Source organism: Streptomyces sp. NPDC051822 (assembly GCF_044452745.1).
Taxonomy (GTDB): Bacteria; Actinomycetota; Actinomycetes; order Streptomycetales; family Streptomycetaceae; genus Streptomyces.
Genome location: NZ_JBITBZ010000014.1, coordinates 1 through 46,627, shown reverse-complemented (window position 1 = coordinate 46,627; position 46,627 = coordinate 1). Strand labels below are relative to the sequence as shown.

Sequence of the window (46,627 nt, the reverse complement as noted above, 5' to 3'; positions counted from 1 at the left end):
CGTACGGGCAGCGGCGCGCCCGACCCGGTCGTGGCCGCCCTGGGCGCCCTGGGCACGGCGGTCGACTGCGCAGGCCTGAGCAGCGTCCCGCTCGAAGGCCCGCACGTCCTCTGGCTCGTCGTCGACGGCGCGCTCGATCTCTTCGCCGTCGACGCGGCGCGGCTCGGCCCGTGGCACTTCCTGGGCCGCCTCGGGGCGGGCACGCTGCTCCTGGGCCCGGTCGAAGGCCCCGCGCACACCCTGATCGGCCGCCCCGCGCAGGGCTGCCTGCTGCGCCGCGTCGAGCTGCGCGAACTGGCGTACGCGGCGGGGCAGTACGCCGGTCAGAGGTACGGAGGGCGGGAGCAGGGTCACGGCGGCCAGTGGTACGAGGGCCAGTGGTACGCCGACCCGGGCCCGCACGGTACGTGGGCCGAGCCCCCGCTCAGTCCCCTGGAGCACGCCTTCGCGCTCGGCATCGGGCGCGGGCTGCGGGTCCTGTACCAGGCCGCCCTCGACGGCGGCTCCACCGCCGGCACGGCCGACGACGACGTCCTGTGGATGCGGCTGACCCCGGGCAGCATCGCGTACGGGGCCGCGTACGAGGGACATGAGGGGTACCCGGCCCACGAGGGCCACCAGGGCCCCGGCACGGGCACCCTCCTCGTCGACCCCGCGACCTGGCAGGGCATGGTCGACCAGCAGTACCGGCTGCTGCACGCCCTGGACGGCTGGATCGAGCAGCTCGAACGCGACCACGAGGACCGTGCGGCGGCCGGGGTCGAGGCGGGCGAGGCGGCCCGCACCACGGCCGACCGCACCCTGCTCGCCTCCATCGGCCGCCACGGCGGCCCAGGCGCCCGGGGCCGCGCGGGCGCCGACGCGACCTTCGCGGTGTGCCGGGCCGTGGCCGACGAGGCGCGCATCACGCTCGTGGAACCGGCGGACGCGGGCGACGCCTTCGGCGCGGACCCCGGGTGCCCCGACCCGGTCGAGCGGATCGCGCTCGCCTCGCGGATCCGCACCCGGGGCGTCCGCCTCGGCGACCGCTGGTGGCGCGAGGACAGCGGGCCCCTGGTGGGTCACCGCGCGGCCGACGGGACACCGGTCGCGCTGCTGTGGCGGCGCGGCCGGTACGTGGCCTTCGACCCGGCCACGGGCGAGCGGGAGCGCGTCGGCCGCGCCGGTGCCGCCGCTTTCGCGCCGAGCGCCGTCATGTTCTACCGCCCGCTGCCCGACCGGCCGCTGAGCCTGCCTCAGCTGCTCCGGTTCAGTCTGCGGGGCACCCGGTCGGAGCTGCGCGCCCTACTGCTCGGCGGGCTCGTGGCGGTCGCCCTGGGCGCCCTGGTGCCCGTGGCGACGGGCAAGGTGCTCGGCACGTACGTCCCCGCGGCCGAGACCGGGCTCATCGTCCAGACCGGCGTGGCGATCATCGCGACCAGCATCGTGTCGGCCGCCTTCATGCTGCTGCAGAACACCGCGATCCTCCGGATGGAGGGCCGCATCGAGGCCACCCTCCAGCCGGCCGTCTGGGACCGGCTGCTCCGGCTCCCGACGACGTTCTTCGCCGGCCGCTCGACCGGCGAACTGGCCGGTGCCGCCATGGGCGTGAGCGCCATCCGGCGGGTCCTGTCCGGCATCGGTCCCGTGGTCGTCCAGGCGGGCACCGTCGGCACGGTGAACCTGGTGCTGCTGCTCGTCTACAGCGTGCCCCTCGCCCTGGTCGCAATCGCCCTGCTGCTCGCCACGGCCGCGGTCTTCCTGGGCCTCGGGCTGTGGCAGCTGCGGTACCAGCGACAGCTGATCCGGCTCGGCAACAAGCTCGACAACCAGGCCTTCCAGACCCTGCGCGGTCTGCCGAAGCTACGCGTCGCGGCGGCCGAGAGCTTCGCGTACGCGGCCTGGGCGGGGCGGTTCGCCCGTACCCGCGAACTGCACCGGCGCGTCGGGCGGATCAAGAACGCCCTCGCGGTCCTCGGCGCGGTCTGTCTGCCGCTGTGCACCCTCGTGATGTTCGCGCTCCTGGCCGGGCCCGCCCGCGGCACGCTGTCCGCGAGCGAGTTCCTCACCTTCAGCACCGCCGTCACGATGATGCTGTCCTCGGTGACGCAGCTGACCGGCGCGCTCCTCTCCGCCGCCGCCGTGCAGCCCATGTTCGAGCAGATCAGGCCGGTGTTCCGGGCGACGCCCGAGGTGCGCGGCTCCAGCGTCAGGCCCGGCGAACTGACCGGGGCCATCGAGGCCGAGAACCTGTCCTACCGCTACGGCGAGGACGGCCCGCTGGTGCTCGACGGGGTCGATCTGCGGGTGCGACCGGGCGAGTTCGTCGCGATCGTCGGGGCCAGCGGCTGCGGCAAGTCCACGCTCCTGCGGCTGCTCATCGGCTTCGACCGGCCGGTCTCCGGGACCGTGCGGTACGACGGTCAGGATCTCGCGGCCCTCGACCAGGCGGCCGTGCGCCGGCAGTGCGGGGTCGTGCTCCAGAACGCCCAGCCGTTCTCCGGCTCCGTCCTCGACTGCATCCGCGGCGCCGGGACGTACCCCCTGGAGGACGCATGGGCCGCCGCGGCGATGGCGGGCCTGGCCGAGGACATCAAGGCCATGCCCATGGGCATGCACACGATGCTGTCCGACGGCGGAGGCAGCGTGTCCGGCGGGCAGCGGCAGCGGCTGATGATCGCCCAGGCTCTGATCCGCAGGCCGCGCGTCCTCTTCTTCGACGAGGCCACCAGCGCGCTGGACAACGAGGCCCAGCGGACCGTCATCGAGTCGACCCGTGCCCTGAACGCGACCCGCGTGGTGATCGCCCACCGGCTGTCCACCATCATGGACGCGGACCGGGTGATCGCGATGGCGGACGGACGTGTCGTCCAGGAAGGCACCCCCGCCGAACTCCTCGCCGACACGACCGGTCTCTTTCACGAGCTGGTCCGGCGTCAACTCGGCTGATAGCCGTGTGATTACTATCGGTAATAGGTCGATAATCCTGAGTTTCCCACGCTCAAGATCAACGGAAAAGATCCCCCGTTGTTTACGCAGACTTTAACGCCGTTTTGGCAGGTCAGCCCGACAAAAACAGCGTAAATCGGATGACCCTAAGATGGGGACTCCCCAACCGGCACATCGTGGGCTTAACTTATGGCCATGACCTCCCCCCGCTCCACCTATGGAGGCGGTTACCACACCGCGCCGTCCTTCCCGGACACCCCGATCTACGACTCCCTGGTCGCGGAGCGGGGCACGCCTCAGATCGCCCCGATCCGAGTGCCCGCCGCCTACGACACCGGCAGCAGCTTCCCCACGAGCGGCTCCTACCTGCCGGCGCTCCCCGCGGCACTGCCCGCCCTCCCGGCGGCGCCCACCCCGCAGCCCTCCTACGGCAACGGCTACGGATACCCGCAGCCCGCGCCCCAGATGGCCCCCGTGCCCCTGCAGCACGCCCCCGCCCCGTACATCCCGCAGCAGCCGGTGGCCCCGCGCGGCTACCAGGCCGGCCAGTACGCGCAGCCGCCCCGCCCCGCTCCCGCGGGCTACGAGGCGATGCGTCCGGCGGCGCCCCGGCCCGCCCCCGCGCCGTACGACGACCCGTACAACCGTCCCTACCAGGGCGGGGGTTACTGACCGGCTCAGCGCACCGGGCGACGTAGTGTCCGGAGCGGCTGGCAGGATGACCGTATGCCGACTCCTGTTCTCCGCTCCGTCCACGTCCACCCGGTGAAGGCCATGCGCTCACTGGCCCCCACGGAGGCCGAGGTCCAGCTCTGGGGGCTGGCCGGGGACCGCCGGTGGGCCGTCGTCGACGCGGCGGACAAGGTCGTGACCCAACGCCGTCACCCCCGGATGGCGTTGGCCACGGCTGAGCCGCTGCCGGGCGGCGGGATCATCCTGTCGGCTCCCGGCCACCCGCCGGTGACGGTCGAGGTGCCGCACCCCTCGTCCACCGTCACCGTGGAGATCTTCGACAAGCCCGTGGAGGCCGTGCCCGCCGCCCCGACGGCGGCCGCGTGGCTCTCCGCGTACCTGGAGGGCGATTTCCGGCTCGTCCACATGGACGCGCCCGAGCACCGGCGGCCGGTCGACCCGGAGTACGCGCTGCCCGGCGAGACGGTGAGCTTCGCGGACGGCTACCCGCTGCTCGTCGCCACCACGTCCTCGCTCGACGCCCTCAACTCGCTCATCGCGCAGGGGGACCACGCCCACGAGGGCCCCCTCCCGATGAGCCGGTTCCGGCCGAACCTCGTGATCGGGGGGACCTCCCCCTGGGCGGAGGACGGCTGGACGCGGCTCGCCGTCGGCGAGGTCACCTTCCGCGTCGCCAGGCCCTGCGGTCGCTGTGTCGTCACCACCACGAACCAGCTCACCGCCGAGCGGGGCAAGGAGCCGCTGCGCACCCTCGCCCGGCACCGCAAGAACGACGGCCTGGTCATCTTCGGCCAGAACCTCGTCCCCGAGCACACCGGAACGGTCCGGGTCGGCGACGAGGTGAAGATCCTGGACTGAGCCCGGCACCGCGGCGGCCCCCGCACCCGGGCACCCGGCCGGACGCCCGGGACACCCGACACACTGCACCGGCCCGGCAGGCGGGGAACGCCGCCCCGGGGCACACTCGTCGGAAGGAGCGGTGACGACGAGGGGGTCCCGACGTGCGCGCAGCCACCGGACTCTGGCGCTGGCGGCACAATCCCCTGCGCCGGACCACTGATCTCGTCGAGGCCTGGGCCGCCTTCACCGCGGTCGTCATGCTCTGCCTCGTAGTGCCGCTGACCGGCTGGGCGGCCGGTTCCTCCGCCGACGTCACGCTCCAGCGCGCGGTCCGCGCCCAGCAGGAGCAGCGCGTCCCGACGACGGCCCGGGTGGTACGGGCCGCCGAGCGGCCGGTGAGCGCGGCGGGGACCGTCGAGGCGGGCGACCAGGCGGGCGGGCGCCGCCCGGTGGTCGCCCGGTGGACCGCGCCGGACGGTGCCGCCCGCACGGGCACGGTGACGACGGCCCTGCGGACCTCCGCGCCGGGTACCGCCTTCCCGCTCTGGACGGACCGGGACGGGCGCCCGGTGGCGCCGCCGATGCGGGCGGGCACGGCGCGGGCGCACGCGTTCATCGCCGGTCTGACCACCGCGCTCCTCGCGGGCCTGCTGGTGGAGACCGTCCGCCGCCTCGTCGTACGCCGGCTCGTGCTGCTGCGGTACGCGCGCCTCGACCGGGCGTGGGCGGCGACCGGCCCGGACTGGGGCCGCACCGGAACCGGCAGTTGAGCCCGTAGGGAGTGCTCGAACGTGACCCGTCAACCCCGCGGCCCGGCGCGCGCTACGGTGGGGCATCGGATCAGCGGCGAGGCATCAGGCGGGGGCAGGACACACCCATGGCACAGGGCACGGTCCAGGTGACGCACACCGGCACATCGCGGTGGCGGCGCCGCACGGGTGAGTACCCCTCGCTCGCCGCCGCCCTGGAGGCCGCCGGCGACGGGGACGTGATCACCGTCGCGCCCGGCACCTACCGGGAGAACCTCGTGGTGCGGCGGGCCGTCACCCTGCGCGGTCCCGAGGGCGCGGTCGGCTCGGTGCGGATCGCGCCGCCGGACGGGGTGCCACTGACGATCCGCGCCTCCGTCACCGTGCAGGACCTCCACATCGAGGGGCAGGACGTCGCCGCGCCCGCGCTGCTCATCGAGGACGGCACGCCGGAACTGCTCGACCTGCGGATCATGACCCGCTCGGCCGCCGGGATCGAGGTGCGGGGCGCGGCCCGGCCGACGGTGCGCCGCTGCACGGTCGACAATCCCGCCGGGGTCGGCATCGCCGTACTCGACGGGGCGGGCGGTGTGTTCGAGGAGTGCGAGGTGGTGTCCGCCGGGCAGGCGGGCGTCTCGGTGCGCGGCGGGGCGCATCCGCGTCTCGAACGCTGCCGGGTGCACCACTCCTCCGGGGCGGGGATCGCGGTGACCGGCGAGGGCAGTGGCCTGGAGGGCGTGGGCTGCGAGGTGTACGAGATCAAGGGCGCGGGGCTCCAGATCGCGGCCCGCGCCACCGCCCACTTCACGGACTCCTCGGTGCACCGCACGTCCGGGGACGGCATCACCCTCGACACGGACGCGGTGCTCACGCTGTCGGACTGCGACATCCACGACGTCCCCGAGAACGCCGTCGACCTGCGCTCGCGCTCGGTCCTGACGCTGACCCGGTCGACCGTCCGCCGCTTCGGCCGCAACGGCCTGTCGGTGTGGGACCCGGGGACCCGGGTGGACGCCAACCAGTGCGAGATCCACGACAGCACGGGCGACTACCCGGCGGTGTGGGTGAGCGACGGGGCGACCGCCGTCCTCGACGCCTGCCGGGTGCACGACGTGCCTGACGCGCTGTTCGTCCTCGACCGGGGTTCGCGCGTGGACGTCGTCGACAGCGATCTGTCGCAGGTGCGGAACACGGCGGTCTCGGTGAGCGACGGGGCGACGGCGCAGCTCGACGACTGCCGGATCCGGGAGGCCTCGACGGGCGCCTGGTTCCGGGACCACGGCAGCGGCGGCACCCTCGGCGGCTGCACCTTCGACTCCGTGCAGACGGGCGTCATCGTCACCAAGGGCGCCGACCCGACGATCGAGCGGTGCACGGTCACGTCGCCCGCCGAAGCGGGTTTCTACGTGTCGGCGGAGGGCCGCGGCTCCTTCCACGGCTGCCGGGTCACGGGCAGCGGCGGGTACGGCTTCCACGTCACGGACGGCTGCCGTACGACGCTGCGCAAGTGCCGTACGGAGCGGTGCGCGCGCGGGGGTTACGAGTTCCCCGAGGAGGGTGCGAGCGCGGAGGACTGCACCAGCGACGAGAGCGCGGTCCGCTCCTCCGTACCCGACGGGGGCACGGTCCTGACGGCGACGCAGACGGCGGGGCTCCTGGGGACGGTGCCCGCGCCGCGCGTCCAGGCGGCCGTACCGCAGGCCGTGCCGGAGCCGGTGCCCTCCTCCCGTTCCTCGCAGGACGTGCTCGGGGAGCTGGACGCCCTCGTGGGTCTGGAGAGCGTCAAGCTGGAGGTGCGCACCCTCACCAACATGATCGAGGTGGGGCGCCGGCGTCAGGAGGCCGGGTTCAAGGCGGCCTCGGTCCGCCGGCATCTGGTCTTCACGGGCAATCCGGGTACGGGCAAGACGACGGTGGCCCGCCTGTACGGCGAGATCCTGGCCTCCCTCGGGGTCCTGGAGCGCGGGCACCTGGTGGAGGTGTCCCGGGTCGACCTGGTCGGCGAGCACATCGGCTCGACGGCGATCCGGACCCAGGAGGCCTTCGACCGGGCGCGGGGCGGGGTGCTGTTCGTCGACGAGGCGTACGCCCTGTCTCCGGAGGACTCGGGGCGGGACTTCGGCCGTGAGGCGATCGACACGCTGGTGAAGCTGATGGAGGACCACCGGGACGCGGTGGTGGTCATCGTCGCGGGCTACACGGCGGAGATGGAGCGCTTCCTCACCGTCAACCCGGGCGTGGCGTCGCGCTTCTCGCGGACCATCACGTTCGGCGACTACGAGCCGGAGGAGCTGCTGCGAATCGTGGGGCAGCAGGCGGACGAGCACGAGTACCGGCTCGCTCCCGGCACGGACGAGGCGCTGCTGGTGTACTTCACGAAGCTGCCCAAGGGGCCGGCGTTCGGCAACGGGCGTACGGCGCGGCAGACGTTCGAGTCGATGGTGGAGCGGCACGCGGGCCGGGTCGCCGCGCTCGCCGAGGCGAGCACGGACGACCTGACGCTGCTCTATCCGGAGGACCTGCCCGAGCTTCCCTGATCCGCGGTCTCGTGGGGATCACGCTGCCGGGGCATGGCGGGCAGCAGTTGGTCGAGGAGGGCGGAGCGCCGGTGGGAGAACGCCGGGTCGGCCTGGTAGTCGGAGTGGCCCAGGATCGGTTCGGGCAGCGGGTGTTCGCGGGTGCGGCCGTAGGCGACGGGGTCGGGAAGGACCGGGGCGTCGACGGCGGGCCTGCCGTCGTCGGCGGGGACCCGGACGGGTCCGCCGATGGGATCGGTGGCGCGGTACAGATTGCTCCAGCAGGAGACCGTACGGTTCAGGGCGCGCAGCGCGTCGGGGCCGAAGTACGCGGGGAACCAGCGCCCGTAGAGCCGCTCCAGGGGTGAGCCGTACGTGAGGAGCGCGACGCGGCCCCGGGTGGCGGGCGGCAGCTGCCAGACGGCGGCCGCCGCGAGGACGCTGCCCTGGGAGTGCCCGGAGATGACGAGCCGGCCGCCGGTGCTCCGGGTCCAGGAGCTCATCCGCCAGGTCAGGTCGGGCACCGCCCGTTCGGCATAGCAGGGCGGCGCGAAGGGGTGGGCGGCGCGCGGCCAGAAGGTGCCGACGTCCCAGAGGATGCCGACGGTGCGGCGGGCGGAGGCGTCCTTGTAGGCGCGCCGGCCCCAGGTGACGAAGAGCAGGAAGCCGAAGCCGATCATCCAGGAGCCGAGGGCCTGGGTGGCGGAGGCGAGCGACGCGACGGCCGGGTGGGCGCCGTCGAAGGCCCGTCCTGGAACGTTTCCGCTGGCCCAGGCTCCGGCGACGGAGGCGGCGCCGAGGAACAGGGTGGCGCCGGAGACGACGCCGACGAGGACGGGCGCGGAGTCGGTGAGCGCCGCCCGCGCCCGGCCGGAGGCGATCTGTCCCGTACGGACCGGGTCGCCTTCGCCGGAGGCGTCGTAGTCGGCCTCGACCGTCGCGTGCAGCCGCCGGCCGGCGAGCACGGTCCGTACGGCGAGGAGCGCGGCGGGCGCGAGCAGCAACAGGAGCAGGACGGGGATGACGGACGCCTGCCAGCTGAGGAGCACGGGCGGACCGATCCTGGGGCCGCCGTGGGCCGCGCCGGGACCGTCGAGCCAGTCGGCGACGCGCTGGGCGACGCCCCCGGACATGACGCCGGCGAGGGCGCAGGCGAGCATGGCGACGGCGGGGCCGCCGAGTCCGCGCAGGGCGGTGCGCGGGTGCCTGCCGGGTCGCTGGAGCAGCAGGGCGACCACGCCGAGGGCGACGACCAGGCCGCCCTGGACGACGGTGAGCGTGCCGAAGGCGGCGTTGCCGGGGAGGGCGCCGCCGGAGGTCCAGCCGGGGCGTGACCAGCCCGCGTAGAGGGCGGCGAGCAGGAGGAGGGCGAGCGAGGCGCCGGGCAGCCAGGAGACGAGGGTGCGTTCGACGCGCAGGTCGAGGCGGCGTTCGCTGCGGCCGCGGCGGCAGACGACGAGGACGACGAGGACGAGGAAGGCGGCGACGGCGGTCTGGAGGGCCGCTCCGATGACGGCGCCTGCGTCCGCGCCGGGGGCGGTGGCGTCGTGCCGTGCGGTGGCCGTGGCGAGGGCGGCGGCGACGGTGAGGAAGCCGGCGGCGGTGTGGGCGGCTCTGAGGCGGGCGACGAGCCGGCGCCCGAACCAGAAGCCGGGGCGGCCGAGGGCGGGCCTGATCCCGCCGGGGCCGGGAGCGCCCTCGCCCCGGTCGGCGGTCTCCGTGTCGGCGTCCGGTTCGGCCACGGGGGCGTCGTAGCCGGTGGGCGGGCGCTGGGCCTCGTACGCGCTCCAGGTCCGGTTCGACAGGTACCAGAGGAGACCGACGAGCGCGGTCGGGACCAGGGCGGCGAGGGCGAGCCGGCGGCCGGGCGCGGACCACCAGCCGTCGCGCACCGGGGAGAGGAAGCCGAGCCAGGAGTACCTGTCGGCGCAGGCGGCGGTTCCCGCGCACTGCCACGCCGTCAGGTCGAGCGCGACCTCGCAGGCCGCGGCGGTGAGGAGCACGGTGAGGGTGAGGGCCACGAGGCGGACGAGGACCCCGTACAGCCGGACGAGCCGCGGACGGCCCTGGGCGGGCGGGCGCATCCAGTGCGCCAGGTTGACGACCATGAACGGCAGGAGCAGCAGCCACAGGGCGCGGGTGCCGTCGCCCGAGGTGAGGTTGGACCAGCAGTACGCCTCGGGGATCGGGCGGGCCGCGTACCGCTCGGGGTGGTGCTCGGCGTCGGTGTCCTCCACCCGCCGGTGCACGGCTGCGGTGCGGTCGCCGGTGACCCGTACGGTCCTGGGGTCGTCGAGCATGTCCTGGGGGGTGGCTCCGCCGACTCCGTGGACGAGGAGTTCGAGCGCCGCGCCCCCGCTCTCCGGGGCGGGTGTGGCAGGGGACACTGAGGGGACTTCCTCTCAGGGTGGGAAGATGCGACGTCGGCATCAGGATCGCGGACGGTCGTGCACCTGCGCACCGTTCCTCACCGAATCCGACGACCATCCCCTTGTCTCCTGCGGAAGGACCGGCCCCGGCGGTGACTGACAACCAGAACCTCCTCGCGGAGCAGCGGCGTGCCCTGATCCTCGACGAGGTCCGGCGGCGCGGCGGTGTCCGGGTCAACGAGCTGACCCGGCGTCTCAGCGTCTCGGACATGACGATCCGTCGCGACCTGGACGCGCTGGCCCGCCAGGGCATGCTGGCGAAGGTGCACGGCGGAGCCGTTCCGGTGGTCGAGGCGAGCACCCACGAGCCGGGTTTCGCCGCCAAGTCGGTGCTGGAACCGGGCGCCAAGGACGACATCGCCCGGTCGGCGGCGGCCCTGGTGCCGCCGGGCGCGGCGATCGCGCTGTCCGGGGGTACGACCACCTTCGCGCTGGCCCGGCATCTGCTCGACGTGCCGGACCTGACGGTGGTGACGAACTCGGTGCGGGTCGCCGACGTGTTCCACGAGGACCGGCTCGCGGGTGGCGGGGGCGAGCCGCGGCGCGGGGCGGCGACGGTCGTCCTGACGGGCGGGATGCGCACCCCGTCCGACGCGCTGGTGGGGCCGGTGGCGGACCGGGCGGTCCGCTCGCTCCACTTCGACCTGCTGTTCCTCGGGGTGCACGGCATCTCGGTGGAGGCGGGCCTCTCGACGCCGAACCTCGCTGAGGCGGAGACGAACGGCTGCCTGATGCGTTCGGCGCGCCGGGTCGTGGTCGTCGCCGACCACACCAAGTGGGGCACGGTGGGCCTGAGTTCGTTCGCCGATCTGGACGAGGTGGACACCTGGGTGACGGACCGGGGCCTGCCCGAGGGCGTACGCACCGAGGTCCTCGAACATCTGCCGGGGCTCGTCGTGGCGGGCGAGGAACAGGCGTGAGCCTCATCCGCGTCGAGCGGCGGGTGCCGCTGGCGCCCGAGGAGGTGTGGCGGCGGCTGACGGACTGGCCGGCGCACGGCCGCCAGGTGCCGCTGACCCGGACGCGGGTGCTGACGCCCGGGCCGAACGGGACCGGGACCCGGTTCACGGCCCGTACGGGCGTCGGCCGGCTGTCCTTCGACGACCCGATGGAGGTCGTGCGCTGGGAACCTCCGGCGGGCGGCCGGACGGGAACGTGCCGCCTGGAGAAGTCGGGCCGGGTGGTGCGGGGCTGGGCCCTGGTCGAGGTGACGGAGACGCCGGGCGGCGGCTCGCGGGTGGTGTGGACGGAGGAGCTGACGGTACGGGGGGTGCCGGGGGCCTTCGATCCCGTACTGGCGCGGGCGGGGCGGCTGTTGTTCGGGCGTGCGGTGGACGGGCTGCTGCGGGATCCCCGGGGCGGGCGCGGCCGTTCCGTCGGATAGGGCCCGGCCGACCCGACTCCGACCCCGACCCCTGTGCCGTTGACATTCCGTCAGCTAGGGTGCTCTTTCGCTTCCGTCCAGGGGAGGTACGGTCCATGGCACGCCGACTGAGGCCGGTGGAGCTCGACTTCACCGCATCCGCGCCCGTCCGACTGGTCTTCACCGCCACCCTCGCGGCGCCGCCCGCGGCCGTCTACCGGTCACTCGCCGTGGAGGTGGGAAGCCTGCCCGCCTGGTTCACCTCGGTGGCCTCCGCCGTCCCGAACGGTGACGGGGCGGGCCGGACCGTCCGCCTGCGGGGCGGGATCCTCTTCGAGGAGACGGTCCTCGCCTCCGAGCCCGACGTCCGGTACGCCTACCGGGTGGACGCCACGAACGCCCCCGGCGTCACGGCCCTCGCGGAGGAGTGGTCCCTCTCCCCCACCGGGAAGGGCACCCGGCTGCGGTGGACCATGGCGGCCGACGGCGCGGCCCCGTTCCGGGTCGGGCTTCGCCTCGTGGGCCCGGGCGTGGGGATGTCGTTCCGGGACGCCGCGCGCCGGCTCGACCGGCGGCTCACTCCGGCCAGGCCCCGGACGCCAGGAACCGTTCGATAGCGGCGCTGTAGGGGGCGATGTCGAGCCCCTGGGCGGCCAGCCAGTCGTCGGAGTAGTACTTGTCGAGGTACCGCTCGCCCGGGTCGCAGATCAGGGTGACGATGCTGCCGGTCCGCTCGTGGGCGACCATCTCCGCCACGATCTTGAAGGCGCTCCACAGGCCGGTGCCGGTGGAGCCGCCCGCCTTGCGGCCGATCGCGGTCTCCAGGGCGCGGACGGCGGCGATGCTCGCCGCGTCGGGAACCTTCATCATGCGGTCGACGGCGCCGGGCACGAAGCTCGGCTCCATCCGGGGGCGGCCGATGCCCTCGATGCGCGAACCGCAGTCCGCGGTGGCGTTCGGGTCGTCGTGCGTCCAGCCGTCGAAGAAACAGGAGTTCTCCGGGTCGGCGACACAGATGCGGGTGTCGTGCTGCATGTAGTGCACGTAGCGGGCGATGGTCGCCGACGTGCCGCCGGTGCCGGCGGTGGCGACGATCCAGGTGGGCTCCGGATAGCGCTCCAGCCTCAGCTGCTGGTACATCGATTCGGCGATGTTGTTGTTGCCGCGCCAGTCGGTGGCCCGCTCCGCGTACGTGAACTGGTCCATGTAGTGGCCGCCGGTGCGCTCGGCGAGGGCCGCGGCCTCCTCGTACATCGTGCGCGAGTCCTCGACGAAGTGGCACTGCCCGCCGTGGAACTCGATGAGCCGGCACTTCTCGGGGCTGGTCGTCCGGGGCATGACGGCGATGAACGGCACGCCGATGAGCTTGGCGAAGTAGGCCTCGGAGACGGCGGTCGAGCCGCTGGAGGCCTCGATGACGGGCTTCCCCGGCCGCACCCAGCCGTTGCACAGCGCGTACAGGAAGAGGGAGCGGGCCAGGCGGTGCTTGAGGCTGCCGGTGGGGTGGGTGGACTCGTCCTTGAGGTAGAGGTCGATGCCCCACTTCTCGGGGAGCGGGAAGCGCAGCAGGTGCGTGTCGGCCGAGCGGTTGGCGTCGGCCTGGACCTTGCGGACGGCCTCCTTGAGCCACGACCGGTACGCGGGATCGCTGCGGTCGACGTCGACGGTCACCGCCGCGACGGCCGCCCCGTTCGCCACGCTGTTCTCCGTGGTGCTCATACGCGCCTCTCCTCGGTCGCTTCCACTCACTCCCCCGCCGCCGACAATACCCCTCTCACCTGGGCAAACGTTTCCTTTGACTCTCCATAGGGATGACTTGAGGGTGGGCCACTGGTGCGGGCGGGAGCGGCCCGGCACACTGGGAACGACAACCGGGTGAAAGGGGCGGATCGGCATGTCAGAACCCGAGTTCAGCGCCAGGGGCGTACGCATCGACCGCTGGCCGCGTTCGCTGACGCGCGCGGGCGAGGTGCGCATCGAGGACGGGCGGCTCGCCCTCCTCACGAGTTACGGCAGCGAGATCGACAGCGCGCCCGTGGAGAAGGTCCGGGCGGGGCGGCCGTGGTTCGCGAAGTCCGACGAGACGGTCGCGACGGTGAACGGCACCCGCTACCGGCTCACCCTGCACCGTGACGAGCACACCGGTGGCTCCGGCGGCGGCGCGGCCGGCGGCGGCGAGGCGGAGGAGTCCGGCCGCTTCCTCGCGGCACTGAAGCGGGCCGCCAAGCGGCGCTGAGAGCGTCTGACGGGCGGCGTCGGCACACGCCGTCGTCGCCGTGAGTTGCGGGTCGGTCACCACTGGTTCACGCTGGAATCACCTCACCGAGGGTTTACCGGTGGTGACGTCCCGTTTCATGTCGCCACCCTGCTGTACCGCATGTGAGATCCGAATCTTCGTCTTCTTCCGGACTACTTCGGGGAGTCGCAGCCGTGATCAGCGAGCCGAGCAGGTACTACGCGGTGGAGCTTCATGCCCTGCCGTCGCGGATCGGACAGGTCCGCAGGATTGTCTCCGCGCATCTCCGTCATTGGCACGTCGACGCTCTGATCGACCATGCCGTGCTCGGAGTCACCGAGCTACTCACCAACGTCCACCGGCACGCGCAGCCGGACAAGCGGTGCACCGTCGAGATCGAGCTGCTGCTCGACCGTCTCACGGTCTCCGTCCGGGACCACGACCCCCGCATACCGGAGGCCGGCCGCCCGGACCCGGAGGACGTGCGCGAGGGTCTCGATCCACTCGACGCGCTGGCCACCTCCGGGCGCGGCCTCGCCATCGTCGGCGCCGTCAGCGAGAGTTGGGGCGTCCGGCCCTGCGGGGCCGACGGGAAGGTGGTGTGGTTCACCCTCTCGGCGCCGCCTTCGGCCGTGCCGGTCATGACCCGCGGGCAGGCGGTGCACGGCTCCACGACCGAGGGCCCGTTCCTCGGGCACGGACGCTTCTCGGGCGTTCCGCTCAGCATCCCGGCCGACCCCGTCCTCACCCCGGAGCCGGTCCTGGCGCCCGACCCGGTCCTGGCTCCCGTGACCGCCGCGAAGGCCGTCGCCCCGGCCCGCCGGGTCCCGGCGGGCCGGGGCCCGGCGGACGCGCTCCTGGCGGGCCGCACGGGCTGACGGCCGCCCCGCCGTCACGGCGGGGCGGGGGCCGGGGGGTCGGGGGCGGCCGGCGGGGGGTCGGGGGTCACACCCGGCGGCCCTTGGCCTGCGCGGCGCGGCCGAACTGCTCCTCGAGCACCGTGAGCCGGCGCCAGTACTCCTCCTCGTCGATCTCGCCCGCGGCGAAGCGGTGCCCGAGCAGGGCGATCGGCGAGTTCTCGTCGGGACCGCCGTCGAAGCCCGTACGACCGGCACGGCCCGGGACGAAGCCGCCTCCGCGGCGCCATCCGGCCCGGCGGACGACGGTGACGATCCCGACGGCGACGGCCGCCCAGACGAGGGGGAAGAGAAGGACCCACGGGCCGGGGCCCGCGTGGGCGAGGGTGTTCATGACGGTGCGGCTTCTCGTGTACGACACGGGGAGTACGGAGGGCGTCGGCGTCGGTGGAGGCGTTCTCCTCCGAGCCTTCCTTCTGTACCTACTGGTATGTACAGTGCGGTCATGAGCATGAGCACCTCCGAGCGGCTGATCGAGGCGACCCGCGAGCTGCTGTGGGAGCGGGGCTACGTCGGCACCAGCCCCAAGGCCGTCCAGCAGGCGGCGGGAGCGGGCCAGGGCAGCATGTACCACCACTTCGCCGGCAAGCAGGAACTGGCGCTCGCGGCGATCCGCCGTACCGCCGAGGAGCTGGGGGCGGCGGCCGAAACCGTCCTGGGCGGCGAGGGTTCGGCGTACGCCCGGATCGAGGCCTATCTCCTGCGCGAGCGGGACGTCCTGCGGGGCTGCCCGGTGGGACGCCTGACGATGGACCCCGAGGTCGTCGCCGATCCCGCGCTTCGCGCCCCCGTCGACGCGGCTCTCGGCCGGCTGCGCGCCCGGCTGGCCGATGTCGTCCAGGAGGGCCTGGACGGAGGGGAGTTCAGCGGCTCGCTCGATCCGGAGGAGATCGCGGCGGCCGTGGTGGCCACGGTGCAGGGCGGATACGTGCTGGCCCGCGCGACCGGCTCACGGGCGCCGTTCGACAGCGCCGTACGCGGTCTTCTCGCCCTGCTCGGCCCGCGCGCCGCCGCTGCCACCGCAGCGGCAGCCGTCTAGTAACGGAGCATCACGCGTGCACGCGATGCAGTACGAGATCACCCTCCCGGCCGACTACGACATGGGGATCATCCGCGAGCGGGTCGCGACGAAGGGCCATCTGCTCGACTCCTTCCCGGGGCTCGGCCTGAAGGCCTATCTGGTCCGGGAGCGAGAGGCCGGTTCACCGGTGAACCAGTACGCGCCGTTCTATCTGTGGGGCACTCCGGAGGGCATGAACTCCTTCCTCTGGGGCCCCGGCTTCCAGGGCATCGTGCGCGACTTCGGCCGCCCCGCGGTGCAGCACTGGACGGGCCTGTCCTACGCGGAGGGGCCCGCGGCCACGTCGGCGCCGGAAACCGCGACGCGCCACAGGACCCCGCTCGGAGAGGGAGCGGCGCCGGGCGAGGCCGTGGCGGACGCGGTGGTCCGGCACGCGCGGGCGGCCCGGCGGGACGGGGTGGTCGCCTCCGCCCTCGCGGTGGATCCGCGCCACTGGGAACTGCTCGCCTTCACCCTGTGGGCGGACCCGGAAGCGCCCGCCGACGAGGGCGAGCGCTTCCGGGTTCTGCACCTCTCGGCGCCGGGGCGGGCGGGGCTCGGCGCAGGGCGGCAGTGGTGAGCGGTACCGCGTGGATCCGGGATACCGGATCCCGATATCGGATCCCGTATCAGGCCACGGCGACGAGCGTGAGGTAGGCGATGCCGAGGACCCTGCGGTAGCCGTTCAGCCAGGTCGCACGCTGCCGGTCGACCCGCTCGCGGGTCTTGGCGGCCAGCGGGTGGTCGGGGTGGGCGGCCAGCCAGACCTCGGTGTCGTACCGGTACCCCGACTCGAACTCCTCCCACTCGTCCGCACTCGCCGTCTCGATCCACGCGGGCCTGAACCCCGCCTCGATCGCCAGGTCGACGAGGTCGCCGAGGGGGAAGTGGTCGCCGGTCGCCGCGCCCGGCCACATGCCCGCCAGTTCCTCGTCCGTGGGAGTGTGCTCCCAGAAGCCCTCCCCGAGGACGACCCTTCCCCCCGGCCGGAGCAGTCGGCGCAGTTCACGCAGGGCGGCCGCGGGGTCGTGCGGCTGCTCCGGGTCGCAGAGCGCCTGGCTCGACCCCAGGCAGAGGATCGCGTCGACCGGACCGCGATCGGTGCCGAGCGCCGACTCCTCGACGAACTCGACGCGGCCCGCGAGACCGCGGGCCTCGGCGAGGGCCCGGCCACGGGCGAGGTCCTCCGCGTTGATGTCGATACCGACACCCTTGGCCGCCGGGGCGGCCTCCAGGACGCGCAGGAGCAACTCCCCCCAGCCGCAGCCGATGTCGAGCACGTCGGCGGGCTCGGTGGCCGCGAGCCGTTCGATCAGGCGGGTGGCACGGGCCTCGGACAGAGGGCCGTGGAAGGTGAGGCCGCCGAGCCGCGGAGGAAGGTCGGAATCAGAAGTGATCATGAGGCGGAACAGTACGTCTTCCGTCGTCCGGCGCGCAGTGATTTAGGCCCACGGAAACGGCCCTCGGACCGGAGGCCTACGACGCCGGGGAGCGGTTCCTCGCCGTACGACCTAAGGGGTGTCCGACCCTGATCCGCCGGACAGGCCCTAGCCTGGTGCGGTGTACACCACGCGCGCGTCCCGCCACGTCTACGCCCCGCCCTCGGCCGTCTACCAGGCCCTCGTGGACCCGGCGGACATCCCGCGCTGGCGGGTGCCGCACGGGATGACCTGCGAGGTGCACGACTTCGACGCGCGCGAAGGCGGCGCCTTCCGGGTCTCCCTGCACTACGAGACGGCGGACGGCACCGGGAAGTCGGGGGCCAGGACGGACACGTACCACGGGCGCTTCGTGGAGCTGCTCGCGGACGAACGTGTCGTCGAGGTCATCGAGTTCGAGACCTCGGACCCGCTGCTGCGGGGCGCCATGACCCTCACCACGACACTGGTCGCGATGGACGGCGGCACGGACGTGCTCGTCGTCCACGAGAGGGTCCCCGACGCCGTGCCCGCCGCCGACAACGAGGCGGGCACGCGCATCGCCCTGGAGCGGCTCGCCTCGCTGGTCGAGAGGCGTTCCGCGGGATAGGTCGGCGGGGTAGAGGCGGCTGGGTAGGGCGGCGCACTTTCAGGCCGCGTCGCGGCTCAGTGCCGCCAGCGGGTCGTCCAGTACCGGCTGCCAGGCGAGTTCGGCCGCGCCCACGAGGCTGTTGTGGTCCAGGGTGCACGGGAGGATCGGGACCCCGCCGCTGCGGCCCCACAGGCTCCGGTCGGCCACGACCGCGCGAAGGCGCTCGGGGTCGGCGTCCAGGAGTTCCCGGTGAAGGCCGCCGAGAATGATCCTGTCCGGGTTCAGGATGTTCACCAGACCGGCCAGGCCGAGGCCCAGACGGTCGATCAGCTCCCCGACGGCGACGCGGACACCCGGGTCGTCGGGGCTCGTGCGCAGCAGGTCGCGGGACTGCTGGAGCAGCGACACCTCGGGGCCGGGGGTACGGCCCGCGACCGTGAGGAAGGCGAGCGGGTCCGTCTCGACGTCGAGGCAGCCCCGGCCGCCGCAGTGGCAGGGGCGGCCCTCCGGGTTCACGGTGAGGTGGCCGACCTCCAGGGCCAGGCCCGCGCTGCCCGTGTGGAGGCGCCCGTCGAGGACGAGCGCGCCGCCGACGCCGCGGTGGCCGGTGGCCACGCACAGCAGGTCCCTGGCCCCGCGGCCCGCGCCGTGGCGGTGCTCGGCGAGGGCGGCGAGGTTCACGTCGTTGCCGGTGAAGGCGGGGCCCTCGATGCCCGCGGCCCGTACCCGTTCCGCGAAGATCTCCCGGACCGGCGCCCCGGCGGGCCAGGCGAGGTGCAGCGGGTTGAGCGCCGTGCCCTCCGGCTCCGCCACGGCGGAGGGGGCCGCGAGTCCGGCGCCGACGCAGCGGCGGCCGCTCTCCCTGAGCAGGGCGGCTCCGGCGTCGACGACGGCCCCGAGGACCTGGGCGGGGTCGGCGGAGACCGTGACGCAGCCGGGGGCCGTGGCGACGATGGTGCCGCCGAGTCCTACCAGGGCCGCGCGGAAGCCGTCGGCGTGGACCTGGGCGGCCAGGGCGACGGGGCCCTTCTCGTCGACGGCCAGGCGGTGCGAGGGACGGCCCTGGGAGCCCGCGGCGGCGCCGGGGTTCGAGTCGACCCGGATCAGGCCGAGGGCCTCCAGTTCGGCGGCCACCGCGCCGGCGGTCGCCCGGGTCACGCCGAGTTCGGCGGTGAGGACGGCCCGGGTCGGAGCCCTGCCGGTGTGCACCAGCTCCAGTGCGGGGCCCAGCGCGTTGCGCCCCCTGTCCAGCCGTGTCCGGGTCGTCGTCGCCTTGCCGTTCATGGTGGCGAGTCTCCCATGATCGGGCGGGTGGGTCGGTCTCCGGGCCTGGGCCTGGGTTGGGGCCTGGGCTGGGCCTGGGCCTGGGCTGGGCCTGGGCTGGGCCTGGGCTGGGCCTGGGCTGGGCCTGGCCGCCCTCGGCCGGTGGGCGTCCTCGGGCGGGTGGGCATTCCACGGCTCGTGGCTCAGCCGTGGGGGCCGCTCCGGGACCGCGTTCGGGACTGCATGATTTACGGCGCGTCCTGGGCCCTTCAGTCGTTGCCGCCCTTCCCACGCGCCACAAATCACGCTTTACGTCCCGAACACGGTCCCTGCGCGTCCCCCACTCCCGTGGATGGGTCCGTGCGGCTCCTCGTTGCTCGCTTGATTGCCTCGCCCTCGCGCCCTATCCTGAGTTTGTGCCGCTACTAAACAAAGTACGGACGGCCGCATCGGGGGGCTACGGCGGAGACACCGCCACCCACTCCCTGACCCGCCTCCGCTCAGCCCTGACCCTCTTCTTCGCCCTCGACGGCTTCCTGTTCGCCGGCTGGGTCGTCCGGATCCCCGCCGTCAAGCAGCAGACCGGCGCCTCCGCCGGCGACCTCGGCCTCGCCCTCCTCGGGGTCTCCGCCGGCGCCGTGATCACCATGACGCTCACCGGACGGCTCTGCCGGCGGTACGGTTCCCACGCCGTCACCGTGGTCACCGCCGCCCTGCTGTCCTTGTCGGTCGCCCTGCCGGCCCTCACCCGGTCCCCGCTCGCCCTCGGCCTCGTCCTGCTCGTCTTCGGTGCCGCGTACGGCGGGATCAACGTCGCCATGAACAGCGCCGCCGTGGATCTCGTGACCGCGCTCCGGCGGCCCGTGATGCCCAGCTTCCACGCGGCCTTCAGCCTCGGCGGCATGATCGGCGCCGGCCTCGGCGGGCTGCTCGCCGGAAGCCTCTCCCCCGCCTCTCACCTCCTCGGCCTCACCGCTGTCGGGCTCGTCGTGACGGCCGCCGCCGGGCCCGTACTCCTGCGCCACCCCTCCCCCGCCCCGCCGCCCGAGACCCTGCCGCCCGCCCGTGGCGGCGGCGCGTCACGCCGTACCGTGCTCGTCTTCGGTGTGATCGCCCTCTGCACGGCGTACGGCGAGGGGGCGCTCGCCGACTGGGGCGCCCTCCACCTGACGCAGGACCTCGGCGCGCACCCGGGGGTGGCCGCCGCCGGGTACTCGGTCTTCGCCCTGACCATGACGCTCGGACGGCTGTCCGGCACCGCCCTGCTCGAACGCCTCGGCCAGACCCGCACCCTGGTCCTGGGCGGCGCCACGGCCGCCGCCGGGATGCTGCTCGGCGCGCTCGCCCCGAGCGTCTGGGGCGCACTGCTCGGCTTCGGGGTGACCGGCCTCGGTCTCGCCAACATCTTCCCCGTCGCCGTGGCCCGCGCCGGGGCCATCGCGGGGCCCGGCGGCGTGGCCACGGCGTCCACGCTCGGTTACGGGGGAATGCTCCTCGGTCCGCCGTGCATCGGGTTCCTCGCCGACTGGTTCTCCCTGCCGATCGCGCTCACCACCGTCGCCATGCTCGCCGCCGGTGCGGCGGCCATGGGCTACTGGGCACGGAACGCCGGTGCGAAGCAAGTGAGTTGAGGCGCCGGCGTGCCTGGTCAGCTCCGTCGTCGCGTGCCTCAGCTGCGAGAATGCGGGGCATGGACCGAACCGGTGGGGGAACGATGAAGATCACGGAGCACATCGAGGCGCTGGAAGCGGCCGGCCGGGCGCTGGGCGACACGGCGGCCGAGGCCGGGCCGGACGCGGAGGTGGCCACCTGTCCCGGGTGGCGGGTACGGGATCTGCTTCGGCACACGACGATGGTCCACCGCTGGGCGACGGCGTTCGTGGCCGAGGGGCACACCACGTACCAGCCGGACGGTGGTGAACCGGCGCTCGACGGCGAGGAACTGCTCGCGCACTACCGCGAGGGGCACGCCCGGCTCGTCGCCGCCCTGCGCGCGGCGCCCGAGGACCTGGAGTGCTGGACCTTCCTCCCGGCGCCCTCACCCCTCGCCTTCTGGGCGCGGCGGCAGGCGCACGAGACGGCCGTTCACCGCGCGGACGCCGAGTCCGCGCTCACGGGGCCCGGTCCCGTCGACTCCGCCTTCGCCGCCGACGGCATCGACGAACTGCTGCGCGGAATGCACGGCCGGGACCGCAGCCGGGTGCGGACCCCGGAGCCCCGCGTCCTGCGGGTCCGCGCGACGGACACCGGTGACGTCTGGACCGTACTCCTGTCGTCCGAGCCGCCCCGGACGGAACGGGACGGCCGGGAGACGGCCGTCGCGGACACGGAACTCTCCGGGCCCGCCGACCGGTTGTACCTGTATCTGTGGAACCGGCTGCCCGCCGGTGCCGTGACCCTCACCGGCGACGAGGACCTCGCCCGGCTGTGGCGGGAGACGTCGGGCATCACCTGGTCGTGACGGGCCGCCCGCTCACCCCAGCCAGTCGGACCTCACGAGGCCCGACTCATAGGCCATGACGACGAGTTGGGCGCGGTCACGCGCGCCCGGCTTGACCATGGCCCGGCTGAGAGTGGCGCACCACGTTGGTGAGCGCCTCCTGCACGACGCGGAAGGCGGCCAGGTCCGCGCCGGGCGGCAGGCCGGTCCGCGGACCGGTCGTCGCGGCGGTGACGGTCAGGCCCGCGGCGGCGGCCTGTTGGACGAGTTCGGGGAGCCGGGCGAGACCGGGGGCGGGCGCGCGGGGCGCGTCGCCGGGGGTACGGAGGGTGTCGAGGACCTGGCGCACCTCGCCGAGGGCCTCCTTGCTGGCCGCCTTGATGGTGGTCAGCGCGGTACGGGCCTGCTTGGGGTCGGCGGGGTAACCGGCCGCGAGGTAGCCGAGGGTGACGGCCGCGACGCCGAACACCACCGGTGCCGGCCACCGGTGCCGGAACAGCAGGGGGACCGCTCCGAGGAGCAGCAGGGACCGGGCGAGCGCGTCGAGCGCCTCACGGCCGGGCTGGTTCCGCGCGGCGATCCCGCTCCCGGCCATGACGATCACGGCGATCAGCACCGTGGACAGCCAGGGCAGGCCGTGGCCGCCGTCCGGCTCTTCCCCGTGGTTCTTTCGGTCCCAGAAGTCCCAGGGGTCCCGGTGGCCCCTCTTGCCCCGCGGACCGCGGCGCGGCATGGCGGCGTCCCGCCCGGGCCGCTCCCCCGCGCCGTGGACCGGCCTTCCGCCGCCGCCGTCGTCTCCGCTCACTCGCCCGCCCGCCGGCTTCTGGTCCATGCCGGTCACGCTAACCGCAGCACACCCGCGGGCGTCAGCCCTGTGAGGTGGTCACCGGTACTCCCGCCGGAGTAGGCGGGGTGGAGGTGGCGGCGGGGTTGATCGCTCAGCCGCGTGGCAGCAGGCCCACGTCCTGGCCCAGGCGGCGGGCTGCCGCCGCGAAGAAGGTGTCGCGGTCCTCGACGACGCGGTGGAACTGACCGAAGACCTCGAAGGAGACGAGGCCGAACAGCTGCGACCAGGCGGCGACGAGGGCGACGGCGAGAGCCGGGGGCAGGTCCGGGGCGACGTCGGCGGCGATACGGGCGGCCTCGGGGCGCAGCGCCTCCGGGAGCGGGGGCAGTGCGATGCCCTCGCCGCCGTGGGCACGGCGGGCGGTCTCGATGAGGACGAGTCCGACGCGGGCGGCCGGGGCGACGGTGTCCTGGGGCGCGGTGTAGCCGGGCACCGGGGAGCCGTAGATCAGGGCGTACTCGTGCGGGTGCGCCAGGGCCCAGGCGCGGACCGCGCGGCAGACGGCGGTCCAGCGGTCCAGGGGACGCAGCCCCGCGCTGTCGGCGGCGGCCTGCTCCGCCTCGGCACCGAGGGCGTCGTAGGCGTCGATGATGAGGGCGGTGAGCAGGTCGTCGCGGCTCGGGAAGTAGCGGTAGAGCGCGGAGGACGCCATGCCGAGCTCGCGGGCGACGGCCCGCAGGGACAGCTTGGCGGCGCCTTCGGCGGCGAGCTGGGTGCGGGCCTCGTCCTTGATGGCGGCGGTGATCTCGATGCGGGCGCGGGCGCGGGCTCCTCGGACGGTCGTCATGGAGAGCAGTGTGCCACTTCGAGAGCGCCGATACGAAATAAGAGCACTGCTCTTGATTGTGAGCGGTGATCCGTGCACACTGATCTCAAGCGAGAGCAGTGCTCACAATTTCGCAGGAGGAACCCCATGTCCGGTCAGACCGCCGACCCGAACAGCCCCACCCCCGACTCCGCCCACGTCATGAAGCCCGGCTGGCTGACGGTGAACGTCCTCAACCGCGCCGTCGCCTGGATGACCCGGCGCGGCATCAGCGTCTGGGGGTCCCGTGTCCTGGCCGTCCGCGGCCGTAAGAGCGGCGAGTGGCGCCGTACCCCCGTCAACCTCCTCACGGTCGACGGCGTGCGCTACCTCGTGGCCCCGCGCGGCCACGTCCAGTGGACCCACAACATGCGGGCCGCCGGTGGCGGGCAGCTGATCCTCGGCAAGCACGTGCAGGACTTCACCGCCGTCGAGGTGGCGGACGAGGACAAGCCCGCCCTGCTGCGCGCCTACCTCAAGCGCTGGAAGGCCGAGGTCGGCGTCTTCTTCGGCGGCGTCGGGCCCGACTCCTCCGACGACGAGCTGCGCGCCGTCGCCCCCAAGCACCCCGTCTTCCTCGTCACGACGACGGGCTCCGCCACCCCGGCCGCGTGAACCGGCCGGAGCGGCGGAGCCCGTCCGCTGCTTCGCTCACTCTCGCCCCGAGACGTCAGGACGCGTCGGGCACCTCGGGGGCCTTCGGTGCGTCTGACGCCTTCGGTGCCTCGGCCACCGCGGAGACCTCGGCCGGTCCACCGGCGTCCCCGCCGCCGGCCTCGGCCTCGGCGGCGTCCTCGCCCCCGCCCTCCGGCGCCGACCGCTCCCGCTGGCCGATGCCGCGACCCGCGGGGCCGACGCCCGACGAGGTGTCCATGCGCCGGTCCAGGATCTCAAGGGCCCGTCGGGCCATGCCGTTCGAGCGGACCATGCCGCCCAGCGTCGCCGAGCCACGGGTGATGTCCGCGAACGCGTTCCAGGCCGGCCGGAGGCCCGTTATCGTCGCGTGCAGCAGTCCCGGGCGCCGCTCGAAGAGGGCGAGCATCCGCCGCCCGACCGCCATCTCCACGCCGAGCCCCGCCTTGATGGCGAAGGCGTAGTTCAGCGCCTGGCGCCGCGCGTCGACCGCGTCGCCCGCCTCGGCGACCCGTACCGCCCACTCCCCCGCGAGCCGGCCGGAGCGCAGCGCGTACGAGATGCCCTCGCGCGTCCACGGCTCCAGAAGCCCGGCCGCGTCACCGCAGACGAGCACCCGGCCTCGGGACAGCGGCGAGTCGTCGGTGCGGCAGCGGGTCAGGTGGCCGGAGGAGATCGTGGGCTCGAAGCCGGACAGGCCGAGCCGGGCGACGAAGTCCTCCATGTACCGCTTGGTGGCGGCGCCCTCGCCGCGCGCCGAGATGACGCCGACCGTCAGCGTGTCGCCCTTCGGGAAGACCCAGCCGTAACTGCCGGGCATCGGACCCCAGTCGATGAGGACCCGGCCCTTCCAGTCCTCGGCCACGGACGGCGGCACGGGGATCTCGGCCTCCAGGCCCAGGTCGACCTGACCGAGCTTCACCCCCACATGGGCGCCTATCCGGCTGGCACTGCCGTCGGCGCCGACGACCGAGCGGGCGAGTACGGTCTCGCCGTCGGCGAGGACCACGGCGACGGTCCGCCGGTCCGGTACCGCCGGGCCGTGCTGCTCCACCCGGGACACCGTGGCGCCGGTCCGCAGCTCGGCGCCCGCCTTCTGCGCGTGCTCGACGAGCTGCGCGTCGAACTCCGGGCGGTTGATGAGCCCGAAGAGCATCTTGCGCGAGCGGCGGGTGCGGGCGAAGCGTCCGTCAAGGGAGAAGGTGACGGCGTGCACCCGGTCCTGGAAGGGCAGTTCGAAGCCGGGCGGCAGCGAGTCGCGGGAGGGGCCGATGATGCCGCCGCCGCACGTCTTGTACCGGGGCAGCTCGGACTTCTCCAGGAGCAGCACCCGACGCCCCGCCACCGCCGCCGCGTAGGCCGCGGACGCGCCGGCCGGTCCCGCGCCGACGACCACGACGTCCCAGACGTCCGCCTCGGAACCCACGTCCGCCACCGAGGCCTTGTCCGTCACCGGCCCCTCGTCCACCGCCGAAACCTCGTCCACACCGATGCCCTCAGGAGCCGCGCCTTCGGGCGCGGTGTTCTCCGGACCGGCGTTCTCTGCGTGCTCGCTGCTCACGTGTGCTTCTGCTCCTGATCCGACCGGTGGTCTGCTCCTGACGCATCCTACGGCGCGGTAGCCCGGGCACCGCGCCGTAGGATCGGCGATGCGTTCGCCGTACCACGACATACGCCGAACGCCGTCCTTACGTCGTAACGTCGCACCCATCAGGAGCGTGCCCATGACCTCGAACCCGATCGCCGAGACCGTCCGGTCCCTGATGCCCAGGGCCAAGGCCGAGCTCACCGAGCTGGTGGCCTTCGAGTCGGTGGCGGACGAGGCCGTGGCGCCCCGCAGCGAGTGCGAGGCGGCGGCGAACTGGGTGGCGGACGCCCTGCGCGCCGAGGACTTCCAGGACGTGGCGCTGCTCGACACCCCGGACGGATCGCAGGCGGTGTACGGCATCCTGCCCGGCCCGGCCGGCGCGCCGACCGTCCTTCTCTACGCGCACTACGACGTGCAGCCGAAGCTGGACGAGTCCGCCTGGCTCAGCCCCCCGTTCGAGCTGACCGAGCGCGACGGACGCTGGTACGGGCGCGGCACGGCCGACTGCAAGGGCGGCTTCGTCCTGCACCTGCTCGCGCTGCGCGCCCTGAAGGCGAACGGCGGGGTACCCGTGACGGTCAAGATGATCGTCGAGGGTTCGGAGGAGCAGGGCACCGGTGGTCTGGAGCGGTACGCCGAGCAGCACCCCGAGCTCCTCGTCTCGGACGCGATCGTGATCGGCGACGCGGGCAACTTCCGGGTGGGTCTGCCGACGGTGACCGCGACCCTGCGCGGCATGACGATGATCCGGGTGCAGATCGACACCCTGGAGGGCAACCTGCACTCCGGTCAGTTCGGCGGCGCCGCCCCCGACGCGCTGGCCGCGCTGATCCGCGTGCTCGACTCGCTGCGCGGCCCGGACGGCTCGACCGTCATCGACGGGCTGCCGGGCGACGAGGTGTGGGAGGGCCTGCAGTACCCGGAGGAGGACTTCCGGAAGGACGCCAAGGTCCTCTCGGGCGTGTCCCTTCCGGGCGCCGGCACGGTCGCCGACCGGATCTGGGCCCGCCCGGCCGTCACGGTCATCGGCATCGACTGCCACCCGGTGGCCGGTGCGACCCCGTCGGTGCCGAAGTCGGCCCGCGCCCAGATCAGCCTGCGGGTGCCGCCGGGCCAGGACGCGGCCGAGGCGACGAAGCTGCTCTTCGCCCACATCGAGAAGCACACCCCGTGGGACGCCCGGGTGTCCCTGGAGCAGGTCGGTCAGGGCCAGCCGTTCCAGGCGGACACGTCGAGCCCGGCGTACACGTCGATGGCGGAGGCGATGAGGATCGCGTACCCCGGTCAGGAGATGCAGACGGCGGGCATGGGCGGTTCGATCCCGCTCTGCAACACGCTGGCCTCGCTGTACCCGGAGTCGGAGATCCTGCTGATCGGCCTGAGCGAGCCGGAGGCGCAGATCCACGCGCCCAACGAGTCGGTGTCGCCCGAGGAGCTGGAGCGGCTCTCGGTGGCGGAGGCGCACTTCCTCGTCAACTACGCCCGCTCGAAGCAGGCGTGACCGTGTGCTGACGCCGGAGGGGCCCGTCAGCCGACCGGGTCCCCCGCTTCCAGGTTGAGCACCGTGCCGCGTTCGCGGGCGCGCAGGGCCCAGCGGAGGCGGCGGTAGCGGATGGGCGGCAGGAGGTCGGCGGCCTCCTCCTCGGTGACGAAGCGCCAGGCGCGCAGTTCGGCGCCGGGGAGGCGGAGGCGGGCGGCGTCCGCGGCGTCGAGCCGGCCGCCGTCGAAGAGGAGGCGCAGCCCGCCGTGGCCCGGTGGCTGGGGGCGTTCCCAGTCGACGAGCAGGAGGCGGGGGACGGCGTCGAGTGCGATGCCTATCTCCTCGGCGACCTCGCGCATTCCGGCGCGGGCCGGTGGTTCGCCGGGTTCGACGACGCCGCCGGGGAACTCCCAGCCGGGCTTGTAGGTGGGGTCGACCAGGAGGAAGCGGTCCTGGTCGTCGAAGAGCAGGACGCCCGCTGCGAGGGTCTCGCCGGTCGGCTCGGGGGTCTGGACGATGCCGCAGGGGGCGGCGAGACCGTTCAGGACCGCGTCGGCGACGGAGCGGGCCGCCTCGGTCGCGGTGAGGGCCGAGGTGTCGACGGTGTAGGCGTCGGCGGCGAGCCAGTCGAGGGCCGCTCGGTAGGGCGCGAGGTGCGCGTGGCACCACTCCCGGACGCGGGCGTCGGCCTCGGGGTCGCCGTACTCCGTCCGGCCGTCGATCCGCTGCCGCAGGATCGTTTCCTCCGGGGCGAGCAGCACATGGCGTACGTCGATGCGGCGGGCGGCGAGCCCCCCGAAGATCTCGTCCCGGTACGCCTGCCGGAGCAGGGTCATGGGGACCACGAGCACACCGCCGACCTCGGCGAGCAGGGCGGCGGCGGTGTCGACGACCATGCGGCGCCAGATCGGCAGGTCCTGGTAGTCCTCGACCTCCGCGAGCCGCTTGGCCGGGAGGAGCCGGCCCATCGCCGTACCGATGAGCTCGGGGTCGTACAGCGTGCTGTGCGGGATCAGGTCGATCAGTTCGCGCGCGGTGCTGGACTTCCCCGCGCCGAAAGTACCGTTGACCCAGACGATCACGATTCCCCCTCTTCGACGGCCCCCTGTGGCTTGCCCGCAACACCCTGCCACGAAAACCACCCACGCATGTCTCGGCATATGCGTGACGCTTCCGCGCGCGGGTCGTTGATAACGGCAAGCACGAGGGGGTGCGGAGATGAGTCGTACGGTTCTCGAACGTTTTCCGGCCGGTGGCCCGCGGGGCAGCCTGCCCGCTGAGGAGTTCGCCGGCGCGCGGCGCGACGAGGGGGTGCCGGCCCGGGTCGTGATGGACCTGGAGTCCGACACCTTCCTGGTGATCGTGGAGCAACGGGTTCCCGAGCGGGTACGGAGGGAATGACGGGCCGCTGACGGGGCACGCCCCCGGCCGGGCCGTCCGGGAGACCCCGGAGTCGCCAGGGCGCTTCGTTCAGGAGGTCCTGCCCGCCCACGATCCCTCGCCGTCCGCGCTCCTAACCGCCGCCGCCGCGCCGAGGAGGCCCGCGTCGGTGCCGGTGAGGGCGGGGACGACGGTCAGGTTCCGGACGAAGGAGAGCGTGGCGTAGGAGGCGAGGCCGCGGCGGAGCGGGGCGAAGAGCACCTCGCCGGCGCCCGCCACGCCGCCGCCGACGACCGCGATGTCGATCTCGACGAGGGCCGCCGTCGCGGCGATGCCCGCGGCGAGCGCCTGTGCCGCCCGTTCGAACGCGGCGACGGCCGCCGGATCTCCGGCCCGGGCGGCGGCGGCCACGGCCGCGGCGGTGGTGTCGCCGTCGGGCCCCGGGCGCCAGCCGTTCTCCAGGGCGCGGCGGGCGAGATTCGGGCCGCTGGCGATCCGCTCGACGCAGCCACGTCCGCCGCAGGCGCAGGGCTCGCCGTCCATGTCCACCGCGATGTGGCCGATGTGACCGGCGTTGCCGGTGGGGCCGGGGTGGAGCCGGCCGCCGAGGACGAGGCCGCCGCCGACCCCGGTGGAGACCACGAGGCACAGGGCGTTGTCGTGGCCCTTGGCGGCGCCGAGCCAGTGTTCGGCGGCGGTCATGGCGACGCCGTCGCCGACCAGGGTGACCGGTCGGCCGCCCGTCGCGCGGCGGACCCGGTCCACGAGCGGGTAGTCGCGCCAGCCGGGCACGTTGACGGGGCTCACGGTGCCCCTGTGCGCGTCGACCGGGCCCGCGCTGCCGATGCCGACGGGCCCGGCGGCCTCCCACAGGGGCGAGGCCGCGAGCGTGGCGACGACGTCTTCGACCGCGCCCATCACCGTCTCGCCGTCCTCACGCGCGGGCGTGGCCCGCCGGGCGCGGAGCCGGATGCGGCCGTCGCCGTCGACCAGAGCGCCGGCGATCTTCGTGCCACCGATGTCGAGGGCGACGACGAGGTCCTCGGCGGCGCCCGTGGCGGGATCGGTCTGCATGGGTGGCGAGTCTCCAGTCGGCTGCGGGCGGAACGGGTCCGTACAGTCTCTCCTGCCATGACAACGTTGTCCAGGTTCTATGCTTCGCCCTACAACCACCGATTCCCGACGGAGGAACCCCGCACCGTGGCCGATACCGCCCGCCGCCCCGAGCCCCGCTACGGCAACCGGCCCACCATGAAGGACGTCGCCGCGCGCGCGGGCGTCGGCCTGAAGACGGTGTCCCGGGTCGTCAACGGCGAGCCGGGAGTCACCCCGGACACCGAGCGCCGGGTCCAGGAGGCGATCGAGATCCTCGGTTTCCGCCGCAACGACAGCGCGCGGGTCCTGCGCAAGGGCAGGACCGCGACCGTCGGCCTCGTCCTTGAGGACCTCGCCGACCCGTTCTACGGGCCGCTCAGCCGGGCCGTGGAGGAGGTCGCCCGAGCGCACGGGGCGCTGCTCATCAACGGCTCCAGCGCGGAGGACCCCGAACGGGAGCAGGAGTTGGCTCTCGCGCTGTGCGCGCGCCGGGTCGACGGTCTGATCGTCATCCCCTCCGGTGACGACCACCGGTACCTGGAGCCCGAGATGAGGGCGGGCGTCGCCACCGTCTTCGTCGACCGCCCCGCCGGTCTCATCGACGCCGACGCGGTCCTCACCGACAGCTTCGGCGGCGCCCGCGACGGCGTGGCCCATCTGATCGCCCACGGACACCGCCGCATCGGCTTCATCGGCGACCGCCCCCGTATCCACACCGCGGCGGAACGGCTGCGCGGCTACCGGGCGGCGATGGAGGACGCGGGGCTGCCGGTCCGGGACGCCTGGGTCTCGCCGGGATCGACGGACCCGGAGCGGGTGCGCACCGCCGTACGGGAGATGCTGGCGGCGCCGGAGCCGGTGACGGCGCTGTTCGCGGGAAACAACCGGGTGCTCGTCACCGTGGTCCGGGCCCTCGCCGCGCACCCCCGGCCGGTCGCCCTGGTCGGCTTCGACGACATCGAGCTGGCCGATCTGCTCGGCGTCACGGTCATCGCCCAGGACGCCGCCGCCCTCGGGCGTACGGCGGCGGAGCGGCTGTTCCGGCGCCTCGACGGGGCCGACGAGGCGCCGGAGCGGGTGGTCCTCGGCACGACGCTCCTCGCCCGGGGTTCGGGCGAGATCGCGCCGCAGGCCGATGAGGGCCCAGGCCTCTGATTACTCCGCGGAGGCGGTGAGGTCGCCCCGGCGGGGGGCGGCGAAGCGGTCCAGGGCGGCGCGGTTCATGCCGGTGAGCGCGTCGACCTCGGCGGTGTCGAGGGCGCCGCAGTCGATGCCGCGCAGCAGGTAGGAGCTGAGGGCCTTCGCGGTGGCGGGCTCGTCCATGACGTCGCCGCCCGCGTGGTTGGCGTAGGCGGAGAGGCGCTTGGCGGCGGCCTCGAAGCCCTCGCGGTAGAAGGCGAACACGGCGGCGTACCGGGTGGGGATGTGACCGGGGTGCATGTCCCAGCCCTGGTAGTAGGCGCGGGCGAGGGCGCGGCGCGTGAGGCCGTAGTGCAGGCGCCAGGCCTCGTGGACGTGCTCGGTGGAGCCGACCGGGAGGACGTTGGTGGAGCCGTCGGAGACCCGCACGCCGGTGCCGGCGGCGGCGACCTGCATGATCGCCTTGGCGTGATCGGCGGCCGGGTGGTCGCTGGCCTGGTAGGCGGCGGAGACGCCGAGGCAGGCGCTGTAGTCGAAGGTGCCGTAGTGCAGTCCGGTGGCGCGGCCCTCGGCGGCGCCGATCATGCGGGCGACGGCGGCGGTGCCGTCGGTGGCCAGGATGGACTGGCTGGTCTCGATCTGGATCTCGAAGCCGAGGCGGCCCGCGTCGAGCCCGTGGGCCTTCTCGAAGGCCTCCAGGAGGCGGACGAAGGCCGAGACCTGCTCGGGGTAGGTGACCTTGGGGAGGGTGAGGACGAGGCCTTCGGGGAGGCCGCCGTTCTCCAGGAGGCCGGTGAGGAAGACGTCGGTGGTGCGGATGCCCCGGTCGCGGACGGCGGACTCCATGCACTTCATCCGGATGCCCATGTACGGGGCGGCGGTGCCGTTCCGGTAGGCCTCCGAGATCAGCCGGGCGGCACGGGCCGCGTCCTGGTCCTCGTCCTGACCCGCGTAACCGTCCTCGAAGTCGACCCGCAGGTCCTCGATCGGCTCGCGTTCCAGCTTGGCCCGCACACGGCCGTGGACGTCCTCGGCGAGGTCGTCGGCCAGGCCGAGGACGGCGGCGAAGGAGGCGGCGTCGGGGGCGTGCTCGTCGAGGGCGGCGAGGGCCTGGTCGCCCCAGGAGCGGATGGTGCCCGCCTCGAAGACGTTGCCGGGTACGTAGACGGTGTGAACGGGCTGACGGGTCCCGGGGTCTCCCGGGTAGCGGCGGTCCAGTTCGGCGTCCACCGATGCGAGGGAGGCGCTGATGCCCTCGCTGACCGCGCCCGCGAGGCTCGTCGACACCTTCTCCTGCTGACCCATCCCAGATCCTCCTGTTTTCCGCTGCACGGAATCAACAATCCGTATGGCGAAGTTAGTAGGCCGTCGGGACCTGAGTCAATGGTTGTCCGAAACGGCCGGGGGCCGCACGGTGAGAGTCACCGTGCGGCCCCCGGGCCCGACAGAACCGCAGGTCAGCCCTTGCGGGCCTTGACCTCGTCGGTCAGCTGCGGGACGACGTCGAAGAGGTCGCCCACCACGCCGTAGTCGACGAGGTCGAAGATCGGCGCCTCGGCGTCCTTGTTGATCGCGACGATCGTCTTCGAGGTCTGCATGCCCGCGCGGTGCTGGATCGCGCCGGAGATGCCGGACGCGATGTACAGCTGCGGCGAGACCGACTTGCCGGTCTGGCCGACCTGGTTGGAGTGCGGGTACCAGCCGGCGTCGACGGCGGCGCGCGAGGCGCCGACGGCCGCGCCGAGGGAGTCGGCGAGCGCCTCGATGATCGCGAAGTTCTCAGCGCCGTTGACGCCTCGGCCGCCGGAGACCACGATCGCGGCCTCGGTCAGCTCGGGGCGGCCGGTGGACTCGCGCGGGGTGCGGGAGACGACCTTGGTGCCGTGCGCCTTCTCCGAGAAGGAGACGGCGAGCGCCTCGACGGTGCCGGCGGCCGGGGCGGCCTCGACGGGGGCCGAGTTCGGCTTGACCGTGATGACCGGAGTGCCCTTGGAGACACGGGACTTGGTGGTGAAGGAGGCGGCGAACGCGGACTGCGTCGCGACCGGGCCCTCGTCACCGGCCTCCAGGTCGATGGCGTCGGTGATGATGCCGGAGCCGATGCGGACCGCCAGGCGGGCGGCGATCTCCTTGCCCTCGGCGGAGGACGGGACGAGCACGGCGGCCGGGGAGACGGCGTCGTACGCGGCCTGCAGGGCCTCCACCTTCGGGACGACGAGGTAGTCGGCGAACTCGGCGGCGTCGGCGGTGAGGACCTTCACCGCGCCGTGCTCGGCGAGCGCGGCGGCCGTGTCGGCGGCGCCGTTGCCGAGCGCGACGGCGACCGGGTCGCCGAGGCGGCGGGCGAGGGTCAGCAGCTCCAGGGTGGGCTTGCGGACGGCTCCGTCGACGTGGTCGACGTAGACGAGAATCTCAGCCATGGGACTTCAATCTCCTGCGAACGAAAGGGGCAGCGGTCTGGGGGGCTCGCGCGAGCCTTAGATGCTGTGTTGACCCGGGGGGCGACCCCCGGACCCCCAGCGGCTAAATGAACTTCTGGCTCGCGAGGAACTCGGCCAGCTGCTTGCCGCCCTCGCCCTCGTCCTTGACGATCGTGCCGGCCGTGCGGGCCGGACGCTCCGCCGCCGAGTCGACCGCGGTCCAGGAGCCCTCGAGACCCACTTCCTCGGCCTCGATGTCGAGGTCCTCGAGGTCCAGGGACTGCACCGGCTTCTTCTTGGCGGCCATGATGCCCTTGAAGGACGGGTAGCGCGCCTCGCCCGACTGGTCGGTCACGGACACGACGGCCGGGAGGGAGGCCTCCAGCTGCTCGGAGGCGGCGTCGCCGTCACGGCGGCCGGTCACGACACCGTCCTCGACCTTGACCTCGGAGAGCAGCGTGACCTGCGGGACGCCCAGACGCTCGGCGAGGATGGCCGGGAGGACACCCATGGTGCCGTCGGTGGAGGCCATACCGGCGATGACGAGGTCGTAGCCGGTCTTCTCGATCGCCTTGGCGAGCACCAGGGAGGTGCCCATGACGTCGGTGCCGTGCAGGTCGTCGTCCTCGACGTGGACGGCCTTGTCGGCGCCCATCGAGAGCGCCTTGCGCAGCGCGTCCTTGGCGTCCTCGGGGCCGACCGTGAGCACGGTGACCTCGGCGTCGTCCGCCTCATCGGCGATCTGCAGGGCCTGCTCGACCGCGTACTCGTCGAGCTCCGAAAGCAGGCCGTCGACGTCGTCACGGTCGACCGTGAGGTCGTCCGCGAACTTGCGGTCTCCGGTCGCGTCGGGCACGTACTTCACACAGACAACGATCCTCAAGCTCACGCCGGCTCTCCTACTGCATCGTCATAACTGGGCTGCCTTGTTGCTCGCAGCATAGGCGCCTGAAGGGCGGGTTTCCGGTCGGGGCGCCGGACGCCCCGACCCGAATATTACTCGTCAGTACACCCAGTTTGTTACCAGTAAGCAAGCGCTCAGGAATGTGATCTGGCCAACGCGCGGAGCATGGCACGTACGGGAACCCTCAGTCGCGCAGGGCGTTGAAGCGCCCGTGGTGGTAGAGGAGCGGCCGGCCCGCCCCGTCCGGGTCCCCCGCGACCGCCTGCGCGATCACGATCCGGTGGTCGCCCGCGGGCACCCGGGCCACCACCCGGCAGACCAGCCACGCGAGTACGCCGTCGAGCACGGGCACGCCCTCGGGGCCCACGCTCCAGCGGGTCCCGTCGCCGAAGCGGTCGGCGCCGCTGCGCGCGAAGGTGGCGGCGAGCTCCTGCTGGTGGTCGCCGAGTATGTGCACGCCGACGTGCTCGGCCTCGGCGAGCACGGGCCAGCTGGAGGACGTCGTGCCCACCCCGAAGGAGATCAGCGGCGGGTCCGCGGCGACGGAGTTGAGCGAGGTCGCGGTGAAGCCGACGGGACGCTCGCCGTGCGCGGTGACGACCGCGACACCGGCGGCGTGCCGGCGGAAGACGGAACGGAGCAGGTCGGGAGAGGCCTGTCGGGGTGCGCCGATCGTGGGAACGGGACCGGGTCGAAGGTCCGGCGAAGCCGTCATGGAGTTGTCCTTCTGCGAGGGCGGCATGGGTGAGGTCCGGGGGTCGTCAGACGCCCGGACAGCGCGCGCTCGCGTTGCGGGCCAGGTCCACATGGGTCCGGCCGTAGAGAAGGAGTTCTGGGGGCACTCCGCAAGGGTGGCGATCGTTGCCGCGTGCAGTCAAGTGCGTACCGGGATGTGGGAGGTGTGTCACGGCGTCAGACGGCCCGTCCCAGGGCGGCGATGACGTCGGCCCTGCGGGGCTGCCCGGCGGCCCTGCGGACGACGCGGCCCGACCGGTCGAGGACCAGGACGGTGGGGGTGCGCTCGATGCCCAGGGCGCGTACGAGGTCGAGCCGCTCCTCGGCGTCGATCTCCACGTGTCCCACACCGGGCACCATCGCGGCCACCTCGGCCAGGGTGCGGCGGGTGGCCCGGCAGGGCTGGCAGAAGGCGGTGGAGAACTGGACGAGGGTGGCCCGCTCCCCCAGTTCGGCGCCGAGCGCCTCCGGTCCGAGCGACTCCGGTCCGAGCACCTCGGTCACGCCTTTCCTCCTCGCGGTCGGTCTGTCAGCCTGTCGGTATATCGGCATGTCATCCGGTGCAGCGTCGCACGGGAGCGTTCGATTCCCGCCACGGGCACCGCGAGTGACGAGAATCTCCCTGTACGAAGCCGCCTGGACTGGTCACGGCGCCCCACATGGGGCACGATCTGCCCAAAGCCGAAAACCTACGGCCGCGTAACTTCGCCGGGAGACCCCTCCCCCGGCACACGAAGAAGAGGTTCCTCTCCGATGGCAGAACTCGTCTATCGACCGGTCGTCGGCGCCGCGCTCACCCTGTTCAAGGCGCTCGACCTGAAGATCGACACCCAGGGTTCCGAGAACATCCCGCGGACGGGAGGGGCTGTGCTGGTGAGCAACCACATCAGCTACCTCGATTTCATCTTCACGGGTCTTGCGGCGCTGCCCCAGAAGCGTCTCGTGCGCTTCATGGCCAAGGACTCCGTCTTCCGGCACAAGGTCTCGGGGCCGCTCATGCGCGGCATGAAGCACATCCCCGTGGACCGCTCGCAGGGCGAGCACGCCTACCAGCACGCGCTGGAGTCGCTGCGGGCCGGCGAGATCATCGGCGTCTTCCCCGAGGCGACCATCTCCCAGTCCTTCACCCTCAAGAGCTTCAAGACGGGTGCGGCGCGGCTGGCGCAGGAGGCGGGCGTCCCGCTGATCCCGATGGCGCTGTGGGGCACCCAGCGGGTGTGGACGAAGGGGCGTCCGCGGAACTTCAAGCGCAGCCACATCCCCGTGACGATCCGCGTCGGCGAGCCCATGGAGGCCCCCTCCGACCAGTACGCGGGCGCCATCACTCGGCGGCTGCGCGAGCGCGTGCAGGAGCTCCTGGAGGCCGCGCAGCGCGCCTACCCGGTCCGCCCCAAGGACGCGAGCGACACGTGGTGGGTGCCCGCGCACCTCGGCGGTACGGCTCCGACGCCGGCCCAGGTCAAGGAAGCCGGCTGACGCCAGCGCTACCGCGGGTCCCGGATCGTGATCCGGGCTCCGGGGCTGAGCTTCTCCAGCGACTCGGCGAGCTCGCCGCCCGCCGCGAGCAGCTCGTCCCGGGTCATGGGGGCGAGTGACTCGAGGAGGAAGACCGCGTCGACGGTGTCGTCGTCGATGCGGGTGCGTGGACCCTGGCGCCAGTTCCAGCGCCGGCAGGTGACCCCCTCCTCGTCGCACCAGACGACCTCGCCGGGCTCGGGGTGCTCCACCGTCTCCGCGCCGCCCGCCATGGTGACGAAGGGCTCCTCGCCGGTGGCCCTGACCAGGCGCATGCCGCCCCGGATCCGCCCCAGGTCCTCGCCGCCGACCGGGATGAGATGGGCGACGCTGACCGCGTTGTAGGCGTCGACGAGCCGGTTGATGCGGGGCAGTCCGCCGTCCGCGAGCGCCCGCCTGGCGAGCGCCTCGGCGGAGTTGCGGGTACGGGAGGGCTTGGCGCCGAACGCGGTGTACGCGGCGCGCCAGGCGGCGACGTGCGGGTCCTGGTCCGGGGTACGGCCGTCGAGGCGCTCGGCGAGCCGTCGCGCGGCCTCGTCCAGGAGCGCCGCGCTCGCTTCGTCGCTGGGTCCGTTGACCAGTCCGTGCGCCTCGACGACCAGGGCGGTGAAGCCGGGTACGAGGGTGCGCACCTCGTCGGAGACGGTGAGCGTGAGAGTCATGCGGTCCAGTGTAGAGCACTGGATAATTCACTTCATTGGACTGCCGGCCGCGCTCCGTACCGTACCGAGAACGAGAACGGCCGGACGGGAGTCGATGACCTCCGTCCGGCCGTTCCTTCGTGTGGCACCTGCTAGCGGGCCAGTTCTTCCTTCAGGGCCTGGAGGAAGGCGTCCACGTCGTCCTCCGTGGTGTCGAAGGCGCACATCCAGCGCACGTCGCCGGCGGCCTCGTCCCAGAAGTAGAAGCGGAAGCGTTCCTGCAGTCGCCTGCTCACCTCGTGCGGCAGGCGTGCGAACACGGCGTTGGCCTGCACCGGGTAGAGGATCTCCACCCCGTCGACCTCCCGCACGCCGGCCGCGAGGCGCTGGGCCATCGCGTTGGCGTGGCGGGCGTTGCGCAGCCACAGGTCCTTCGCGAGGAGGGCCTCCAGCTGCACCGACACGAAGCGCATCTTCGACGCCAGCTGCATGGACAGCTTGCGCAGGTGCTTCATGTGGCTGACCGCGTCGGGGTTGAGCACGACCACGGCCTCGCCGAAGAGCATGCCGTTCTTCGTGCCGCCGTACGAGATGACGTCGACGCCCACCGCGTTGGTGAACGCACGCATCGGCACGTCGAGCGAGGCGGCGGCGTTGGCTATCCGGGCACCGTCGAGGTGGACCTTCATGCTCTTGGAGTGGGCATGATCGACGATCGCGCGGATCTCCTCGACCGTGTAGACGGTGCCGAGCTCCGTGTTCTGGGTGATCGAGACGACCTGCGGCATCGCCCGGTGCTCGTCCTCCCAGCCCCAAGCCTGCCGGTCGATCAGCTCGGGGGTGAGCTTGCCGTCCGGGGTCGGCACGGTGAGCAGCTTGAGGCCGCCCATCCGCTCCGGCGCACCACCCTCGTCCACGTTGATGTGCGCGGACTCGGCGCAGATGACGGCGCCCCAGCGGTCCGTGAGGGCCTGGAGGGCGGTCACGTTCGCCCCGGTCCCGTTGAAGACCGGGAAGGCCTCGGCGGAGGGGCCGAAGTGGCTGTGCATGATCCGCTGGAGGTGCTCGGTGTACTGGTCCTCGCCGTAGGCGACCTGATGGCCGTCGTTGGCGAGGGCGAGGGCCGCGAGGACCTCGGGGTGGGCGCCGGCGTAGTTGTCGCTGGCGAAGCCCCGGACCGACGGGTCGTGGTGACGACGCGCGTCGGTCCTGGGGCCGAGAGCCGCGGTCACGGCTTGGGGGTCAGCCACAGACGCTGTCCATTCACTTCCCGGGCGGGCCTGTCCCACAGACCGGCGACCTCGTCGGCCAACTCCGTGACGTCCGTGAAGCCCGCGAACTTCGCGTTGGGGCGCTCGGCGCGCATGCCGTCGTGCACCAATGCCTTGATCACCAGGATCGCAGCCGCAGCCTGCGGGCCGTCGTCGCCCCCCAGCTTGCGGAAGGAGTCCGCCATGGCGAGGGTCCACGCCTCCGCGGCGGCCTTGCCGGCGTTGTACGCGGCGTTGTTGGCCAGCGGCTTGTGCGCGCCGACCTGGCTGATCAGGGCGTAGCGGCCCCGGCCGCCTGCCCGCAGCAGTCCGTCGTGGAAGGCGAGCGAGGTGTGCTGGACGGTGCGGATCAGGAGCTTCTCCAGGAAGTCCCAGTCCTTGAGGTCGGTCTCCATGAAGGAGCCGCTGCCGCGCCAGCCGCCGACCAGGTGGACGAGGCCGTCGATCCGGCCGAACTCCTTCTCGGTCTTCGCGGCCCAGTCGCGCGTGGCGTCCAGGTCGAGCAGGTCGACCGTGTCGCCGATGACGGTGGCACCGCCGTGCGCGTAGCGGGCGGCGTCGACGGCCTCCGCGAGGCGGGCCGGGTCGGCGTCGGACGCGACCACGGTCGCACCGGCCTCGGCGAGGCGCAGCAGCGTCGCGCGGCCCGCGGGGCCGGCCGCGCCGGCCACCGCGATGACGGCGCCGTCGAGCGGCCCGCCGTTTCCGTTGGCGTTCATGGGCGACGCCTCCTCCGTGTCCTCGGTACGAGTGCTCACGCGGCGGCCCGCTCGGTCCCAGAGACGTCGGCGGCGGTGATGCCCTTGGTTTCGGCGATCACGCCCTTCAGCTTCTTGGCGAGGGCCTCAAAGAACATGCTGAGCGGAAACTCGTCCGGAAGCACGTCGTCGACGAGCTTGCGCGGCGGAAGCGAGAGGTCGAGGGCGTCGGGACCCTTGGCCCACGTCGATCCCGGGTGCGGGGCGAGGTAGGTGGAGACGAGCTCGTACGCCTTGAACCAGTGGACGAGCTTGGGGCGGTCGATGCCGTCGCGGTAGAGCTTCTCGATCTCGGCGCAGAGCTGGTTGGTGACCTCGGGGGCCCGCTGCCAGTCGATCTTGAGGGTGTTGTCCGTCCAGCGCACCACGTCGTGCTTGTGGAGGTACGCGAAGAGGAGCTGGCCGCCGAGACCGTCGTAGTTGCGGTTGCGGTCGCCGGAGAGCGGGAAGCGGAACATCCGGTCGAAGAGGACCGCGTACTGCACGTCGCGGCCGTGCACGTTGCCCTCGGACTCCAGCTTCACGGCCTCCTTGAAGGCGGTGAGGTCGCAGCGGAGCTCTTCGAGCCCGTACATCCAGAAGGGCTGGCGCTGCTTGATCATGAAGGGGTCGAAGGGCAGGTCGCCGTGGCTGTGGGTGCGGTCGTGGACCATGTCCCAGAGCACGAACGCCTGCTCGCAGCGGGTCTGGTCGTCGATCATGGCGGCGATGTCCGTGGGCAGCTGGATGCCCAGGATGTCGACGGCGGCTTCCGTCACCTTGCGGAAGCGGGCGGCCTCGCGGTCGCAGAAGATGCCGCCCCAGGTGAAGCGCTCGGGGGCCTCGCGGACCGCGATGGTCTCCGGGAAGAGGACGGCCGAGTTGGTGTCGTACCCGGCGGTGAAGTCCTCGAAGGTGATGCCGCAGAAGAGCGGGTTGTCGTAGCGGGTGCGCTCCAGTTCGGAGAGCCACTCCGGCCACACCATGCGCAGCACGACGGCTTCGAGGTTGCGGTCCAGGTTGCCGTTCTGCGTGTACATCGGGAAGAGCACCAGGTGCTGGAGCCCGTCCCTGCGGTCGGCGGCCGGCTGGAACGCGAGCAGCGAGTCCAGGAAGTCCGGGACCGTGAAGCCGCTGTCGGCCCACTTGCGCAGGTCCGAGACGACAGCGCGGTGGTACGCGCCGTCGTGCGGGACGAGCGGGGAGAGCTGCTCGACCGCGGCGGTGACGCGGTCGAGGGTCAGCTCGGCCAGGGAGCGGGCGGGCGCGCCCTCGGCCTCGAAGTCGATGGAGCCGTCGGCGCTCTGCCAGGAGCGGATCTCCTCCACGGCATTCTTGAGCTCGGGCCAGGCGGGGTGGTCGATCACCCGGGCGTCGGTGAATATCCCCTCACCGGTCACGTCCTGCACAAGAATTTCCGTCATGCCTCTTCCTCCACAGGAGAACCTCGCGTCAAGACACCGTAACCATTCACGGTTCTCCACCACAAGGGGGGAAAGAGAAATTATCCTGTGCGACCCCCCTGTCGACAGAAGTTTTTCCTGTCAGCCAGGGTCGAGGCCACCCTTCCGCCGCTCCGGTCAGACCAGCGGCTTGACGAGAAGCTCGAACTCGAGATCATCCCGCTGCGGCACGCCGAACCGCTCGTCGCCGTACGGGAACGGGGACATCCGGCCGGTGCGCCGGTAGCCGCGCCGCTCGTACCAGGCGATCAGCTCCTCGCGCACGGAGATCACCGTCATGTGCATCTCCCGCGCGCCCCAGAGCTCGCGCACCCGGCGCTCCGCCTCCGCGATGATCAGCTTGCCGAGGCCCGCGCCCTGCAGTTCGGGCCGGACCGCGAACATGCCGAAGTAGGCGGCCTCGCCGCGGTCCTCCAGCTGGCAGCAGGCGACGATCTCGCCGTCGCTCTCGACCACCAGGAGCCGGCTGCCGGAAGTGGTGATCACGCCGGCCACGCCGTCGGGGTCGGTGCGCTGCCCCTGGAGCAGGTGCGCCTCGGTGGTCCAGCCCCTCCGGCTCGCGTCGCCCCGGTAGGCCGACTGGACGAGCGGGACGAGTGCCGGGACGTCGCCCAGGACCGCATCGCGGTAGCTGATCCGGCCGGTCTCCTGCGACGTGGCGGTGTCCATGTGAACGGGGCTCCCCTCGGGTACTGACGATCGCCGAACGCGACCGTCCCGAGCTTAGTCGGGCGCCGTTCACTCCCCTTCGTACGCCTCCGCGCGCCCGTGCGCCCGCGTGCGCACGGTCGGCGGCGGGCATTCCTCCGGGGACGGTACGGCGTCGAGGGGGAGGTGTGCCGTGCACGGACCGGCTCTGTCCGGGTGGCTCATGGTCGCGCTGTGCGCGGCGACGGGGGCGTACTGCCTGCTGCGGATGCGCGTGTGCGCCGGGGAGGAGCGGCGGGCGGCGGGCGGCGAGGCGGTGATGGGCTTCGGGATGGCGTCCATGGCTCTGCCCGCGGCCGTGCTCACGCCGCCGGCGTGGGGCTGGGCGGTGTACGCGGCGGTGTTCGGTGGCGCCGCGCTGCAAAGCCTGTTCACGGTCCGGCTCTTCACGGTCCGGCGGGGCGGTCACCACGTGCACCATCTGATCGGCTCGCTCGCCATGGTCTACATGGCGGTGGCGATGGCGTCACCCGCCACGGGGGCGCACACGGGGCACACGCCGGGCACCGCGAGCGGCATACCCGTCGTCACGGGCGGGCTGCTCCTCTACTACATGGTGTACGTGCTGCACGCGGGCGCGAGACTCGTACCGGTGGCGACGGTGAGGACGGTGGCGGCGACGGCCGGAGGACCGGGTGCGGGACCGGGGCCGGAATGGGCGACCCGGCCCGAGCTGGCGCACGTCTGCCGGCTGTCGATGGCGCTCGCCATGCTGGCCATGCTGGTGACCTTGTGAGAACGGCGGGCCGGTGGTCGGCTGGGCTACTGGGCCGCTGGGCGGGCAACGAAACCGTGGCGTACGTCACTTGGCGTCCGAGGCCATACCCCCGACCCGTACCGCGCTCATAGGGTGACGCTCATGTGGGTCTCCCTCGCGCTGTTCCTGCTCGGCGTCCTGACCGCCCTCGCCGCACCCCGGCTGCTGTCACGGGCCGACTGGGTCGAGCGAGAACCCGTGGTGGCCCTCTGGGTGTGGCAGTGCGTGGTCGCCGCCGTCCTGCTGAGCTTCGCGCTCTCCATGACGTTCAGCGCGTCGACCGCCTGGCAGGCCGTGCGCGGACAGGTCTTCGCGCCCGCGCCGCGCGCCGTGGTCGACGCCTACGAGCTCGGGACGACCGGCCCCTGGTCCGCGGTCCTCGCCGTGGTCCTCGCGGCCGGCGGCCTCTGGTCCGGTGCGATGCTCGGCCGGGAGATCGGCCGCGCCCGCGCCCGGCGCAGGCAGCGCCGCTGCGATCTGCTCGTCCGCGCCCCTCTGATGCCCGGCGAGGAGCCCGGCGAGGAGCGTCTCGTGGTCCTGGAGGGCGAGCGGGCGGACGCCTGGTGGCTCGCGGGGACGACGCCCCGGCTGGTCATCACGACGGCGGCGCTGCGGCGGTTGAAGGGGCGCCAGCTGGACGCGGTCCTCGCCCACGAGCAGGGTCACGCCCGCGCCCGGCACGACTGGCTGCTGCACTCCTCGGCGGCGCTGGCCGCCGGGTTCCCCGGGATCCCGGTCTTCGCGGCCTTCCGCGAGGAGATGCACCGGCTCGTGGAGCTGGCCGCCGACGACGTGGCCTCGCGCCGGTTCGGCCGGCTGACGATCGCGCTCGCCCTGGTCGGACTGAACGAGGACCGGGGTGTGTTCGGGCCCGGCCGGGCCCCCTACGCGGAACTCTCCCAGCGGGTGAACCGGCTGCTGACCGCGGCGCCCCGGCTCACGGCGGGGCGCCGGCTGCGGCTCACGGCGGCCGCGGCCCTGGTGCCGGTGGTCCCGGTGCTCGTGGCCTTCGTCCCGGCGCTCAGCGCACTGGGATAGCGGCGGACGGCGGCACGCGCCCCGGCGGATTCGGGCGCGGCGGCGCGCGGAGGGGGCGCGCGGAGGATCACTCGGGGCGTGTCATCGGGCAGGATCGATGTATGCGCTCCTCCGCGGTGATCTCCGGCGCCCTGGCCCTTCCGCTGCTCGTGCTCGTGGCCGTGGGGTGGGCGCCGCTGCTCTCCTTCGACCTGTCGGTCGCCGAGTCACTGCACCGTGAGGCCGTCGCCCGCCCCTGGCTCACCCGGCTCCACCGGATCCTCAGCGACTGGGTGTGGGACCCGTGGACGATGCGCGCCCTGACCGCGGCGACCACGGTGCTGCTGTGGTGGCGGCGGGAACGGCGCACGGCCCTGTGGCTGGCCGGGACCATGCTGTTCGCCGCGGCACTCCAGCAGGGGGTGAAGGCGCTGATGGACCGGGAGCGGCCGCGGTGGCCCGATCCGGTCGACTCGGCGCAGTACGCCGCCTTCCCCTCGGGCCACGCGATGACGGCCATGGTCGCCTGCGGGCTGCTGCTCTGGGTCCTCGCGCTGCGCTGGCGGCCCGGGTGGCGCGGCTGGGGCGCGCTCGCGGGCCTCGCGCTCGTCTCGGTCCTCGGGGCCGGCTGGACGCGGCTCTACCTGGGCGTGCACTGGCCGACGGACGTGCTCGGGGGCTGGCTCATGGGCTGGTGCTGTGTGGCCGTGGCGGTCCTGACGTACCGCTGGAGCGAGCGGCGGGACGCCGGGGCGGCAGGCCTCCGGGACGGCGAACTCGGCGGGAGCAGAATGGAGAGGACACGATGAAGCCGTCTGTTCTGGACGATCCCCCGTGTCGCCCAGAACAGACGGCATCCCCGGCGGTGTGCCACACGGGCATGCCGACAGGATGCGCCGAGTATATTGGCCGGCAGCCAGTCAACGCAGGAGTCCAGCATGTCCCCGCGTAGCCCATCGGTCAATGAAGAGCTGCGGCGCCGCTCGCGGGAGCGGATTCTGCGGGCCACGGTGGAGCTGGTGGACACCCGCGGGTACGAGGCGACCACGCTGGGCGACATCGCGGAGCGGGCCGGTACGGCGCGCGGGCTGATCTCGTACTACTTCCCGGGCAAGCGACAGCTCCTCCAGGCGGCGGTGCACCGTCTGATGCACCTCACCCTTGAGGAGGCGCTGGAGCGCGAACCGCGCACGGAGGACGGCCGCGAGCGGCTGGCCCGCGCGATCGACGCGATCCTGGGGCTCGCGATGGAGCGCCCCACGCTGATGCGGACCCATATGGCGGGAATCCTGCAGGCCGAGGGGTTCGTGCAGTGCGAGGAGCAGCAGCGCCTCGCGTTCCTGCTGCGGGACACGGTCACCCGGTACGGCTCCGAGGACGTGGACACCGACTATCCGCTGCTGCGCGCCCTCCTGATGGGCGCGGTGGTGGCGGTGCTGCTGCCGGGCGCCAGGATGCCGCTCGCGCGGCTGCGCTCGGAGCTGTTCCACCGGTACGGCCTGGACTGGGAGGCGGGCGTGCCGCCGGACGGGGGTCCGCCCGGCGGCACGCCGGCGATCAGGCCTTCAGCCGGTCGTCAGGACCCGGGTCAGTCGTCGGTCGAGTCGAAGTCGAAGTAGTTCGGCTGCGTCTGGACGTTGAGCTCGTCCATGCGGACCCGCTTCGCCGGGTCCGTACGGGGGTCGGAGAGCTTCAGCACGTCGAAGCCCTTGGCGATGTCGTTCGAGTAGATGTAGCCGTTGTAGTAGTACGCGGACCACGAGCCACCGGTCGTGATGGTGGTGGCGGAGACGGGGCCGCGCTCGAAGTAGGCGATCTCCTTCGGCTTCGCCGAGTCGGTGAAGTCCCAGACGGAGACACCGCCCTGGTACCAGGCCTGGACCATGAGGTCCTTGCCCTTGACCGGGATCAGCGAGCCGTTGTGGGCGACGCAGTTCTCGGTGGAGGCCTGGTGGCGCGGGATCTTGAAGTAGCTGCGGAAGACGAGATCGCGCTTCTTGCCCTTGCCCACGATGTCGTAGATGCCGTTGGCACCGCGGTTCGGGCCGACTTCGGCGTTGCAGGTGGCCCCGCCGCCGCCGCCGAGCTCGTCGGTGAAGACGACCTTGTTCGTCCGCTGGTTGAAGGTGGCGGAGTGCCAGAACGCGAAGTTGACGTTGTCCTGGACCTGGTCGATCACCCGGGGGTGCTCGGGGTCCTCGATGTCGAAGAGGATGCCGTCACCCATGCAGGCACCGGCCGCGAGGTTCTTCTCCGGCAGGACCGTGATGTCGTGGCAGCCGGTGGTCTTGGAGACGCCCGGGTTGGTGGGTCCGCCCGGGTTGCCGCCGCCGTCCGGGCCCTCGCCCGGGAAGAGGACGGGGAAGCTGACGATCGCGGACTGCTCGGGCGCCTCACGGGGCACCTTGATGACCGAGATGCCGTCGTGCGGGGGCTGGCAGTCGGGGAACGCGGCGTTGGGCGAGTACGAGGAGACGTAGACGTAGACGTTCTTGCCCTTGGGCACCAGCGTGTGGGTGTGCGAGCCGCAGGCGGTCTCGACGGCGGCCACGTACTTCGGGTTGGCGATGTCGCTGATGTCGAAGATCTTCATGCCCTCCCAGGAGTCCTTGACCGAGGCGGGCTGGGAGGTGCTGGCGCAGGAGTTGTCGCTCCGCGAGGAGTCCGTCGAGAGGAACACGAGGTTCCCGGAGACGGAGATGTCGTTCTGGGAGCCGGGGCAGAGGACCTGGGCGACGGTCTTCGGGGCCTTCGGGTCGCTGATGTCGAAGATGCGGAAGCCGTCGTAGTTGCCGGCGAAGGCGTACTTGCCCTGGAACGCGAGGTCCGAGTTGGTGCCCTTGAGGGCGTCCTTCGGGATGTTCACGAGGTGCTCGATGTTCGGGCTGTGGACGATCTCGTCCACGCCGGGTATCTCGCCGCTCTGGATGGCGGAGCGCGCGTCGGCCGCCTGCTCCGAGGAGACCTTGCCCTGTGCGGGGTTGTCTCCGGGGTCGGGTGTGGCGGACGCGGGGCCGGCCACGAACAGCGTGGCGAGCATGCCGGCCGCGGCGGATGCCACGCCCAGGCGTCTGAGCCGTGCACGCGGGTCTCGCGTGATGGTCGTGGTACGCGGGGTACGCAACGAGGTCACTCCGTCCTCCCTTGTATCCGTTCAGCGTTGAACGGGTGTTGGACAGCGGCAGTATCTTCCTTGCCGTGCACATCTCAACAGATGGCAACGCAGATGTAATGAAGGTTTTTGCTCGGACGCCCCGCGAAAAGTGCTAGGAACGGACACACTCACCGCAAGAACCCTGGAGGTCGCGTTGTTGATCCGCCGTCAGCGTGCCGTCGTCGCCGTGGCCCTGTCCGCCGTCGCCGTACTCGCCCTGAGCGCCTGCGAGTCGGAGCAGGAGGCCGCCCCCGAGGCAGGAGCGTCGACCGGGACCACGGTGGTGGCGCCGGGGAAGCCGGGTGAACCGGCCCGGCGGATATCTCCGGAGGAGGCCGCCCGGCTCCTCCCCGACGACAGTCCGAACAGCGCCGACTTCCGCTACACGCAGATGATGGTCGAGCACCACAGACAGGCCCTGACCATGACGGCGCTGGCCCCGCAGCGGGCGGGATCCTCGCAGGTCAAGAAGGTGGCAGAGCGGATCGCGGCGGCGCAGCAGCCGGAGATCAGCGCGATGGAGGGCTGGCTGAAGAACAACGGCGGCCCGCGCGAACAGCCCGGCCACGACCATCACTCGATGCCGGGCATGGCGACCGCGGCGCAGCTCAAGGAGCTGGGGAACGCGAAGGGCGAGGCCTTCGACGAGCTGTTCCTGAAACTGATGATCACGCACCACGAGGGGGCGGTGACGATGGCGGCCGAGGTGCTGAGCGAGGGCAACAACGTCCTCGTGGAGGAGATGGCGAACGACGTGATCGCCCAGCAGACCTCGGAGATCAACAGGATGCGGTCGCTCTAGGGGTCGTCTTCAAAGATCAGAGCCAGAGCAGGATTGAGGCGATGGTGAGGGCGGCTTGGTAGGACTCGCGGGTCTTGTCGTAGCGGGTGGC

The 46,627-nt window shown here is 72.8% G+C and carries 45 protein-coding genes and 1 pseudogene; 25 read left to right on the top strand and 21 right to left on the bottom strand.

Translation table 11 applies throughout. The features are described 5' to 3' along the window. From ACIA8N_RS32480 to ACIA8N_RS32460, 5 genes are all read left to right on the top strand, one after another. A partial coding sequence (locus tag ACIA8N_RS32480; RefSeq protein WP_399416854.1) for an NHLP bacteriocin export ABC transporter permease/ATPase subunit occupies positions 1-2,928 on the top strand: 2,928 nt, incomplete at its 5' end. A 195-nt stretch (positions 2,929-3,123) separates the two neighbouring features. Further along, positions 3,124-3,600 (top strand): DUF6643 family protein, encoded by a 477-nt coding sequence (locus ACIA8N_RS32475; protein ID WP_365781121.1) that lies wholly within the window; start codon positions 3,124-3,126, stop codon positions 3,598-3,600. Positions 3,601-3,654: 54 nt separating this feature from the next. Continuing rightward, positions 3,655-4,479 carry an MOSC domain-containing protein gene (locus ACIA8N_RS32470; RefSeq protein ID WP_365781120.1) on the top strand — a complete coding sequence of 275 codons (825 nt, stop codon included), beginning with the start codon at positions 3,655-3,657 and terminating at the stop codon, positions 4,477-4,479. A gap of 143 nt (positions 4,480-4,622) precedes the next feature. Next, on the top strand, positions 4,623-5,231 hold the full coding sequence (locus ACIA8N_RS32465; protein ID WP_365781119.1) for a hypothetical protein: 609 nt from the start codon (positions 4,623-4,625) through the stop codon (positions 5,229-5,231). Positions 5,232-5,338: 107 nt separating this feature from the next. Next, positions 5,339-7,747, top strand: a complete 2,409-nt coding sequence (locus ACIA8N_RS32460; RefSeq protein WP_365781118.1) for a right-handed parallel beta-helix repeat-containing protein — start codon at positions 5,339-5,341, stop codon at positions 7,745-7,747. On the opposite strand, the gene ACIA8N_RS32455 is transcribed toward ACIA8N_RS32460, so the two are convergent. Next, positions 7,717-10,113: a hypothetical protein gene (locus ACIA8N_RS32455; protein WP_365781117.1), complete on the bottom strand. Its 2,397-nt coding sequence runs from the start codon at positions 10,111-10,113 to the stop codon at positions 7,717-7,719. The two genes, ACIA8N_RS32460 and ACIA8N_RS32455, sit on opposite strands and share 31 nt — an antisense overlap. Before the next feature lie 134 nt (positions 10,114-10,247). Between ACIA8N_RS32455 and ACIA8N_RS32450 the strand changes: the two genes are divergently transcribed. The 3 genes from ACIA8N_RS32450 to ACIA8N_RS32440 all read left to right on the top strand — a co-directional run bounded on the left by ACIA8N_RS32450 (position 10,248) and on the right by ACIA8N_RS32440 (position 12,135). After that, entirely contained in the window at positions 10,248-11,075 is an 828-nt protein-coding gene (locus ACIA8N_RS32450; protein WP_365781116.1) for a DeoR/GlpR family DNA-binding transcription regulator, read from the top strand. Then, positions 11,072-11,539, top strand: a complete 468-nt coding sequence (locus ACIA8N_RS32445) for an SRPBCC family protein (protein WP_365781115.1) — start codon at positions 11,072-11,074, stop codon at positions 11,537-11,539. Before ACIA8N_RS32450 ends, ACIA8N_RS32445 begins: the two co-directional genes overlap by 4 nt. Positions 11,540-11,634: 95 nt before the next feature. After that, the gene (locus ACIA8N_RS32440; protein WP_365781114.1) at positions 11,635-12,135 is read left to right on the top strand and encodes an SRPBCC family protein; all 501 of its coding nucleotides are present in this window, start codon (positions 11,635-11,637) and stop codon (positions 12,133-12,135) included. On the opposite strand, the gene ACIA8N_RS32435 is transcribed toward ACIA8N_RS32440, so the two are convergent. Then, complete coding sequence (locus tag ACIA8N_RS32435; protein WP_365781112.1) at positions 12,095-13,237, bottom strand: PLP-dependent cysteine synthase family protein; 1,143 nt, start codon at positions 13,235-13,237, stop codon at positions 12,095-12,097. The genes ACIA8N_RS32440 and ACIA8N_RS32435 overlap by 41 nt on opposite strands. 175 nt (positions 13,238-13,412) lie before the next feature. Here ACIA8N_RS32435 and ACIA8N_RS32430 point away from each other — a divergent pair, with 175 nt between their 5' ends. Both ACIA8N_RS32430 and ACIA8N_RS32425 read left to right on the top strand, forming a co-directional pair. Then, positions 13,413-13,754 (top strand): hypothetical protein, encoded by a 342-nt coding sequence (locus ACIA8N_RS32430; RefSeq protein WP_365781111.1) that lies wholly within the window; start codon positions 13,413-13,415, stop codon positions 13,752-13,754. A 194-nt stretch (positions 13,755-13,948) separates the two neighbouring features. Then, positions 13,949-14,632 carry an ATP-binding protein gene (locus ACIA8N_RS32425; RefSeq protein ID WP_365781110.1) on the top strand — a complete coding sequence of 228 codons (684 nt, stop codon included), beginning with the start codon at positions 13,949-13,951 and terminating at the stop codon, positions 14,630-14,632. Between the two features lie 67 nt (positions 14,633-14,699). Here the strand turns inward: ACIA8N_RS32425 and ACIA8N_RS32420 are convergent, their stop codons facing one another. After that, positions 14,700-15,005: an SHOCT domain-containing protein gene (locus tag ACIA8N_RS32420; RefSeq protein WP_365781109.1), complete on the bottom strand. Its 306-nt coding sequence runs from the start codon at positions 15,003-15,005 to the stop codon at positions 14,700-14,702. 117 nt (positions 15,006-15,122) lie between these two features. On the opposite strand from ACIA8N_RS32420, the gene ACIA8N_RS32415 reads away from it, so the two are divergent. After that, positions 15,123-15,710, top strand: coding sequence for a TetR/AcrR family transcriptional regulator (locus ACIA8N_RS32415; RefSeq protein WP_365781215.1), 588 nt, complete (start codon positions 15,123-15,125; stop codon positions 15,708-15,710). A 16-nt stretch (positions 15,711-15,726) separates the two neighbouring features. After that, positions 15,727-16,311, top strand: coding sequence for a DUF4865 family protein (locus ACIA8N_RS32410; RefSeq protein WP_365781108.1), 585 nt, complete (start codon positions 15,727-15,729; stop codon positions 16,309-16,311). 49 nt (positions 16,312-16,360) lie between these two features. Here ACIA8N_RS32410 and ACIA8N_RS32405 read toward each other — a convergent pair whose 3' ends face one another. After that, positions 16,361-17,131, bottom strand: a complete 771-nt coding sequence (locus tag ACIA8N_RS32405) for a class I SAM-dependent methyltransferase (protein ID WP_365781107.1) — start codon at positions 17,129-17,131, stop codon at positions 16,361-16,363. Between the two features lie 160 nt (positions 17,132-17,291). Between ACIA8N_RS32405 and ACIA8N_RS32400 the strand changes: the two genes are divergently transcribed. Further along, positions 17,292-17,759 (top strand): SRPBCC domain-containing protein, encoded by a 468-nt coding sequence (locus ACIA8N_RS32400; protein WP_365781106.1) that lies wholly within the window; start codon positions 17,292-17,294, stop codon positions 17,757-17,759. Positions 17,760-17,798: 39 nt separating this feature from the next. Here ACIA8N_RS32400 and ACIA8N_RS32395 read toward each other — a convergent pair whose 3' ends face one another. Further along, complete coding sequence (locus ACIA8N_RS32395; protein WP_030546275.1) at positions 17,799-19,025, bottom strand: ROK family protein; 1,227 nt, start codon at positions 19,023-19,025, stop codon at positions 17,799-17,801. A 395-nt stretch (positions 19,026-19,420) separates the two neighbouring features. On the opposite strand from ACIA8N_RS32395, the gene ACIA8N_RS32390 reads away from it, so the two are divergent. Together ACIA8N_RS32390 and ACIA8N_RS32385 are read left to right on the top strand one after the other, a co-directional pair. Further along, positions 19,421-20,635, top strand: a complete 1,215-nt coding sequence (locus ACIA8N_RS32390) for an MFS transporter (RefSeq protein ID WP_365781104.1) — start codon at positions 19,421-19,423, stop codon at positions 20,633-20,635. An 83-nt stretch (positions 20,636-20,718) separates the two neighbouring features. Next, positions 20,719-21,465 (top strand): maleylpyruvate isomerase family mycothiol-dependent enzyme, encoded by a 747-nt coding sequence (locus ACIA8N_RS32385; protein ID WP_365781214.1) that lies wholly within the window; start codon positions 20,719-20,721, stop codon positions 21,463-21,465. Positions 21,466-21,556: 91 nt separating this feature from the next. Here ACIA8N_RS32385 and ACIA8N_RS32380 read toward each other — a convergent pair. Beyond that, a pseudogene (locus ACIA8N_RS32380) lies at positions 21,557-22,177 on the bottom strand (sensor histidine kinase); the annotation flags it as partial. Between the two features lie 205 nt (positions 22,178-22,382). Continuing rightward, positions 22,383-23,078, bottom strand: a complete 696-nt coding sequence (locus ACIA8N_RS32375) for a TetR/AcrR family transcriptional regulator (protein WP_365781103.1) — start codon at positions 23,076-23,078, stop codon at positions 22,383-22,385. Between the two features lie 126 nt (positions 23,079-23,204). On the opposite strand from ACIA8N_RS32375, the gene ACIA8N_RS32370 reads away from it, so the two are divergent. Then, positions 23,205-23,711 (top strand): nitroreductase family deazaflavin-dependent oxidoreductase, encoded by a 507-nt coding sequence (locus ACIA8N_RS32370; RefSeq protein WP_365781102.1) that lies wholly within the window; start codon positions 23,205-23,207, stop codon positions 23,709-23,711. Between the two features lie 55 nt (positions 23,712-23,766). On the opposite strand, the gene ACIA8N_RS32365 is transcribed toward ACIA8N_RS32370, so the two are convergent. After that, entirely contained in the window at positions 23,767-25,290 is a 1,524-nt protein-coding gene (locus ACIA8N_RS32365; RefSeq protein WP_399416853.1) for a geranylgeranyl reductase family protein, read from the bottom strand. 163 nt (positions 25,291-25,453) lie between these two features. Between ACIA8N_RS32365 and ACIA8N_RS32360 the strand changes: the two genes are divergently transcribed. Continuing rightward, the gene (locus tag ACIA8N_RS32360; RefSeq protein WP_365781101.1) at positions 25,454-26,818 is read left to right on the top strand and encodes a dipeptidase; all 1,365 of its coding nucleotides are present in this window, start codon (positions 25,454-25,456) and stop codon (positions 26,816-26,818) included. 26 nt (positions 26,819-26,844) lie between these two features. Here the strand turns inward: ACIA8N_RS32360 and ACIA8N_RS32355 are convergent, their stop codons facing one another. Next, on the bottom strand, positions 26,845-27,879 hold the full coding sequence (locus ACIA8N_RS32355; protein WP_365781100.1) for an NUDIX domain-containing protein: 1,035 nt from the start codon (positions 27,877-27,879) through the stop codon (positions 26,845-26,847). 136 nt (positions 27,880-28,015) lie between these two features. Here ACIA8N_RS32355 and ACIA8N_RS32350 point away from each other — a divergent pair, with 136 nt between their 5' ends. Beyond that, on the top strand, positions 28,016-28,198 hold the full coding sequence (locus tag ACIA8N_RS32350) for a hypothetical protein (RefSeq protein WP_365781099.1): 183 nt from the start codon (positions 28,016-28,018) through the stop codon (positions 28,196-28,198). Between the two features lie 69 nt (positions 28,199-28,267). Here the strand turns inward: ACIA8N_RS32350 and ACIA8N_RS32345 are convergent, their stop codons facing one another. Further along, positions 28,268-29,251, bottom strand: coding sequence for an ROK family protein (locus ACIA8N_RS32345; RefSeq protein ID WP_365781098.1), 984 nt, complete (start codon positions 29,249-29,251; stop codon positions 28,268-28,270). A 126-nt stretch (positions 29,252-29,377) separates the two neighbouring features. On the opposite strand from ACIA8N_RS32345, the gene ACIA8N_RS32340 reads away from it, so the two are divergent. Beyond that, entirely contained in the window at positions 29,378-30,427 is a 1,050-nt protein-coding gene (locus ACIA8N_RS32340; RefSeq protein WP_365781097.1) for a LacI family DNA-binding transcriptional regulator, read from the top strand. On the opposite strand, the gene ACIA8N_RS32335 is transcribed toward ACIA8N_RS32340, so the two are convergent. The 5 genes from ACIA8N_RS32335 to ACIA8N_RS32315 all read right to left on the bottom strand — a co-directional run bounded on the left by ACIA8N_RS32335 (position 30,428) and on the right by ACIA8N_RS32315 (position 35,023). Further along, positions 30,428-31,717 (bottom strand): DUF6986 family protein, encoded by a 1,290-nt coding sequence (locus tag ACIA8N_RS32335; protein WP_365781096.1) that lies wholly within the window; start codon positions 31,715-31,717, stop codon positions 30,428-30,430. 152 nt (positions 31,718-31,869) lie between these two features. Then, positions 31,870-32,832 (bottom strand): electron transfer flavoprotein subunit alpha/FixB family protein, encoded by a 963-nt coding sequence (locus tag ACIA8N_RS32330; RefSeq protein ID WP_359217204.1) that lies wholly within the window; start codon positions 32,830-32,832, stop codon positions 31,870-31,872. Positions 32,833-32,935: 103 nt separating this feature from the next. Continuing rightward, positions 32,936-33,721, bottom strand: a complete 786-nt coding sequence (locus ACIA8N_RS32325; protein ID WP_365781095.1) for an electron transfer flavoprotein subunit beta/FixA family protein — start codon at positions 33,719-33,721, stop codon at positions 32,936-32,938. A 199-nt stretch (positions 33,722-33,920) separates the two neighbouring features. Then, positions 33,921-34,451, bottom strand: coding sequence for a flavin reductase family protein (locus ACIA8N_RS32320; protein WP_365781094.1), 531 nt, complete (start codon positions 34,449-34,451; stop codon positions 33,921-33,923). A gap of 197 nt (positions 34,452-34,648) precedes the next feature. Continuing rightward, positions 34,649-35,023 carry a TlpA family protein disulfide reductase gene (locus ACIA8N_RS32315; protein ID WP_399416852.1) on the bottom strand — a complete coding sequence of 125 codons (375 nt, stop codon included), beginning with the start codon at positions 35,021-35,023 and terminating at the stop codon, positions 34,649-34,651. A 201-nt stretch (positions 35,024-35,224) separates the two neighbouring features. Between ACIA8N_RS32315 and ACIA8N_RS32310 the strand changes: the two genes are divergently transcribed. After that, entirely contained in the window at positions 35,225-35,947 is a 723-nt protein-coding gene (locus tag ACIA8N_RS32310) for a 1-acyl-sn-glycerol-3-phosphate acyltransferase (RefSeq protein WP_030546242.1), read from the top strand. 8 nt (positions 35,948-35,955) lie between these two features. Here the strand turns inward: ACIA8N_RS32310 and ACIA8N_RS32305 are convergent, their stop codons facing one another. The 5 genes from ACIA8N_RS32305 to ACIA8N_RS32285 form a co-directional block, all read right to left on the bottom strand. Continuing rightward, positions 35,956-36,648: a phenylalanine--tRNA ligase beta subunit-related protein gene (locus ACIA8N_RS32305; protein WP_365781092.1), complete on the bottom strand. Its 693-nt coding sequence runs from the start codon at positions 36,646-36,648 to the stop codon at positions 35,956-35,958. Positions 36,649-36,779: 131 nt separating this feature from the next. Further along, positions 36,780-37,859, bottom strand: a complete 1,080-nt coding sequence (locus ACIA8N_RS32300) for a low specificity L-threonine aldolase (protein WP_365781212.1) — start codon at positions 37,857-37,859, stop codon at positions 36,780-36,782. Then, positions 37,856-38,617 (bottom strand): SDR family oxidoreductase, encoded by a 762-nt coding sequence (locus ACIA8N_RS32295; RefSeq protein WP_365781091.1) that lies wholly within the window; start codon positions 38,615-38,617, stop codon positions 37,856-37,858. Before ACIA8N_RS32295 ends, ACIA8N_RS32300 begins: the two co-directional genes overlap by 4 nt. A 35-nt stretch (positions 38,618-38,652) precedes the next feature. Then, positions 38,653-40,059 carry a DUF6421 family protein gene (locus ACIA8N_RS32290; RefSeq protein ID WP_365781090.1) on the bottom strand — a complete coding sequence of 469 codons (1,407 nt, stop codon included), beginning with the start codon at positions 40,057-40,059 and terminating at the stop codon, positions 38,653-38,655. A gap of 156 nt (positions 40,060-40,215) precedes the next feature. Continuing rightward, a complete protein-coding gene (locus tag ACIA8N_RS32285) occupies positions 40,216-40,767 on the bottom strand; it encodes a GNAT family N-acetyltransferase (protein ID WP_365781089.1) in 552 nt (183 codons plus the stop codon). 172 nt (positions 40,768-40,939) lie between these two features. Between ACIA8N_RS32285 and ACIA8N_RS32280 the strand changes: the two genes are divergently transcribed. The 4 genes from ACIA8N_RS32280 (at position 40,940) to ACIA8N_RS32265 (ending at position 44,199) form a co-directional block, all read left to right on the top strand. Then, entirely contained in the window at positions 40,940-41,542 is a 603-nt protein-coding gene (locus tag ACIA8N_RS32280; RefSeq protein WP_365781088.1) for a DUF5134 domain-containing protein, read from the top strand. 123 nt (positions 41,543-41,665) lie between these two features. Beyond that, positions 41,666-42,601, top strand: coding sequence for a M56 family metallopeptidase (locus ACIA8N_RS32275; protein WP_365781087.1), 936 nt, complete (start codon positions 41,666-41,668; stop codon positions 42,599-42,601). 101 nt (positions 42,602-42,702) lie between these two features. Further along, entirely contained in the window at positions 42,703-43,389 is a 687-nt protein-coding gene (locus ACIA8N_RS32270) for a phosphatase PAP2 family protein (RefSeq protein WP_365781086.1), read from the top strand. A gap of 129 nt (positions 43,390-43,518) precedes the next feature. Next, positions 43,519-44,199, top strand: a complete 681-nt coding sequence (locus ACIA8N_RS32265; RefSeq protein ID WP_365781085.1) for a helix-turn-helix domain-containing protein — start codon at positions 43,519-43,521, stop codon at positions 44,197-44,199. Here ACIA8N_RS32265 and ACIA8N_RS32260 read toward each other — a convergent pair. Next, positions 44,169-45,620 carry a hypothetical protein gene (locus tag ACIA8N_RS32260; protein WP_365781211.1) on the bottom strand — a complete coding sequence of 484 codons (1,452 nt, stop codon included), beginning with the start codon at positions 45,618-45,620 and terminating at the stop codon, positions 44,169-44,171. The two genes, ACIA8N_RS32265 and ACIA8N_RS32260, sit on opposite strands and share 31 nt — an antisense overlap. A gap of 268 nt (positions 45,621-45,888) precedes the next feature. Between ACIA8N_RS32260 and ACIA8N_RS32255 the strand changes: the two genes are divergently transcribed. After that, positions 45,889-46,536 carry a DUF305 domain-containing protein gene (locus ACIA8N_RS32255; protein WP_365781084.1) on the top strand — a complete coding sequence of 216 codons (648 nt, stop codon included), beginning with the start codon at positions 45,889-45,891 and terminating at the stop codon, positions 46,534-46,536. Positions 46,537-46,627 lie beyond the last annotated feature (91 nt).

Excerpts from the sequence above, each read along its gene's own strand:
- ACIA8N_RS32475 (WP_365781121.1), top strand. The coding sequence starts at position 3,124 with ATGACCTCCCCCCGCTCCACCTATGGAGGCGGTTACCACACCGCGCCG.
- ACIA8N_RS32470 (WP_365781120.1), top strand. The coding sequence starts at position 3,655 with ATGCCGACTCCTGTTCTCCGCTCCGTCCACGTCCACCCGGTGAAGGCC.
- ACIA8N_RS32460 (WP_365781118.1), top strand. The coding sequence starts at position 5,339 with ATGGCACAGGGCACGGTCCAGGTGACGCACACCGGCACATCGCGGTGG.
- ACIA8N_RS32440 (WP_365781114.1), top strand. The coding sequence starts at position 11,635 with ATGGCACGCCGACTGAGGCCGGTGGAGCTCGACTTCACCGCATCCGCG.
- ACIA8N_RS32435 (WP_365781112.1), bottom strand. The coding sequence starts at position 13,237 with ATGAGCACCACGGAGAACAGCGTGGCGAACGGGGCGGCCGTCGCGGCG.
- ACIA8N_RS32430 (WP_365781111.1), top strand. The coding sequence starts at position 13,413 with ATGTCAGAACCCGAGTTCAGCGCCAGGGGCGTACGCATCGACCGCTGG.
- ACIA8N_RS32420 (WP_365781109.1), bottom strand. The coding sequence starts at position 15,005 with ATGAACACCCTCGCCCACGCGGGCCCCGGCCCGTGGGTCCTTCTCTTC.
- ACIA8N_RS32415 (WP_365781215.1), top strand. The coding sequence starts at position 15,123 with ATGAGCACCTCCGAGCGGCTGATCGAGGCGACCCGCGAGCTGCTGTGG.
- ACIA8N_RS32405 (WP_365781107.1), bottom strand. The coding sequence starts at position 17,131 with ATGATCACTTCTGATTCCGACCTTCCTCCGCGGCTCGGCGGCCTCACC.
- ACIA8N_RS32395 (WP_030546275.1), bottom strand. The coding sequence starts at position 19,025 with ATGAACGGCAAGGCGACGACGACCCGGACACGGCTGGACAGGGGGCGC.
- ACIA8N_RS32385 (WP_365781214.1), top strand. The coding sequence starts at position 20,719 with ATGAAGATCACGGAGCACATCGAGGCGCTGGAAGCGGCCGGCCGGGCG.
- ACIA8N_RS32375 (WP_365781103.1), bottom strand. The coding sequence starts at position 23,078 with ATGACGACCGTCCGAGGAGCCCGCGCCCGCGCCCGCATCGAGATCACC.
- ACIA8N_RS32370 (WP_365781102.1), top strand. The coding sequence starts at position 23,205 with ATGTCCGGTCAGACCGCCGACCCGAACAGCCCCACCCCCGACTCCGCC.
- ACIA8N_RS32360 (WP_365781101.1), top strand. The coding sequence starts at position 25,454 with ATGACCTCGAACCCGATCGCCGAGACCGTCCGGTCCCTGATGCCCAGG.
- ACIA8N_RS32350 (WP_365781099.1), top strand. The coding sequence starts at position 28,016 with ATGAGTCGTACGGTTCTCGAACGTTTTCCGGCCGGTGGCCCGCGGGGC.
- ACIA8N_RS32345 (WP_365781098.1), bottom strand. The coding sequence starts at position 29,251 with ATGCAGACCGATCCCGCCACGGGCGCCGCCGAGGACCTCGTCGTCGCC.
- ACIA8N_RS32335 (WP_365781096.1), bottom strand. The coding sequence starts at position 31,717 with ATGGGTCAGCAGGAGAAGGTGTCGACGAGCCTCGCGGGCGCGGTCAGC.
- ACIA8N_RS32330 (WP_359217204.1), bottom strand. The coding sequence starts at position 32,832 with ATGGCTGAGATTCTCGTCTACGTCGACCACGTCGACGGAGCCGTCCGC.
- ACIA8N_RS32320 (WP_365781094.1), bottom strand. The coding sequence starts at position 34,451 with ATGACGGCTTCGCCGGACCTTCGACCCGGTCCCGTTCCCACGATCGGC.
- ACIA8N_RS32315 (WP_399416852.1), bottom strand. The coding sequence starts at position 35,023 with ATGCCGATATACCGACAGGCTGACAGACCGACCGCGAGGAGGAAAGGC.
- ACIA8N_RS32310 (WP_030546242.1), top strand. The coding sequence starts at position 35,225 with ATGGCAGAACTCGTCTATCGACCGGTCGTCGGCGCCGCGCTCACCCTG.
- ACIA8N_RS32305 (WP_365781092.1), bottom strand. The coding sequence starts at position 36,648 with ATGACTCTCACGCTCACCGTCTCCGACGAGGTGCGCACCCTCGTACCC.
- ACIA8N_RS32295 (WP_365781091.1), bottom strand. The coding sequence starts at position 38,617 with ATGAACGCCAACGGAAACGGCGGGCCGCTCGACGGCGCCGTCATCGCG.
- ACIA8N_RS32290 (WP_365781090.1), bottom strand. The coding sequence starts at position 40,059 with ATGACGGAAATTCTTGTGCAGGACGTGACCGGTGAGGGGATATTCACC.
- ACIA8N_RS32285 (WP_365781089.1), bottom strand. The coding sequence starts at position 40,767 with ATGGACACCGCCACGTCGCAGGAGACCGGCCGGATCAGCTACCGCGAT.
- ACIA8N_RS32275 (WP_365781087.1), top strand. The coding sequence starts at position 41,666 with ATGTGGGTCTCCCTCGCGCTGTTCCTGCTCGGCGTCCTGACCGCCCTC.
- ACIA8N_RS32270 (WP_365781086.1), top strand. The coding sequence starts at position 42,703 with ATGCGCTCCTCCGCGGTGATCTCCGGCGCCCTGGCCCTTCCGCTGCTC.
- ACIA8N_RS32265 (WP_365781085.1), top strand. The coding sequence starts at position 43,519 with ATGTCCCCGCGTAGCCCATCGGTCAATGAAGAGCTGCGGCGCCGCTCG.
- ACIA8N_RS32260 (WP_365781211.1), bottom strand. The coding sequence starts at position 45,620 with ATGCTCGCCACGCTGTTCGTGGCCGGCCCCGCGTCCGCCACACCCGAC.